The following is a 55,012-nucleotide window of genomic DNA, read 5'->3' on the forward strand; positions in this document are numbered from 1 at the left end:
AGGGGCCGTGGTTTTCAGGCACAGGATCAGCGATGTGGAGTTCGACCTCGTGGTCCGGTTCGAGTCCCCCGGAATCTTGTCGGCGTTCGGCGTGGAAAAGCCGTACTGTGGGTCGATCTCCGCACCACCGTCTCCCTCGGTCTTCAGTAGCTGATGAGCATGGGCGCGAGCCTCTCCTTTCCACTCCGAATGGTCGCGCTCATACTACGACAATTCAGGGGGACTGTTATCGGTATACGCGTCCCTGTGTGTCTACCAACGAGTGTCCCCATGGGCGAGACCTTCAGGAATGTCCTGCTCTTGCGTATGATCAGGCGTCTGAATGCCCTTCGAGTTTGAGTCCCCATGCATTCCGTCGAGGCGGGATCACTTATGCACTGAATCAAGAGTGGCCAATGATTGCAGTCGGTGATCGAGCTAACGTTTCTAAAGAGGTACTGGACGAACATGAAATCAGATTCAGTCGACATCACGGTCTACAGGGTCCACGTCGCCGAGTACGAGTTTGGTCGGCCGCCACGACGTGCTGACCGAGATGCAAGGACGGATCGAGAGCGAGCGACTCCGGGCGAACCAGTTGCACCCCCACGAAGGGAACACCACCGATGTAGATCCAGAGGACAGCCACAACGACGGGCGGGCGCAGGACCATCTCCACGATATGGTCGGGATGCGAAAGGACGCCCACAAGCAGGACTTCGGGCCTATCGCCGGCTTTGAGTACTGGTCGTTCTGGGACGCTCGCGCTCGGCTGTTGGACATTCACGAGCCGACCCTCGTTCGATCGTCGAACGAAATCAGCCTCCAGAACTACCCACTGGTTTATAAGCAACACTACACCGTCTATCGGATTCGAAGCGTTCGGAAAACGGATGGGCGCTACAGGGATTCGCCGCACGAGTAACTTCTTTCCGCTTGCTTGCAGTTTTCATGGTAATTACTTGTTGATTATTTTCCAGCGTCGGGTTGCTCGTTCGCGCCGGCTGGCACGGTCGTAATGCTTGTCGAGAATCTCTTCCGAAGCGTTGAGCCGATCCGAAACGACGCCTCGAGGTACCCCGTCGTTCCGATACTTCGTGACCCTCGCCTTCCGGAGATCGTGAGGCGACCGGCTCGAGGGACACTTGCTCATGTGCGTGTGGGAGATCGCTTCGCAGGTCTCGGGATCACGATCGTGCGGACACTCTTCACCGCGGTGGCACGGCCGTGTCCACCGGTAGAACGTATCGCGAACGCAGCTCCGGCTCACCCGGCCCTGCTTCGTCGTGATAAGCGGATCGCGACCGTGGTCGTCGGTTACATCCGCTCTCGGCCCATCGATGTAGTCCTGCACCATCCGCGCGGTCTCTTCGGTGATCCGATTGTACCGCTCACCCGGACCGTCGTTCTTCAACGGCGTCTCGGTCTCCGGCCGATGGACGAAATCGATTCCCGGAGTGCGGCCTTCGAGTTCGCAGTCCTGTAGATCGATCGCGCGGAGTCCGCCAAGTCGAGCGCCGGTTTCCCAGATCAACGTCCACATGACGTGATCGCGGCTCGCGTACTCGTAGCGCGACAGGTACTCGAGGATCGGCGGAATCCGCTCGGGAACGATCTTACTGTCGCTCACTTCGTCACCGATAGACAGGTCCGGAAGCGGGACCTTGAGGTACAGATCCTCCGGGACGGCTTCCACGTCGCCACAGAATCGGAGGAACGCACGGATCGTAGTGAGATTCGAGTGGAGCGTCTTCTTAGCGATCTCCTCGTCCTGCCCATTCGAATAGCCACCTTCGCGACGCCAAACGCGGAACTGGTAGAGATGCCGGCCGTTCAGTTCGTTCATGTTGTCGATGCCGCCCTCATCGCGGCACCACTCGACGAACGCCCGTAGGTCGCTCTTGTGGCTCGTCTGGGTCCATTCGGCAGACCCGTCTTTCATCGCGTCGAGGTGCAGTTCGACAGCGTTTGACGGCGCGATCGGCTCGAGGTCGTCAGTCATCCTGCTCACCATCACTCCAATTCTCCGGCTGTCCCCACTGGAACTCGGGCCCATCGTCCTCGAGCTGGTCGCGCTCGAAGAGACGATCGTGAATCCACGTCTGCAACGCGGTCCCGGACCGATCGTGCGGCGGGTGGTCCGGCATGTGGTACTCGTCGACGCGAGCCGAGAGATCGTCGAGACAGGTGACCATCTCACACAGCACCGCGTTCTGATAGCGCATCTCCGTCGCGATCGATTTCACGGCCTCGGTCTGCCGTTCCATCGCATCGGCCTGCCGCTCGAGGGCATGGTACTCGTCGTTCATCGAACCATCTCGAGCGTATCGCTGTTATTACAGTATCCGGTACTCTTACCGTGGTAGCGTGCTGATTTCGTCATGGTCTCACTGTTGTGGGACCGCGGACGAACCGCGTGCGCCGTTGGTTGGTCCTGAGGGCGCGCGCGGTCGCTGTCCGTCGGTCGATTGTAACGACTGAACCCGACTCCCTTAGTCGTCGGAGTGCGGTTTCCGATAGTTCCGAAAACAATCGCTTTCGGTGACTGACTTGCTTCCGTGAGTGTTGAACAGCGGTTCTCCGCGTTTCCGATAGTTCCGTTATCAGAACTCGAGGCAGCCGTAGGCTGTGGGCCGTGGGCCGATCGATGCGGTCTATCGGGGGCTTTATCCCCCGGAGCGTTGCGCGAATACATGCTTCCGTACCGATGATACGGAAGCCAGGCGGGCCGGTGCCCCTACACCGGGTCCGCGCTTCTGACGAGGACCCGACCGGGTAGCGGCGGGTCCGTCTGACTTCCGTTGCGATCTCCGAGACACCCTTGGACAATAAAACTTCTCACGATAACGTGTTTGCCTTGGTAACGATAAGGTAACAAAGTGGGTGCCAATGGTACACGATTATGAACCAACGAGCGAGTCAAACAAATCGAAAGAAATGGTTGAGCGAGTCTCTTGGTTTTCTCCAGTACATTATGAAATACTGGAGTTCTTCGAAAGCCACGATGTCTGGATTTCAGCAAGAGGACTCGCTAAAAACATCGATTACGACCGGAACTACGTCTCACGAGAGTGCCCCACTTTAGTAGAGAATGGGCTTCTGAAAAAAGAAGGGACGATTTACAGCCTCACTGATCAAGGACGAGCATTCCTCGAAGGGAAACTTGGGGCCGAAGAGTTGGAAAAATAGCCCCGCAATCTATCGAACCGTCCCCAGACTCCGCGCCGCATCCGCCGAGACCACGATATCCCGCTCGGAAAACCGAACCCCACCGCCCGCAACGTCGTCGATCAACGCCGCCAGTTCCTCGAGATACTCCCGATTTCGATCCTCTCGAATCGTGAGTGTCGCTTTCCCTTCGTGTTCGGTCGCCCGATTCTCGAGATAGGCGAACACGAACTGTTCGCGAACGCTCGCGGGCGCGTCGCTGAGATACGCCGGGAGCGAGAGTTCCTGGTCGGCTTTCGGCCCGACCGGCGCGCCGAGCACGGAAAGGACGCGGCCGAGTACCGAAGTGTCTTCGGAGGGGCGAGCTTCGTCCGCCCGGCCGTCGCGATCGTCGACGACCGTGTAGGAGACGTCGGCCAGCTCGAGGGCGTCGAAAACGTGGCTATCCTCACCGCGGTGGTTGATCGAAAAACTCGGCTGGTAGTGTCGCTGCTCGATCGACCCACCCGAAAAGATGTTCGCGACGAGCGTGTTCAACGCGGTGAACTCCGGGTCGTCGAAGCCCGCTTCGAGCCAGCCATAGTCTCGCGCTGTTTCGAGTCCACGGACTGCGTCGGGAGCGCCACCGTCGTCGATCCACGTTCGGATTCTCGAACGTGGCGTCTCGGTCGCGGTGGACACGGCTTGGGACCCTTTATTCGGATGTTTCGATGCATGTCGCATTACATCACGGTACTCCTTGACCGTCTTCCACGGGTCGGTGTAGGCCCCACTGTCGTAGGTGCGCGCGAACTCTGTTTCAGTAACGAGACCAGCGGAATCAGACATGCTTGTCTCGTGTGGTCGAATCGCCAAATCCATACCGATTTTTCGAGTGGGCGGATAACCGCGAGACGGCGGTGTTTCAAGGGACCGCTGGAGGGTTTCTGTGGGTAGTTGATTATCAGTTCTGAAAGTGTTATCAGCGGGAAATAGTTTCACTATTGCCTAAATATATATAGTACCGATTCAGTGTCCGGTATTAGCATCAGACGACGACGGCTCGAGAAAGCACGATGGGGTTGGTCCCTCATTCCCCTTACCGCATTGCGCGGTTCAACAAGGGGTCAGATAAGCTTTCCCACCGTTCACGCGTCGATGCGGAGACACAATGGACGGAAAATCAATTCGAAACAAGCTGATCGGATCGGACGATGAACGCGCAGTGTCACCTGTTATCGGAGTGATACTGATGGTGGCAATAACCGTAATTCTCGCGGCCGTGATTGCAGCCTTCGTGCTGGATATGGGCGGGAATCAGCAGGAACCGGTGAACGCTGCTGTGGATACTAAAGTGACGAACGCTGACAAAGTGGTTCAGTTCACCGTGACTGATATGGGTAATGCAGAGAGTTTCGTCATCCGTGGCCCAGGTAGTGAGATAGGTTCCAGTGGTGACAGTGAAATTCAACTCAGTGGCTTAGATGGGACCGGAAACACAGTCACTGTTGGAACTAATAGCACTGACAGTTCCAGTGGCATTAGTACACACTTTGCCAGCACTGCACAGGGCGACTTCACTGTCGTTGGGATCTCTGGCGACTCAGAGACCACTGTTGCGAACTTCGAAGTCGACTTCAGCTAACGACTGAGTTCGCTTTCTATTCTTTTTAAGCACCGAGGACTGATTACGCCACCTGAGAGATTCAGCTTCGCATTTAGGCGATCGCCTTCCTCGCTTCTCGCTCTAGTTCGCGGCGTTGTTCCCGCCTAGCCTCCTCGAGTAGATCCGCGCTCACGCATCGATCCCTTCGACGAGTTCGACCGTCCATTCACCGTCACCGATATGGCGGATGTGGAGGTGGTGTTCTCCCTCGAGTTCGCCGTGTTCGTCGAGTAGCCCTTCGACGCGGAGGTCGTCCTTCGGCAGGGTGATCCCGAGCGAGTTTTGGTCCAAGCATCTGAGTTTGTTCAGCGCCATGCATCGGCGGCAACCCGCCTTGGTATAAAGTTTGGTGAACCTTGGTTTTCCTTACCTTTTCGACAGGAGGGGATGACGACCGGTCGTATGGCTCTTAGCCTACCATCAAGCGCAGTACCGAACACGGTACGGCGTGAAGACGGCATAGACCTGATTGACAGCGTGCTCGCGCCGCTGTTCGTGCTCGCGACGATTTCCGTCGCAGCGGTCGGCACGTTCAGCCTCGCAGCACCGTTCAACACCGGCTTCGACGGCGTCCTGTACAGTTCGCAGGGAACCGAGATTACCTACGGCTTCATCGTTTCGATGGTGACCGTGATTGTGGCGTGGGTCACGAACGGTCAGACGACCATCGAGGACTACACCGACATGGAGACCGTCACGCTCCTGCTGATGTTCATCCTGAACATTCTCTCGGCGCTCGTCCCGGCCGTCTCCCACGCAGTCGGCTCCATGTGGCCGCTCGGCTGGTTCATGGTGTTTCTGAACGGAGCCGGGTTCTACCTCATCGCCTACAAGTAAACCGGAGGTACACGACATGAGTGACCAATTTTCGACGGTGAAGCGCCTCGGGCTCGTGCTGTTAGTCGCGGCGGTCGCGACTGTCGGGCTCGCGGTGATCGGCGGCGCACAGACGGCCGACTACGAGACGAACGAGTCGGTGACGCTCACGAACGATACCGAGCCCATCACCGTCTCTGTTGCGTGGAACGAAACGATAGACGACCCGGCGAACACGTCGGCCACCGTCACGTTCTACAACGAGACGGAGTACGCGAACGACTCGGCGAACGCGACGGTCGCGCTTCAGGACACGATCGCCGCGAACGCGAGCAACACGACCGAGGTCGAGTTCAACCAGAGTGACACCGGACTCGAGCTCGACGGCGAGTACCGAGTGGTGGTCACCGGGAACGCCTCGGCGATCGACAGCGCGAGCATTTCGGATGACTCCGGGTTCCTCGGCGGCGTCTTCCCGTCCAGCGGCGGTGATCTCGGCGGCGGGATGCTCGCCGGCCTCGCGGTGGTCGCTCTCGCGGTGATCGGCGTGGCCGTGGTAATGATGCGGGACTAACGAGACGAAACTATGAATTCCAATATTTTCGACCGTTCGGACGCTGAGTTGTACAGATTCGCCGTTCTCGGGTACTGCCTCGGGGCTTCGGCGCTGACCGTCGTGCTCGCGGCGATCTCCGCCGTGGGGGTGATCTGATGTCGGCCCAAAGCCCATGGCGAGGGTCCCGCGCGTTCACGGTCCTGCTCGTCTTCGTTTTCGTCGGCTCGATGGTCGCGCCGATCGCGGCGGCCGGGACGGCCTCGGCGACGACCACGACGACGGCGACGGCCTCGAATCCGTCGATCGCGTCAACGACAGCGGCAGGCGATAACTGCCTGTACGCGCTGATCGGTGGCGAAAACTGGTGTCACTCTACTCAGGAAGAAATCACTGAGATTGAGTTAGAGCAGACGCAGCAGGCGATGCACACCGATCTGCATTACGCCGCTGTCTCTGAATGGGAGTCTCAGAAGTCGTACATTCAACTTCAAGAGAATTATCTTGAAGACACGAATACGATAGCCTCGCTCGATGCGAAACACGCGATAGCTTCCGCGTGGGAAAATGGAAGTACAGAGGCTGAAGCTACCCAAAACGCCCGCGCTGCGATTCGGGATTATTACGCAGAACAGCAGTTACAAACGCTGGAGACATTTGAAAAACAAATGGCTCAGATGCGCTACACCCACAACGTGAGCGCCTCTACTGCTGATATTGATGATAATTTCGTTGCGTTCACTGCTGATCGTGACACTGGTGACATGGACACCGGTGGTTGTACTGGTTCGCCGTGTTTCGATGAGAGGGTCATGAGCGATAATCCAGTCACGTCTGAGGTGTCTTTAGTTAACGGATCCACGCATAATATAACCACAAATAAGATTGTGTATTATTATATGTATAGTGATGAGCCTCGTTACTTCGATGCGAATATCACCGTCTCTCCGTTCGAGAGTTGGTCGCTGATCGAGAACGGTACCCGTCTCCGATCGAGTGCCGGGCACATCGACTACGGATCGGATGGGTACGATTTCCACATTGAGACTGACGGTGATTACGTGGTGATGAACGTCGGGGACGCGAATGAAACCGGTCTCGGCTCCCAGAAGGTTGCAGATCTGCTGATGTGGAAAAACATCTGGGAAGACATGAGCCAGCAGGCGAATACGATGGCATCGAACTATGACAGTTCGTTCACGTCTGGCCTGTACGCTGCGCTGGACTCCGACCAGATCGAGCCCTCGGACGTGCGGACGGCAGAGGGGCAGGTTCGGTGGATGAGCGGGAACGACACCGTTACCGGCGAGCGATTCCGACAGGCAACGCTCTCGGTTCTCGGTGTCTCGAACCCCGATCTCACAAACACGTCTACGATGGTCATCGATTACGACGGCTACACCTCTCAGTCATACAGTGACAGCGAGGGGAGCCGGAACAAAACGTATTCTGACCCGGTGAATGAGACGTATCAGGGCCTTCTGTTCTCTGGCGAGGTTCCCGGCTCTGGGTTTGAACTGGATACGACATACAACACCGAGGACCTGAACGGGTCGCAGGTGATGTATGACGAGGCGACAGGCCAAGAAATCCAGTTCGCGAAAGGGAATTTCACCATCACGGCGATGTACGATGCAGACGGTAATGAGGTAAATTCTACCACTTGGGAGGATCCGAAATACGACACGTACAACGCCGATGAGTTCGTGAAATATACGAATGAAACGAAGATATACCGGGAGACAATTATCCAAGAGGGTAGCTCAGAGGAGGGAGACGATTTATTCGGGATCCCGAACCCATTCGATGGAACCGGAGGCGGTCCACTTGTCGGGCTGGCGATTATCGGCGTCGTGATGCTGGTAGTCGTCGGGTTCGTGATGGATATGATTCCGGGGATGGGGAACTGAATTATGCGACGTCTTTTCATTGTTGCCACGGTCGTAGCGCTGGCGCTCGCGATGGGCATGGGCGTTGGGCCAGCCGTCGCGCAGAGCAACGAGACGGCCAACCAGACCGGCGGCGAGCAGGCCGCGCAGCCCGAGGGGGACCGCGTTCGGATCATCGACAACGAGACTCGAGTCGTCGATTGGAGTTACGAGCCCGGCCGGTTCACGCTCGAGATCGAGGCCGACGAGCCGACCACGATCAGCATTACCGAGTCGGGGGCCTTCGAGGAGGACGCCAAGAGCTTCAACTACGCCGAGAAGGAGTTGGACGAGGGAACGCAGACGGTCACGTTCATGGTGTCGCCGCGGCAGGGGCAGAAGGGCGCGGCCGTCGCGATCGCGACTCAGAAGTCACTCGAGGCGGGCGGCGGCGCGATCGTCTCGACCGGGACGACCGAGTCGAACCCGTTCCGTCACTTCGGCGGTGAGACGGGGCTGTTCTCAGGAGTCGCGATGACGGTGGGGTGCGCCGCACTCGGTGCCTGGTACGTCGTTCGCTCCGAGGAATCCGGGGTGGTCGAGGCATGAGCGATACGAGCGGGACCTTCGGGAACTGGAAGGACCGAATCACCTACGTCGTCGCCGAGGCGCAGTTACTCGTATTCGCGGTACTGTTCTCGCTCGGCGTCGCGATCCTCTGGATTCGGCCGTCAGTGCCCGGTATCCCGCCGATATTCTTCGGCTGGTTCGCGGCTCTCATCCTACTTGGGCCGCCGCTGATAGCGATCTTCGTCACGGGAGCCCGGAAGCTCCGCGACCGGCGAATGACGACGGTCTACCACATCAACGGCGTCGATGACGTGCGGAAGAAATACTACGTCGAACCGGAGTTGTGGAGCCAAAAGACCGTCGAGGGGCCGTCGCCGTACGTCTGTAACGACGGTGATGCCTTCGAAGTCCGCGAGTTTACCCACCACGAGGACATTGGCGAGTTGACCGTCAGAGGCTGCTATATGTCGCAGATGGCCGACTCGAAACTTGTCACGACGAAGACCATGCTCGAGGACATCCACGGCGATCTCGTCGAGGCGTTTCTCGAGCTGAACCAACTGCGCGGTCGGATCAGCAAGATGGGGTTGCAGATCCAAGGCGACGTGATCAACGAGGAGGCAGAGGCGGACGAGCGCGGATTGTTGAACCCGCGGACGGCCGTCAAAGATCGCTTCGAATCGGCCAAAGAAGACGCCGCTGCATCGGATGATGACGAGATCCAAGACGTGGGTCAGTACGTCGACGAGTACACCGAGGGACACGGACCGAGAACGCCCGTCACGGCAGACGAACAGACGGCAGAGCCGGCAGCAACCGACGGAGGAACGAACCAATGAGATTCATCCATGACGGAAAGCTCCGGAACCGTACGATAGATCCACCCGTAGTGTTCGTTTTCGATGAAACGGGCACTGCCGGGACAGGGAATCAATGGAGGTGGACTGACCGATGAGCGACGAGCAAGACAACTACACAGTCGGCGGCTTTCGCGAGTATCAGGACGGGAATCTCGAGCGCGATCCCGAAGAAGTCCTTCGGCATTCGGGGTTCATTCGTGACGAGCAAGTGGACCGACAGCTAGCGATGCGGGCCGTGCATCACGACCCCGATCGGTGGGACACGAAGCCCGCGAAGGACTACATGGCGGTCGGCAAGAATCGGAAGATCCTGCAGGCCGAAGGGAGCGAGACGGCCCGTCAGGCGCTCGAGAACGGCGACACGCTCACACTCAAGCACTACATCGGGGACCCGGCTCAGGAGGCCGACCTCGCCGGTATCAAAGCCGTGACGCGCCTGCAGGAGATCGTCGCCGGCCCTGCGCCGGTGATCGTCCTACTCGGCGAGATGGGGGACGGTAAGACCGATTTCTCTGGGCTGTTGGGCCAGCTCCGCGAGCGGTGGGTCGACGGGGATCTGCTCGTCGGTTCGAACATCCGCACGCTCGAGCGAACGAACCGATGGGTCCGTGACGACGGCTCCGTAGAAGACGGCTGGATTCCGAACTACCCGCTGCTCGAGGAGTGGGTCAGTCAGGACGGTGATCCGGTCGAGAATCCGCAGCAGTCGAAGCTATTCATCGGCGACGAGTTCTCGACGAACGCGAGCGGAGCCGGCGAAGACGGCCACAAGGTGCGGAAACTGATGGGGCCGCTCGTGTTTAAGATCCGCAAGTACGGCGGCGCTCTCATCTACATCGGCCACGACGAGAGTTCGATTCATCCGATGCTCTGGCGCGTCGGCACGATCATCAAGAAGACCTCGCAGAAGTCCGCGGTCGTCGCCGATCGAGTCTCGAACGGCAGTCTCGTCGACGTGGATCCGCGCCCGCTCGAGGGGATCCCGCCAACCGACTGGTCGTTCAACACGAAGGACGAGGCTGACTGGAGCTGGTCCGCGCCTGGAGGCGACGAGAAAGACGAAGCGATTGCCGAGAAAGACGTGAAACGAGTCGCTGCCTGGACGATGGAAATCTGCCGTCGACAGGGAATGTCGTCGCGTGCAACCGCCGAATTCGTGCCGTACAGTCACGCTACCGTCTCAAATTGGTGGGACGATATCGACAACGGTGGCGAAAAGGCGGAATGGGTTTCCACAGTGGAACAGGTGATCGCATGACCGCGTCGGGGTGTCAAGCTGTAAAGCGTAACTGTCCCCCCTTTAGAGTAGCCCATAGCCCACCGCGCTCGCTCCCTTCCGGGAGCGAAGCGACCGATGGGCGCACGGCTCGAGGTCAGCGGAGGAGTATATATATCGGCGCGCGATGCGCGTGGTCCGCGTGAACCGCTCGAAGCGGGCGAACCACTTCGGGACCGCCGTCGAGAAACGAATGGCCGAGAAGAGACGCTTCGATCTCGAGCGAGCCAGCTGGCACGATGCGAGATTCGGGAACGGGACACCCGTCGAGATCAAATCAACGATGCACGAGCATTCCAACGGCCAACCCGGCAACTGGAAGGTGTACCGCGAATACCACGAGAAACTCCGGCGTCACGACGGCTGGTACTGTTTCGTCGTCTACCGGCCACATGGACGGTCGGGCTGTACGATTCTTTGTGATAAGATGGTTCGCTCGAGCGATCTCCCGTTACTCCGGTGGCACGGTGGCGGCGATCACCGTGGGACCGAGCAAGCGAAGATCGCTATCGACTCTGTGTTTTAACAGTAGATCGTAGCACGGTTCCTTTATTCAGAACTTTCCGTGAAACTCGCGGTAAGTACAGGGGACTCACGGAACGCTCAGTACAGGGTAGTAGTCTATCGGCGCTTCAGTAGCACAGAAATGAGCATAAGCACCGCAAAGACGATTGCGAAGCCCATTACTCCGACTCCGAAAACGTAGTACGGGTTCGTAAAATCGGGACTGTTGAGGAACAGAAAGAGGCTGAAACTTGAACCCATCAAGACAATCACCGCAGACTGAATACTCGGATTATACCAGTCTTCGAGCGAATCCCGAACAGTCCCATACATATTAGAACAATGACTTCTATACTGTATAGCGTTTGCGGTCGGTGAAAATCCGATAAGTTCGCATACGTACTTATCGAATCCGACCTTTCAGTTTCGCATCTGGTTCTGGGTAAAGAAATCGGATTACCAGCTACTGTTAATCGGTGTCGACGACGATCTCAGATTCGACTTCGAACGTTACCGCTCTCGTCGAGAGCGTCTCGGCGATCTCCCGGCGCTGCTCGAGCGTGAGGTCGTCGCGCTCGAGGACTTGGCGTGACGCCTGGACGAACTTCGGTACGTCATCGCAAGCGCTCACCACGGCTTTTGTCTTGTTGCAGTCGTAGAAGTCGGCTGCGCGTTCGATCGCGTCACGTCGATACGCATAGTCGCCGTCGGTTCTGATTCGCATACTCGTACACACGACCCCCGAAATCCTAGTTTTTTCGGCTCACTGGATGGCCCATTTCGGCCCAAAACAGGCGGAACGTGTCGATCATCCAGAGAAGAAGGCGGTCTCGAGCGACCGATTGGCTCGAGATATGCACACGAGAGTTCGCGTCTCGTGTGCATATTCGGGGAACGGGATTTGTCGACGTGCAACCCCAGGGGAGTGTACAGAGAGTTACTGTTCCGAGTCCCCTCTAAGGAATAGTATTCCTTCTCCATCCTCTGATTTCAATAGTTCATATTCGACAAACATCAGGACCGCTATTGCAATAGCGCCAAGTAAGAATTGTTCTGTAAACGAGCCATTCTCCAATGTTCCTGATATAGAGGCGATAACAGCTCCAGCTGCAAACCAACGTAACGCCTGAAGACTCGCTTTTGCTGCTCGATCGTCGTCTCCAAAATATGAGAGGCCGAAAAAAGTTCCAATTAGGACAACGGCTCCAATAGAGAAGATTATGAGAAAGGTTCGGACAGCTGGAACAGTTATGAGTACGATGATCGTTCCTAGTATCGCACCCATCAACACTGATTTGCCAAACTCCATGAAAATACTGTAGAGTTCAGCAAGTTAACTTTTCAGGTCTTGAGCCGACGAAATAGACTGAATGCTATCAGTTGCATGTTGACTACAACTCCTACCCAAAAATATTTGTTACCATTAGCAAACACTATTCTATGAGTGATGATGAGTTCGTCATTTCTTCTTTAAAGAGAATTTATGACGAGTGCGAGAAAGCACAGGAGAATACCGAGAATCAAACAGTGCTATTACTACCGGGGATAGCAAAAAAGTATAATGATACTCTTTGTTTGGTGAAAGATAATAACCAGGAAAGCGGCATTCTCCAACAATTAGATGAGATAGAACCAAAAGAGCCAGTCGACAATAAGCACAATTGGTCGGGTAATTATCAGAAAATACAGGATATAAAGATAAACACACTAACTATTGCCGATTATTTGGGTATTGAAATGGAAAAGTTTCAGAAGTCGCCTGCTAAAAATGGAATGCCTATAGTACAGGTCACACAAAGACAAAATGTAAAGCAGGATATGAGTGTGGAAAATATTGTTGAGCAAGTGAATAGCCTTCCGATGAGGGACAATCAGAGAGATGAATTAGAGGACCTAGTGAAGGAATATCAAACTCAACTTGAACAAGAAGATGCCAACGCATCCCAATTACGGGAATTATATGGGAAAATTGCTGAATATAGTGAATCTATTGCTCTTCAACTTGGAACATACACATTGCAACAAGGAATAGACATCGTATTACCATAGTTAGTATCCTATGCCATCATATATCTGGTTAGAGGCGACAATAGATGTTAGTCATCCTTTTATCACTCCTTTTATATTTGGGTCTAGGTCCATCAAATTGATCTCCATTCACAGTGAGACCGGTTATTTTTGATAATTTAAAGAGCCGCCAGTAAGGAACAGTGTTTGAATGACTGCGTCCACCGATCTGATATGCGCTCAAAACTATGTTTCCTTTTGTTGTTCGCCCGACTTTATGCGGCTCAACGGTTCGAGGTAAACCTTCATACCTGAAGCTGAGCGTCTGTTGACCGTCAATTGCATCACAAATTACATCCTTCATTTGTAACAGTACATACTAATCCAGAAGTATAAATATGCTTGTGGCCGTTCTGTTGCTTCTTATTCTTAGCCTCTATTTCGAGTGGATCATAGGTTCTACCATCCAACCTTGGTTCCCAACCTCGATGAAGGGAAGAATCAAAAGAGGCTCTGGAGTTTTCCAAACAGGCCCTTCTCTTTCCGGTTAGGGATTCTACTCAATCGTCTGGTGACATCTTTTCGAATCTCAGGATGAGCTTGTAGATATTCCTCTAAAATCCACTGTGATCCGCTCTGTTGGTACTCAAACAGTGCTTCAGAACCGAGATCGTCGGATAGATCTTTCCCACGCGCAAGTGCGTCTATCTGTGACTTTTCTATTCCGCCTTCTCGGTTCGAATTTGCTGTTACATACACTTGATAACCGTCGGAATCGGAATTCTGCTGTACAACTACACCATTTTCCCGAATCGCAGCGAATCGGGAATAACAATCATCACAGTATGAGTATTCTCCCTCTGCGGGATTATCAGTGAAGTCACCGCATCGTGCACACTCAACCATAGTGATGATATATCGAATTGAGATAGTATAAGGATTAGGACCAATATGACCCCGGCTTCATGTGGATCAACTGGAGATTTGGTACGGGAGCGGGAGCGGGGCGCTGTAATTTTTTGGCTCAGTCCCCTTGGGGACACCCGCCAAGGGGGCTTTCGCGCGAAGCGCGAAACGACCCCGCCGGCGTTGCGGTGCGATCGCGGTGCCGGCCCCACCCTCGAGGAACCGACTACAACCAGAGTTGTCTAAGCAGGGATGTTATTCAAGAATACTTGCTGAAAAGAACGAAGCCCAGAGCGTTGCCACTATGGAGGCCGCTTCAGCGATCGGCGACAGCGCCGACGAACCCAGTTTCAGTCCCACCGCCGGGAGTCTTCCAGGTCAGTTCGATTCCGCGGAGCGCCGTCGGATCGTTGCCCGACTTCGACCACTTCTCAAGGGCCTCGCTCGCGATCGTGGCGAGATCCTCGAAGCTGTCGGCCTTCAGCCGGGAGAGAATCGTATCGATCCGCATCCGCCGGGGCTCGCCGTGCTCGTCGAACTCGAGGTCGGCGCCGTTCTTCGCGAGCCACTCCTGGAAGGGCGACGACTCGGCGACGTGATCGGCTAAGCCCATGATGTGTTGCATCCGATCGGCGTAGCTCTCGATCGCGTACTCGGCCGACTCGACGAGCGCTCGCAGCTCCTCGCGGTACTTTCGAGCCCGGAACGATACGTCGCCCTGGTCGAGCTCGAGAACCTCGCCGAGGTCGTTGATCGCCCGGTAGATCGTCGCGGGATGTTTTCCCAGTTCGTCGGCCAGCCCATCGATCGTCGAGCCGCCGTCCGTCGCGACCGTCTCAGTCACGTCGCGGGCGGTCTCGCCCATGTCCCGAAGCGTCGTCATCAACAGGTGGTCCGACTTCGCCTCGAGGCGCGGCGTCGGGTCTTCGTACAGTTCGACCGGCTGGTCTCGAGCGACCGCGTCGAAGTGGTCATCGGCGATGTAAACGCTGTTCCCATCGGGGCCGAGCGGAATATCCTCCCAGTGGAGCGCGTTTAACAGCGTCTCCTCTATTTGCTCAGTGACCGCGTGGCGATCGGCCCACGCCCATGCCTCTTTGTCGTTCATCGACTTGTTCACCAAAACCTCCACTTTCGGGTGGTAGGACGGGTGATTCTTCGAAACTGCGTCCGGGTCCTTCAGCTGGTAGATCTCGAGCTTTCTCCCGTAGGTGTGACCCGGTAGCAGTTCGCCGGTCGATGCCGGATCGAGAAACAACCGGTTCTGGTGGTTGATCGTCTCCTTGTTGTTGATATGGAGTTCGGCCTTCACTCCCTCGAGGTCGGAGAGATAGTGCGCGACCTTCTGGAGGACACCGGCCGACGAGAGCTTTTCCGCCCATTCGCGACGGATTCGAACGTAGCGCTCGTACGCCCACATCCGGCTCGCTTCGTGCGGTTCGGTACGGAAATACTCAGAATGAATGCGCTCGCCAGCGTGCTCAAATACAGCCGCGAAGAATGCTGGCAACAGCTCGAGGCCGCGGTCGGCTTCGATGTTGCTCGTGTGGTACTCCACGTCGACGCCGTCGACCTCGCCGACCTGATTTTCCCACGGGAGCTGTAACCGCTCGCCGCTCTCCCAGTGGCGCATGTTCGGGAACCGCGGCGAGATATTGTAGGACGCCTTTCGCTCGCCGCGTCCACGTCCCCTGATATCCCATTCATAGAGCCGTTCGGCGTTGATTCCATCAGATAGTCGAGGTGCGAATCCTGACTTACTGTAGCTCACTTCGATATGCCAGGGCTCGCCGTCGACCTCGACGTCCAGCTCGAGATATCCCTCGAAGGGCGGCCCGAGCATCACCGACGACAGCGCGTCGTAGGGTCCGCGGCCCCAGTCGGGCCACTTCCAGCGGCCCTCGATCTCGTGCGGCGTCGTTTCGACTTGCGACACCGCTACTCACCTCGCTCGCGCTCGAGCAAGCCAGTGAGCACCGCCACGGGATTCCACCACGTCGCTCCCAGACACGGGTAGCAGACGTGCTTGAACGACGTGCAGTCCGTCGCCTCGAGCGTTGCGGGGTCGACCTCCGGATCTTGGTCGATCTCCTCGAGGGTCGCACGCTTGACGCGTGTCTGCCCACAGCCCACGCACACGGCGTCGACGGGGATACCGAACTGACCGGCTGCTGGACTCGCCAGCTCGGTCTCGAGGTCGCGGTCGTCCCGATCGGTGTCGACGCTCATAGCGGGCCCTCCCGCGCATCGCGGACGACACGCGTACAGTCTGGGCATAACCGACGGAGCGCATCAACGGTATCACCACACCGTTCGCAGTCCGCGGGTTCGACAACGCGGCTCATCGACGACTTTCCCCATCAGGGTCGGTTGGTCGGTTGACGATCGTGGCGTGAATCGTAAGCTGGATCTCCTCTTTCGTCACCGAACAGCTTGTGCAGCGGTATGCGGCTCCGTCAAACGCTTCGCTCTGTACAATCCGATGGTAGCTTGTCGTATGACAGTTTGAACACTCGGCGACGACATCTCCCGATGGAGCCGTCATCAAAAACCACCGTCCTTGTGCTCGTTTCCGCCGTCTGTCGCTTCAACTAACGTCTGTTGCTCGCCCAGACGAACAGCCTCGTCGAGCGCTTGCATCCGTTCGCCTGGACGCTTCCCAGCGTTCCAGTCGACAACGTCGTATCCACGGCCTTCGAGTTCGGTGACAAGCGGGTCGATGTAGCCACTACCGGCGAGTATCGTCACCGTGTCGACATCGTAGTATCGGAGATCGACGACGAGATCAGCGAGGGTAAATGAACCCCAAACAGGCGAGCGGTCCGTGATGTGTCGTTCGTACTCGGGCGTAGCATCCCACGGCCGGAGATAGCCGTATTTCGCGGAGAGGATACCCCACGCGTCACCGCGGCGAAGGGCGAACCGACGCCGTTTCCGAAAGATAGGCGACGGTTCGTAGAGATTTCGTGCGAGGTGCGTTCCCGTCTGCTTGCTCTTCGAACAACTGGCGAGGACGAACTCAGTCATCAGAAGGAACACCTCCGAACTCGCCGAGAGCGGCCTGTTGACTTGCGTTCTCGAAGTCGTCGTTATACTCTGTCAGGCGGTGTGTCGCCTGAACAAGCATGGCGAACTCAAACGCCCCGCCGACAGTGTTCTGATATTGGCCGTCGACGTGTCGACAGGTCTTTGCTCGCCAGTGCTTGTCGAGTATCTGGTCGTTCTGAACAGCCTGCGACGGACTCGAGTTATCGACTGAGTCCAACAGCGTGGGCTCGTCACGGAGCGCCGCGACCAGCTCGTCGTCGAGACCCCAGCCGAGACCGTGTGCATTCGGGTCCTCACCGACCTCGGTACGGAAGGCAAGCATCTCATCGATTCGCTCTTCGGGACTCGCATTCGCGAGACCGCCGAGCATGTATCGGTGTTCCAAGTGGGAGTTCTCGACGAGCGGGTAAACCTCCGCAACGTGCTCGTCGTAGGGCGGTTGAAGTGGGACGTACGCTCGTGGATGAACATCCGGATCGTGCAGACTGATGAACTCCCGGATACTCTTGGTCGTCGTCTCCTGATCATGGAGATAATCCTTCGCGACGACTGCGGTCGCATGGCGCTCGAGAGCATGCTCGAGAACATCAGCGTTGCTCAGATCCTTGCCGATTGCCGAATCAAGGATACGGTCTTGCGATCGCCAGAACGACGCTGGATAACATTCTGCAGCGTTTTGCAGTCGGTATGGCCACGGATGCTTGAGGCTACTGGCGGCGTAGATGTCGAGCGGGCAGGCGTCCAGCAGTACCTCGAGGCGTCGGAGGTAGCCGAGTGCCAGCCCGTCGTCGAACGTCTCCAGCTCGTTGGCAGTCGCTCGGAATTCACCGGGGTGATTTGCGACGCGTCCGTGCCGGTCGAGGTTAGTATCGTTCAAGGACTGCCCGCCGTCGGCACGAACCTCTCGGTCGTCGAGCGCCCGCCGAACGTCTTCGTCGGTTGCTTGGTGGGCAGGATGGGCTATGGGCGTCCGACTCTCGACATCGTATAGCCGATTCGCCGGAACGAACCAGCTACACATCGGCCTCACCTCCGTGGCGACCAGGCGACGTCTCCGGGTCCGGAATCGAAACGTCGACGCCAGCAGCGGAGCCGCGGCTCAGTCGAGCGTACGTATCGCAGTCACCACAGCGGTGGGCCCGATCCTCATCGTCACCGAAGACGCGGCGGAACCGGTCGGTGATGTGGGCTCCGCAGTTTCGACAGGTCGAGTTGTCGACCGACGGCCACGGGGCGACCGTCACGCAGACCACCCCGCGTTTGCGATGAGAATCGCACGATGTGACGGGGCCGCAACCCGTCTCTCGTTGGGATCAGATTTCGACCTCCTTCGGACGACCTCCGAAATCGACCAAAACGGCGATTTCGATACCTCTATGGACGAATCAGTATTAGTCGAGAATCGAGTCGTCTGCGAGTGGGCGCTACAGGATTTGAACCCGTGGCAGCTTGGTCCGAAGCCAAGTACTCTGTCCAGACTGAGCTAAGCGCCCGCATCGCTTCGTTCCCGACGTATCCGTATAAGTCACTCGATTTTCACCGCTTTCGACAGTGACAGACATGCTCACCCTTCGAGATTTTTCACCCATTGACAATCGCCGTTGGGGGTCTTTGTTATGTAGTCCCAACGTCTACACAGACCATGACGAAATCCGAGGCCCCCGTTCCCGACGAGGTGCAGTCCGGTGCGACCCCGCTCGAGTTACTCTCCGACGACGAGAGCGTCTGGACCGCCGTCCCCGCGGACGCGAGCGGCGACGAGCGGGTAAGCAAGTGGCTCGAGATCGAAGAGGAACTGCTCTGCGACCTCGAGAAGTGGCGCTGAAACGGCGGACGGAGACGAACCGAAAGCCGTTTTGCTCTCGTTCGACTCCCGTCTCGTTCCGATTGCGAGCGATTCCAGTTCAGTGTCGCTCCAGGCCGCTCGAGTGATCGGCTCGAGTCCCCGCCGAAATGTACACGACACGCGCCGATCGAGCTGACCGACGGCGGAGCCGCCAACGGCCAAGCTGACCCTGAAGCAACCGACCCGAGAGCGCGTACGGCAACTCGACGGTGGATCGCACCGTTTAACCGGTCCGCACGACCACTCCAGCGTATGACAGTCGGGGAGACTGGTCGCGGGTTGCTCGAGTTGACGCGGCCGGTGAACGTGGTCGCGGCGGGCGTGCTGACGTTCATCGGCTCGTTCGTCGCCGGCGGCGTGACCCAGGAGCCGATCGCGGTCGCTGCGGCAGTGGGTGCCACCGCGTTTGCGGTCGGGGCGGGGAACGCGATCAACGACTACTTCGATCGGGAGATCGACCGGATCAACCGACCCGAGCGGGCGATCCCCCGCGGTGCGGTGAGTCCGCGCGGCGCGCTGGCGTTCAGCGTCGTCCTCTTCGCCGGCGCGGTCGGCCTCGCGCTGGCACTGCCCCGGCTGGCGATCGGTATCGCGGCCGTCAATCTCCTGGCGTTGATCGCGTACACCGAGTTCTTCAAGGGTCTTCCGGGACTGGGCAACGCGCTCGTCGCCTACCTGGTTGGCAGCACGTTCCTCTTCGGCGCGGCGGCGATCGAGGGGGGCGAGATCGGTCCGGCGGTCGTGCTCTTCGTGCTCGCGGCGATCGCGACGCTGACCCGGGAGATCATCAAGGACGTCGAGGATCTCGACGGCGACCGCGAGGAGGGACTGCACACGCTCCCGATCGCGATCGGCGAACGGCGGGCGCTCATCGTCGCGGCCCTCTTGCTCGCGGCGGCAGTCGTCGCCAGCCCGATGCCTTACCTCCGCGAGGAGTTCGGGGTCGCGTATCTACTCGTCGTCGTCCCCGCGGACGCGATCATGCTCGTCGCCGCCTACGAGAGCTTCGAAGACCCGACCGCCGGCCAGTCACATCTCAAGTACGGGATGTTTCTCGCCGCAGTAGCGTTTATCGTCGGTCGTGCTGCCCTCTCGATGTCACTCCCACTGTAGTGTGAGATTGCACCGGTAGAGCGCGATCGGGAGTGGGCGATAGCCCGGACATGCGGGACGATCGAACGAGTGGTCCGTATATTTTAATCAAAAGTACTATAAGCGGCTTCGCGTATTCTCATACAACACGCCGGCCATCGGAGTGAGCTGTGGTACCAGCTCGTTGCCACGGCGATGGATGTGAGTATCCCGTATGTATGACCTCGCAGATGTCCTGCCGGACGCCGAAATCGACCCGGGGACGAACGTACTCGTCGCGGGCCCGCCACTGACGGGGAAACGACGGATCGCCTTCGATATCCTCGCGAGCGGCGCGAACCGCGGTGACGGCTCGATCATCGTCACTACGAAGGATAGCGCGGACAAGGTCCTCGAGAGCTTCGACGACCGCGTCGACGAGGGCGTCGAACCCGATATCGGCGTCGTCGACTGCGTGACCAAACAGCGCGGCATCGGAACCATCGACGACGATCCGCGGATCAAATACGCCTCCTCGCCGGTCGATATGACCGGGATCGGGATCAAACTCTCCGAGTACCTCCAGGAGTTCTACGAGACGCGAGGGATCACCGAGAACCGCGTCCTGTTGCACTCCGTCTCGACGTTACTGATGTACTCCGATCTGCAGACCGTCTTCCGATTCCTCCACGTCTTTACGGGCCGAATCCAGAGCGCCGACGCGCTGGGCGTCTACGTCATCGACTCGACGGCTCACGACGATCAGACGATGAACACGCTCAAACAGCTGTTCGACGCCGTCATCGAGCTCGAGGAAGCGGCCGACGGCGAGGAGCCCACGATTCGGACGGCCGGGTTTTCGACGTAGGTGGCTCTCACGACGCGTTCCTATCCGCAATCGGACGCAGCCGGAGCCGCTTCGATCTCGGAGCTGAACAGCCGACCGCCCGACCGCTATCGGGTGGGAAATCGAACGGGGCCGAGCGCTCGCGAGCCGATCGACGCGATCACGACCGCTTGGCCGCGCGCAGCCAGGTGTAGGCCGCGGGCGAGAGGGGCCTTTCGGGGACCACGTGGTATCGGCTTACCCGAGGATAGCGGTCCTCGACGCCGCAACGCACTCTCGCGATAAGCCCGCGCCGCAACTCACTACCGCCACGACCCCGAGACGTTTACTCATCGAGCCCGTACGTTGTGGTATGCCAGTCGAATCCGCGGACGAACTCGAAACGATTCTCGGATACGACGCGATCGCCGTCGTCGGCTGCTCGAGCACGCCCGGGAAGGCGGCCCACGACGTGCCGAAGTACCTGCTCGAGCACGGCTACGATGTGATCCCCGTCAACCCGTTCGCCGACGAGATATTCGGCCGCGAGGTATACGACTCCCTCGCGGACGTCGAGGAGGAGATCGACGTCGTCTGCATCTTTCGGCCCAGCGACGAGGTCGGCGGCATCGTCGACGCGGCGCTCGAGCGCGACGACGTCCGCGTCATCTGGACCCAGCAGGGCATCCGCGACGACGAGGCGGCGACCCGCGCGGAGACCGACGGTCGAACCGTCGTCCAGGATCAGTGCATGAAGGTCCAACATCGACGGTTGATGGCCTGATACGGTTTGCTGCACCGATGTACCGGCGCGACCGCAGGCCGGTTGCGGTCGCGCCGGAACTGACTGACAGCAGATCGTATGAGAGGTGACCAGAGGGATACTGCAAACTCGAGAGGCCGCCGTGAACCGATCGGTTACGAAACCGACCCGGACGCCGTTCGAAGTTCGGCCAGCGCGTCGTCGAGGGTCGTGTGCATCACGCCGTCGACGATCGACTCGAGGTGTCGCAGTCGAATCGCCGTTCGAACGACCGGTTCGTCGGGGAGTTCGGTGACGGTCGAACCGATTTCGTCGACGTCGACGGCAGTCTGGTACTGGGTTTCTCCGACGCGCTCGGCGACGTACCGACGCGTCGAGCGTTCGTCACCCGTCAGCCGGTCACGAATCGCTCGTCGCCGGTCCGACGAGACGGTGTCGGCTATCGGAATCGAACAGACCGACTCGCAGTACCACGTGAGCGCTCGAGCGGCGGCCGCGAGCAGCGCTTCGTTCGGCCGGTCGAGCGACGCGTACAGCTCTGACGCGGCGGCGTCGATCGCGGCCCGACGCCGGGCGACGAGCTCCTCGAGTCGGTCCGGAACGTCGGACGCGAGGACGGCCTCGATCAGCGACTCGGTCGAGCGGTACTCGTCGAGGTCCCCGTCGAAGCAGACGAGCGGCAGCGTCGCGACGTCGTTCTCGACGTCTTCCGGCAGATCAGCGACGTCGTCGATGACGGTCAATACGAACAGGCCGTTCGTCGCGATCGTCCGCAGGTGCTCGAGTTGCGCGTCGGAGTAGCGGCCGAGAGCCGCGATGAGCTCGACCGCGAGCTCCCCCCAGATGCCGCCGCGCTCCTCGATGCGAGCGATCGCATCGTCGACGGTGGCCGTCGTCGCGTCGAACGCCTCCTCCGCGAGCTGGCCCGACCCGATTTCGCGGACGGTCTCGAGCACCGGGCGCAGGTCGACGTCGGCCGGCGTCTCGGCGACGGCGGCGGCGACGTTCGCGAAGGCGAGATCGCCGACCGAGACGTGTTCGTTCAGATGCTGCTTTCGATCCGCGCCCCACTCGTCGGCCTCGTCGATCGCATCGTCGTGGAGCGCGCTCGTGACGAAGAGATCGGTCGGGATCGACGCGAGCGTTTCGGCGAGAGCTTCGTCGTCAGTCTCGAGAACCGTGAAAAAGTACGTGAACGCACCCAACAGCCCACCCTGGTCGGCGTAGGCGTCGACTTTCGACCGAAGGGCGGGTGGCAGGTCCGCTTCGGACCGGAGGGAGTCCGACAGCCGGCTCATACCAACTCCTTCCGGGGAACTCAAAAGAGTGTACTGGTTAGCGGCCGCATCGGGACCGATCGTCGGTCGGTGTCTCAGTCCGACGGCGATCTACGACGTCCACTCCTCGAACGAGCGGTAGATTCCCTTCGAGAGGTAGCGCTCGCTCGAGTCGGGGAAGACCGTCACGACCGTCTCGTGGGGAACCTCGAGGTCGCCGTCGTCGATCCGTTCGGCGACCCGTTTCGACGCCACGCTCGCGGCACCCGCACTCGAGGCGACCAGATGCCCCTCCTCGCGGGCGAGGCGTTTGAGTTCGTCGTGGGCGTCGCGGTCCGAAATCGCGTCGACCGCGTCGACCAGTTCGGGCTCGAACAGTTCGTTGGTCGCGGTATCGTGGGTGCCGATCCCCTCGGTCTTGTACTCGGCTTCCGCGCGGTCCTCGCCGAGGAGTTCGCCGTACACCGATCCCTCGGGCTCGACGGCAGCGACGTGGGTCTCCGGGTCCCGCTCGAGGGCGTAGCGAGCGATTCCCATGAGCGTGCCGCCGGTGCCACAGCCGGCGACGACCGCGCCGACCCGGCCGTCGAGCGCCTCGAAGATCTCGGGTGCAGTCGTCTCGTAGTGGGCTTCCGTATTCAGCGGATTCGAGAACTGCTGGGGGACGGCGGCGTCCTCGAGTTCCGCGGCGAGTTCGTGAGCGCGCGCGATCGCACCGTCCATGCCGTCGTCCGTCGGCGTGTTGATGACCTCCGCGCCCAGCGCTGCCATCAGCTGCTGTTTTTCCACGCTGAACCGCTCTGGAACGACGAAGATCGACTCGAGCCCCAGTTGCTCGGCCGCGATCGCCAGCCCGATCCCCGTGTTGCCGGCCGTCGGCTCGATGATCGTTCCGCCCGGTGGCACGTCGCCGCGTTCGAGCATGCGCTCGAGCATGTAGCGGCCGATCCGATCTTTGATGCTGGCTCCGGGGTTGAACGTCTCGAGCTTCGCGTAGATCGGCACGTCCGCGGGCCCGTCTTGCAGCCGAACGAGCGGCGTTCGACCGATCGTCTCGAGGACCGAGTCCGCCGGCTCCTCGTGGGTCGTCATCATGCTGGCAAAAGGCACCCCCGCTGTTAGCTCTTGTCCCGAAGCGTGCCCGAAGCCGGGAGCGTGACCGGACGAAACGGCGGGAGTTTCGAGCCGTTATTCGGCGCTCGTGTCGCCCGCGGTCGCCTCGGCCGTCGTCTCCGCATTGGTCGCCGACTCGTCGCCCTCGTCCTCGAGTTCGGCTTCGTCGATCGCCGCCTCCGCCAGGATTTCCTCGCCGTCGATCCCCTGTTCCTCGGCGATGGCGAGCAAGAGCGCGCGCTGTTCGGTGAGCTGATGGTCCATACGCGCGACCGTGTCGTGGGTTTCGTCCATCTCCTCTTCCAGCCCCGTGATGCGCTGCTGGAGTTTCTGTACCTGTTTGTACATCGCTTCCGCTCGATCCGAGATGCCCTGAATCTTCTTTGCGGTGCTGCCGAGTCCCATACCCGAAGGATGTGTCGGGTAACTAATGGGCCTTTTCCTCCGCTCGCTCGCGTTCCACTAGTGGTTGGCACCATATGGCATGATCCAACAAATTTATTACGAACCGCGGACAATCATCAACTGAACTCGAGGTGAACAGCCATGGTGCGAGCGAGCCCACCCAGCACGTGGATGCAAGGCCTCGACCTCCCGTCTCAGCTGTTCGGTGAGACCGGGGGCAGCGACTACGAACTGTACGAGGAGGACGACGAGTTCGTCCTCACGATCGATATGCCGGGCTTCGAGACCGACGAGATCGATCTGGCGTGGGACGACGGCGTCCTGAACATCGCCGCCGAACACGCCGACGAGAACCGCGGGCGCAAGAAGACCTACCACCGTCGGTTCCGGTTCCCCAAAACCGTCGACGACGACGAGATCGCCGCCGAGTACACGAACGGCGTCCTCGAGGTCCGGCTGCCGACCGCCGAGTCGACCGCCCAGGGGAAGGAGATCCCGCTCGAGGGCTAATCGCGCCCCGACTCGGTACGGTCGAATCGACCGCCCTCATCTCCGTGCTCACCGCCGGTGGACCGCTTCCCGGATCTATCCGGTGAACCACCTCACCGTCGACGCGTTTGACGTTTCGTGCGCGTCGATCGGTCGGCTCCTGTCCTGATTCCGTCGTTCGCGCGTTCGAACGCGTCGGCGAGCGGTACCCATCGCCACCCCAACTCACGACCATGCGACTCCGAGTGAAACCGCTCAAACGGAAGGACGCAGGTAGCGGTCTGGCCGCGATCGACCGCGAGACGATGGCCGAACTCAACGTCTCGAGCGGCGAGTTCGTCGCGCTCGAGGGGCCGGAAGGCCGCGTCGTCGCGCGCGTCTGGCCGGGCCGCAGCGAGGACACCGGTCGGGGTATCGTTCGCATCGACGGCCAGCTCCGGCAGGCCGCCGGCGTCCGCATCGACGACGCGGTCGACGTCGAGGCCGCCGATGTCGAACCGGCCGAGCGGGTCACGCTGGCGCTGCCCGAAAACGTCCGGATTCGGGGCGACGTCGGCTCGTATCTCAAGGAGAAACTCTCCGAACGGGCCGTCAGCCCCGGCGACACGTTCTCGCTCTCGCTGGGCTTCGGGCTCCTCTCGACGCGCTCCGGCCGGCGGCTCCCGGTTACCGTCGTGGACACCGACCCGAGCGGCTCAGTCGTCGTCGGCGGCGAGACCGAGGTCGCGGTGACCGAGCGCGACGCCGACGAGCTCTCTGTCGAAGCGACCGGCCCGCTCGAGGCGGGCGGCGACGCCGACGGCCAGCCGCCGGACGTCACCTACGAGGACGTCGGCGGACTCGACGACGAACTCGAGCGGGTCCGCGAGATGATCGAGTTGCCGATGCGCCACCCCGAGCTGTTCCGGGCGCTCGGCATCGAGCCGCCGAAGGGCGTCCTGCTGCACGGGCCGCCGGGCACGGGAAAGACGCTGATCGCCCGCGCGGTTGCGAGCGAGATCGACGCCCACTTCCAGACTATCTCGGGCCCGGAGATCATGTCGAAGTACTACGGCGAGTCCGAGGAGCAGCTCCGCGACGTCTTCGAGGAGGCCGCGGAGAACGAGCCGTCGATCGTCTTCATCGACGAACTCGACTCCATCGCACCCAAGCGCGAGGACGTGCAAGGCGACGTCGAGCGCCGCGTCGTCGCGCAACTCCTCAGTCTGATGGACGGCTTAGAGCAGCGCGGCGAGATCACCGTCATCGGGACGACCAACCGCGTCGACGCCATCGACCCCGCGCTGCGCCGGCCCGGCCGGTTCGACCGCGAAATCGAGATCGGCGTTCCCGACGCCGCGGGCCGCGAGGAGATCCTCCAGATCCACACCCGCGGCATGCCGCTGGCCGAGGACGTCGACCTCGAGCGCTACGCCGAGTCAACGCACGGGTTCGTCGGTGCCGACCTCGAGAACCTCGCGAAGGAGGCCGCGATGACCGCCATGCGGCGGGTCCGGCCAGAACTCGATCTCGAGTCCGAGGAGATCGACGCGCAGGCGCTCGAGGCCATCGAGATCTCCGAAGCCGATTTCAAGAGCGCGATGCGGGGGATCGAGCCCTCCGCGATGCGCGAGGTCTTCGTCGAGGTTCCCGACGTCAGCTGGGAGGATGTCGGCGGTCTCGAGGAGGCCAAAGAGCGCCTCCGCGAGAGCGTCCAGTGGCCGATGGAACACGCCGACGCCTACGAGCGAGTCGCGCTCGAGCCCGCCAAGGGCGTCTTGCTGCACGGCCCGCCGGGAACCGGCAAGACGCTGCTCGCCAAGGCGGTGGCCAACGAGTCCCGGTCGAACTTCATCTCGGTCAAGGGTCCCGAGCTCTTCGACAAGTACGTCGGCGAATCGGAGAAGGGCGTCCGCGAGGTCTTTAGCAAGGCCCGCGAGAACGCGCCGACGATCGTCTTCTTCGACGAGATCGACGCCATCGCCAGCGAGCGCGGCAGCGGCGTCGGCGACTCCAACGTCGGCGAGCGCGTCGTCTCCCAGCTCCTGACCGAACTCGACGGCCTCGAGGCGCTCGAGGACGTCGTCGTCATCGCGGCCTCGAATCGGCCCGAACTGATCGACGACGCGCTCCTCCGACCGGGTCGACTCGATCGTCACGTCGAGGTCGGCGACCCCGACGAGGACGCCCGCCGCGAGATCTTCGCGATCCATACGCAGGAGCGCCCGCTCGCCGACGACGTCGATCTCGACGATCTCGCGGCCGAGTCGGAGGGCTACACCGGTGCAGACGTCGAGGCCGTCTGCCGCGAGGCCGCGACGATCGCGGTCCGCGAACACGTCCGCGCCGAGGCGACCGGCGAGGAGCGCGACGTCGAGGCGATCGAACTGACCGCGGACCACTTCGACCGAGCGCTCGAGGCGGTCTCACCCGAGCCAGCCGGTGAGTTCGGGGCGACGACGGACGAGTTCGACGACGCGTTCGAGGGTGCCGAAGCGGAGTGAGAATCGGTCGTTCGCCGGTTTGCCATTCGCCGCGGCTCGCGGCGTTTTTCGTGGTGAGCGTTCGCGTCCTGACCGGCGCAGCTGTCGGGGGACGAGAACCGGTCCATCCCGTGGCAGCAAAAGCAATCGACAGGCGAATCCCGTTCGACCGAAAACCGGACTCACGTCGATTGGCAACCGCGAGTTACTGCTGCTCGCCACTTCCGGCTTCGATTCCGGCCCCGGCGTCAGTTCCGGTCTCGGTATCGGTCGCAGTCTCGGCCTCGGCGTCAGTTTCTGCCTCGACATCGCTTTCAGTATCGGACCCGGCCCCGATTTCGGCGTCAGTTCCGGCTCCGTCGTCTTCGCCGAGCCAGTAGCGCTTGGCCAGGATCGCCCCGACGGCGGCGACCCCGGCGATCGGCGCGTACTGCTCGAGGCGCTCGAGCAGGCCGGTCGACGACGTGTCGCTCGATAGCGGCTCGCGCTCGCGGTACGGCCGAATCGGGGCGACGACCTCGTCGACCTGCAGTCGGCGGGTGAAGTCCCGCTGCAGATCGGCCACCTCGCCGCCGGTGATGGCGGCCGAAAACGCGTACTCGCCCGTCGATTCCGGATGGAAATACCCCGTGTAGATACCGTCGTTACCGACCGGATCGGGACCGCCGCGGTCGTCGCGGAGGGAGATCTCCTCGGTCTCGTCGCCGTTGGTCGCGGTCAGAGTGACGTCACCGCCGGTGTAGCGTCGCTCTCCGTTCGTGGCCTTCAACTCGATGCGGAACATCCCCGTCTGCTCGTAGTGGAAATCGCTGATGAACAGGTCGGCGTCGATCGGCGAGTCCGCACTGACCTCGGTCGTCGCCGCCTCGGGCCGAGAGAGCTGTTCGCCGGTCATGGTGAACGACCAGTCGCCGGTTTCGGGCTCCTCGACGGTCCAGATCTCGCTCGTCTCTCCGACGCGGTGAATGACGCCGTCGCCCTCTGAGAGCGGTTCACCGGTGGGCGTCTCGGGCTGTAACGTGATCTTGCTCCCGGGATACGAGAGGGAAAACTGCACCTCGTCGCAGCTGCCGTCGACGGTAGCGCTGCCCGAGGCCGTCTCGCCCTCCGTGAGTTCCGCTCGCTCGGAAGTGATCTGAGAGCGGTTCTGAACGGAGATCGAGAACTGCTGGAACACCTGCCGAATCTCTCCCGGCTCCGGCCTGAACGCGGACTGGCCGCCGGTTTCGTCGGCCAGACGCTCGAGGAGCGTCTCCCCCGCCGCTGACCCCATTCCGATCGTGTAGATCGTCACGCCGAGTGACTTCAGCTCCGGCAGGATCGAATCCGGCGACGGCGGCTCGTTTTGCTCCCCGTCCGAGAGCAAGATTATCGATTTCGGCCCGGTCGTACCCCGAAGCAGATCGAGGGCCTCTCGCAGCCCCGCGCCGATCGACGTCCCCCCGTTCGGAGAGAGACGGTCGATATCGTCTTTCATGGCGCCCCGAGCGTCCTCGTCGAGCGACTCGAGTGAGGAGGCCGTCGTCGCTCGATAGTCGAACTCGACGATTCCGAGTTTGTTGCCGTTCTCGACGAAGTTGACGAGCGATCGGGCGCTTTGCTTGGCCACCGCTATTCTGGAGTCACCCGAAACGGTGTCGCGCCGGTCCATACTTCCCGACGTGTCCAGTACCGCGACGGTGTTGGGAAACTCGGTCTCCGCGGAATCGCCGTCGCCCCCGCTATCGGCGTCCCATCGTCCCGGGCGCGTCTCCCCGACGACGATCCGCTGTCCCGTCGTCTGCATCGACGCCGTATCGACGCCGCCGCTCTCGTACTCGGCGGATTCGATCTGTCCCTCGTGAGAAACGACCGACCCGCCCGCCGGCCGCGGGAACTCGGTCTCGTAGGAATACTCGAGGTCGGCGAGGCCGGTCGTCAGCCGGGGCTGGGTTCGGAGTTGGGTCCCGAGGAACGACGCGCGATCGCCGCTCGAGGTACTCGCCGAGAGCGTGGTTCGCTGGCCGCGATCGACCAGGTCGGTGACGGTGAGATAGACGCCGCTCGCGTCGAACTCGACCGTACTGTCGTCTCTCCCCGCGTATTCGACCGTCCCGGTCACGTCGACGACCGTCCCGGATCGAACGGACTCCGTCGCGGGGACGACGGCCCAGACGTAGGGGACGGATCCGTACCGATCGAAGAAGCGCTGATCCGCGTCCGCGGTTCCCGCGAGGCGCACAAGCTGATACTCGTCGTAGAACGACGAGTCGAGCGAAACGCCGTCGCCGCTCACCCACGCCATCGGTTCGAACAGCGGGCTGAGTATGCGATCTCCCTCCCACTCGAACTCGTCCCACTCGAGATTGGCGGAGACGGTCGTTCGCTCCTCGTCCGAGGTCACCGCGTTGAGGACGACCCCCTGAAACCGAACGTCGGTTCCGACGACCGGGTGATCGGGCGTATCGAACTCGATGAACAACTGCGCGAGGTCGCCGACGGGAATCGCCTCGTCGAACCGGACCTCGTCGGCGTTCTCGATCGTGTCGGTGTTTCCGACGTTGACGGCGCTCCCACCACCGCTCTCGTTATTTCCGTCGCTCTGTGCAGCCGTGCGCCCGGTCGCGAGCGCGCTACCAGTGACCGCCGTCGCCGATACGAATCGGCGTCGGGAAACGCTTCGCCTGTCGCTGTCGTGGTCTCGTGTTGAATCAGTCATCCGTCCCCGTGTTCGTGTCCGTCTCCGCGTCCGATTCGCTCCCTCTCGAGAGGTACCTGTACAGCGCCCCACCACCTCCCAGCGCGCCGAGACCGGCACCGCCGACGAGGGGCAGTAGCCCGCTGTTGTCGCCGTCATCCCGTCCGTCGCCCGATGAGTCCGTCGTACTATCCGTATCGCCCGCTTCGAGGACGGCGACGGTCACCGATTCCGTGCTGGCCACCGAACCGTCCGCTGCGATCTCGAGCGAAAGAGTGTACTCGCCGGCCGTCCGACCGGTTATCGAAACCTCGACCGGACGGTCGCTACCGGCCTGTATTCGTCCGATCGTCTGTGGTTCTTGCTCGACCGTTAGCCCATCTCCCGAACTGCCGGTTACCGTCACGGATGCGGTGGGTTCGTCGCCGACGTTCGCCGCCACCACGTCCAGCGTCGCCGTCTCGCCGACGGACAGTCGGCGCGGCCCCTCGACGTCGATAATCACTGGCTGGGGCGGCAACGTCACCGACTCGACGGTCGATTCGGCGGCGGTTCGCCGCTCGACCGTCGTCGATTCGGCGTCCTCGAGTTCGCCGATGCGTGACCTGAGCGTTGACTCCTCGAAGTCCGCCGGCGCGGAGAGATAGACGGCCGCTTGCAACAAGAACTGCGACCGCCGCAGGTCGAGCGTCGCTGCCGACTCCGCGTACGCCGTCAGCGCCTCCTCGTCGTCCGCGCGACCGCTGGCTGCCAGCGACTGGACGTAGACACGCGAGTTCTCTCGCTCGGTCCCGGTGAACGCCTCTGCGATCTCGTTCAGCGTCTCGGCTGCCGACTCGTGCTCCTCGGCATCGATTCGCGACTCGAACCGCTCGAGTAGCGCGGGTATCTCGTCGCTCATCGGTGGGTTCGTGGTGCTCCCTCGACGATACCGTCGACCGTCTCGTAGTGAACGTTCGCGATATCCTGCATCGTTTTCACGCCGTATCCGGCTCCGAGCAGGTCGTATATCGCCGAGACGATGTCCCCGACGAGCGAGCCGATCGCCCACAGAATCTCGAGAATCGTCTCGACCGCATCACCCTCCGTGAGCGCCGCGTACGCATCCGCGAGATTTTCGAAGAGACCGAACTCGTCGAGCGTGTCCTGAATCGCCTGGAGACCGGCGTGGGCGGTCCGAAGCTCGTCGGTGACTGCCAGTACGCCGTCGTTGACCGCGGTCCGCGCACCGCTTAGTGAGCCGCGGAGTCCCTCTCGACCGAGCCTGTCCGGATCGAGCCGAGCGTACGCGAGTGCGAGCCCGTCGTCGAGTCTATTGTCGTAGTCGTCGTCGATTTCGTCGCCGTCCGTCTCGACGGTATACTCGACCGGTCGCCGCAACGTGTCGGCGACCGTCGATTGAAACGCCGATATTTGCTCGTCGATATACTCCCCGAGTGCGAGCTTCGTGACCTCGCCGCCGGTCTCTTCGGTGAGCGTGTCGACGGCCCCCTTCGCGATCTCCTCGGACGACTCCTTCAGCGCGGTGCTCGCTTCGCCGCTCAGATCCGCGGCGTAGTCCGCGAGTTTCGCGACCGCGTCGTCGAGTTTCCCCACCAGGTCGTCGACGTATCCAGAGAGGTAGGGAAGCTTGTCAGCGATATACGTACCGAGTTTTCCGCCGGCGAAACTCACGGCAATCATCGCGAGGTCGACGAGCAAGGAGAGCACGAGTTCGGCCGTATGGCCAGCGAGATCGTACTCCTCGGTCGACTGTTCGTACGGTTCCGAGCCGAGCGCGCCGATCACGTCCACCGTGAACGTCTCGGCCAGAACCAACCGCTGGGTCGCTCCTTCCGCGGTCTCGAGCGGAAGCCGATCGTTTCTAACCCGATCGTTGAGTCGCGACACCGCCGACGCGACCGTCGTTTCGTGGTCGAGCTCGGTCACGGTCACGTCGTCGACCTCGCGAGCGTGCTCCCGCAGGGCGCTCGTTCGCGCGACCCGGACGTCGAGAGTCTTCGTCGTCTCCGTCGTCGCTCCGGCGTTCGTCCGGAGACGAAGCGTCACGGGTACCTCCCCCACTTGCTCGTAGGCGTGTGTCGCCGACTCGCCGACTTCCTCGAACTCGCCGTCGCCGTCGGTGTCCCACTCGTAAGTCGCGATGGTCCCGTTCGTCGTACTCGAGCCCGCATCCTCGTACCGCGTTTCCAGGCTCGTCTCGGGTGGCGTCGGCGTGACCGAGAAATCAGCGGTCGGTTCCCCGGTGTTCGATGCGCCCGCCAGTTTCACCAGCCGCGCGCTCCCGGTTCCGCTCCGCTCGAGCGCTCCGACCACGAGCGGATCGTCACCGCCGACGACGGCGTTGGCGTAGTCGGTATCGCTCGTCTCGTAGGTTGTCTGCCAGCCGACCCTGCCGTCGGCGAGGAGCTTCACGACCCACGTCGATTGCTGGCCGCGACCGACCGAGGCGGTCGAGCCGACGGCGAGATACCCCTCTCCGTGCCGGACCAGCGACGTGAATCGATCGTCGTCGCGTCCGCCGACCCGCTTTCGCCACGTCTCGGCTCCGGTGGAATCGATCCCGACGATCAGGCCGTCCGTCCCGCCGCTCCCGGCGGACTTCGTCCCGCCGGCGAACACGTAGCCGTCGTCGTGAGCGCGCACGACAGCACGTGCGTAATCGTCCGCGCTCCCGCCGTAGACCTGATTCCACTGCGCGGTCCCCTCGCCGTCGGTTTCGAGCGCCCACGCGTCGCGGCCACCGCTTCCCGCGGAGTCGGTTTCGCCGACGAGCAGATACCCCCCGTCGTCCGTCCGCACGTGGTCGAACACCCAGTCGTCGCCGGAGCCGCCGTAGACCTCGTTCCAGTCGCCGTCTCCGCTTTCGTCGACCCCCATGAGCCAGGCGTCGACGCCGCCGCTACCCGCAGACTTCGTCCCGCCCGCGAACACGTAGCCGCCGGGTTCGGACAACACCGACGAGGCGCGGTCGTCCCCCGTGCCGCCGTAGGGCCGCCCCCATTGTTCGGTGCCGTCGGCCGCGAGCTTCACCAGCCAGGCGTCGAGCTGGCCGTTCCCTCGAGAGGCGGTCTGGCCTGCCAAGAGGTAGCCGCCGTCGGCCGGCGTCGCCGCCGAAATCCAGTCGTGTGCGCCGCCACCGAACGTCTTCTGCCACGTTTCGCGCCCGCTCCCGTCGGTTTTGAGCGCCCACGCGTCACGACCGCCGCCACTCGTCGTCCGGCCGGCGAACAGGTAGCCGTCACCCGAGCCGTCCGCCGCCGATGTCGCGGTCTCGTCGCCGCCTCGATCGAACGTTCGGGACCAGTCGGTACCGAGAGCCTGCGACTGCATCCCCGAGGTGCCTCGAGCGAGTCCCGCCGAGTACGGTAACGCACCGCCGACTATCGTTCCCCCACCTGTCGTTTTGATGAACTGCCGCCGATTCATATTCGAAACTGACAGTCACAGATATATACTACTCGTAATTGATCGTTTCGGCTAGCCCGGGGATGAACCGCGTTTCGGGCGCCGACGCGCTGGCCCCGAATCCTGTGCGTTTCGCGGCCGCGTTCGCGACGGCCTGACGGAACAGAGGGGGCTGTTCGGCCGCTAGCTTTCCGTCCGATTTCACGCGGCTGGCTGGATGAAAGACGAAAGACCCTTACGTTTCACCCGGCTACTGTGAGATGGACTAGGTCGGGCAGTTTGGCCCTGCTCGTTACCCGCGCTATGGTCATTAGCGGGGACCGAACACCGCGGGCGTCCGGTCAGACCGACCGGGGCCTCGGGAGCCAACAGAGAAGCCTCGTCCGTCGGGGACAGCGGTCTACGATGGCCGTCCGCAGGGACGCCCCATCGTGGTTAGTCGGCGACAGCCCATCAGGCGCGGAAGCGAGCAGTGGACCGCCGGACACCTGTCGCTCGACGGGTTGCGGGGTGGAGAAGGCAACCGAGATTCCCCCGGTCGGAACGCCGGGCAATCGGGGTTGTCCGCATTCATACTAGACGAAATTTTGTTCTGCGCGAGCGGCGGCGCTACGCGCCTCGCTCGCTCGACAAAATTTCGATTAAAAGCACTCCTCCTTCCGTTCCGTTCGCCCTGCTCACTTCACATCAGTCGTCGGCCCGCTCGCTCACCCGGTCTCACGGCCTCCGGCCGTTCGACTTCTCGCGGCGCGTAGCGCCGCGCACGGCTTCGCTCGCGGTCGTACCGGGTAGCCGCCTGCCCTTCCCCGGGTCGCGCGGCTCTCACTGTCGTTCGAACCGCGCTCCCGGCCACTGACTGTGTGATTCAACTCGAGTCACGACGCAGTCTTCTCTCCAGACACAGCAACAGAAACACTTACGGTAATTCTTCTAACTGTGTAAACTAATGACGACCCGTCGATTCGCAGCCGTTCTCGGAGTCATTGTCGTGGGCGTTCTCCTCAGTGGCTGCATCGCATTCGACGCTCCCTCGAGCGGTCCCGACGATCCCGACGATCTCGCCGATTCCGACGGTCCCGATCCGGAAGCGGTGTTCGAGGGCGCGTTCGTCCACGCCGACGATCTCGAGGACGTGCAGGGGAATCGGACGACCGAGGTGACCAACGGGTCGGTGACCGTCACCGAACTCGAACGCGTCCAGAAACGGCCGTACGTCGACGAGCGGACCGAGGTGCTCGAGGCGTCGGACTCCGCCGCGATCGGGAACATCTACGTCTCGAACGCGAGGATGAACTGGTTCTACTTCCCCGACTCGGGAGTGGCTCAGTACTTCGAGCCGGACGAGCCGTTCGACGATGACGCGGTCCGATCGGACCGGGCCGAGATGGCCGCGGAGAAGGTCGACAAGTACGATCTCGAGTATCAAGGCACGGAGCAGATCGCGGGCCGGGACGCATACGTTCTGGATGTCGAAGCAAAAAACGAGACCGTCGAAAGAGGAATTTCGGCGATCGTCGGCGACACGAAGTACGTCTACGCTCTCGAGACGAGCGACCCGAAAGACGACCTGCAGGCCGTCGAACAGACGCTGTGGATCGACACGGAGTACGACTATCCGCTCAAAGAGCGAGTCGTGTTCGAGGAGCCAAACGGCGAGCGCATCGTCATGACCGATCAGTTCGAGTCGGTTTCGTTCAACACCGGTCTCGACGACGAGACGTTCACGTTCGAGCCGCCGGAGAACGCGACCGTTCAGGACATCTCGTAGGTCGATCGGCGGGGAACGGACGGAACGATGGAGAGACTTTGCGCCGCTACTCCGCTGGTTGCACGACGCTCTTGCTGTTCTCGAGGTCGAGTCCGCCCTCGAGCGTGCGGACGGGGTAGGGGATGTCGATCCCCTCCTCGTCGAAGCGACGTTTGACCGCGGTGACGTACTCACCGCGGGTTCGAACGAAGTCGGCACGAGACGGGTTCGAGATCCAGATCCGCGACTGGAGGCCGACGTCGGAGTCGCCCAGTTCGGTCAGGCGAACGGAGGGTTCGGGGTCGTCCATGATGTCGGGGTGGCGTCGGGCCTCGTCGACGATGATTTCGGTCGCCCGCTCGATGTCGTCGTCGTAGCCGATACCGAAGACGAACTTCAGCCGGAGTTTGTCGGCCTCGACGGGGTTTTTGAGCACGCCCTCGGTGAGCGCCGAGTTGGGAACCGTGAGCAGTTCGTTGTCGAACGTCCGGACGCGGGTCACGCGGAGACTGATGTCCTCGACGGTGCCCGAGTAGGTGCCGTCATCCCACTCGATCCAGTCGCCGATGCGGAACGGCTTGTCCGTGTAGATGAACACGCCGGCGACGAAGTTCGAGATAACGTTCTGCATCGCCAGCCCGACGGCGAGCGCGCCGGCCGCCGCGATACCGGCCATCGAGACGAGGAAGTTGCCGAAGCCGGCAAAGCCGAAGGCGACGGCGAGCGCGAGGAATCCGATCCCGAACCGGGTGAGCAATAACAGCGGGTTCTGGGCGTGTTCGTCCAGTTCGCGCCTGTCGAGGGCTCGCCTGACTAGCGGGACGAGCACCAACCGACCGACCACCCAGATCACTGCGAGCGCGACGACGAATCGGATCACTCCCTCGGCCATGCCGGCCTGAGCCTGGGTGAGCCACGCGTCCTCGAGCGCCTTGCCGATCAGCCCGAGGTCCGTATCCCCGTTCTGAAGGGGAAGTACGGAACCGCCGCTCATCGATGCAACACTGCGGTGTGCCCGCGCGTGTCGATGAGGTCCGCGTGAACGCGCTCGGCGAGGTCGGCCGCTTTCTCCTCGGTCGAACTACCGGCGCGGGCTGCCCGCAGGAATTTTACTTTCACGAGATCCCTGTCGGTCAGCTGGTCGTCGAGTTCGTCGACGACGGCATCGATGCCGCTCTTGCCGACCCAGACGGTAACGTCGAGGTCGTGTGCGCGGCGCTTGAGTTCCTGTTGGTCCATACCCGTGAAAGGAAGAGGAGCGGTTTCAATCTTCTCGATTCGGCACGGACAGGCAGCGGAGTGTCCGCGTCGTCGCGATTCGACCGTCAGTCGGTCGTGCCAACCAGCGGTCGCGGTTCAGTTCTCATCGGAGACGCAGTCCTCGTACGGATATCTCGCGTGCGCACCGCAGTCGCAGGTGACGACGACGTGACCGTCCCGTAACCTGACGCGAGCGTTAGCTCCCGGCCGGAGATACGCGTCACACCGGTCGCACGTGAACCGGCGAAACGCGAGGGGCAGCGTGAGCCGGTTTCGCTCCGCGACTCGCCGCGCGAGGCGGACGTAGTAGCGAGCTCGGTCGGCGTCGCCGTCCGCTGCCGCCGCTCGAGCGAGGTCGTGAAGCCGCTCGATTCGTTCACCGGCGACGTCCATACTCGACGTTTCGTCGGTCGACCTATTGATGTTGCGCTCCGAAACCGGCGTCAGATCGCGGACAGCTACCCCAGTGTGCCGGTAACTTATCACACGACTACGCGTCCGAGGAGGATCTACTCTCGAGTAGAAAGATTCTTTACGGTGACACGTCTTCAGTCGTAGTACGCAATATTGTTATATATCACATGATAGGAGGTGCTACATAACGCTATGAATTGGAACCCCACCCTCCCCGACGACGGTCTCAGCAGGCGGTCGTTCCTGGCAGCCGGCGCAACGGGGGCTGCAATTACGACGAGCGGCTGTATGAACAGCGTGCGAAGCGTGGTCGGTCAGGCCGGTGATAATCAGCTATCGCTCTCTATTGCGACGGTCCCGGCGGAAGCCGACAAGCAGAGTATCCAGATCGCTCGCCGTCTCGAGAGCAACCTCAAGAAGGCGGGCATGGCGGTCACACTGGACGTCCGCTCGCAATCGGAAATGCTGAAAGCGGTCCTGATCGATCACGACTTCGATATCTACGTCGGTCTCCACCCCGCCGATTACGATCCGGACTTCCTCTACGAAACGCTTCACTCGACGTACGCGAACGAAGCCGGCTGGCAAAACCCCTTCGGACTCACCAATATCGCGTTCGACACGCTACTGGAGCGACAGCGTCGCTCCGAGGGCGATGAGCGGAAGCGAGACGTTCAATCGGTCCTGAAAGCGCTGGCACAGGCGAAACCGTTTGATCCGATCTGTATACCCGACGAGTATCGCCTCGCTAGGGCTGGTCGGTTCGACGGCTGGAACGAAGCCGATCTCACGACCCGCCACGGCTATCTCGGTCTCGAGCCAGCGGACGGCGTCGATCAGCTTCACGCGCTCAGAACCGACGCTCGCGCGACGAGCAACCTCAATCCGCTCTCGGCGACGATGCGCGAGCGAAACACGACTATCGACCTGCTCTTCGATTCGCTGGCGACGGTCAACAACGGCGAGATAGAGCCGTGGCTGGCCACATCCTGGGACTGGACGGAACCGGATGCCAGCGAGCAGGAGTCTGCACTGACTGCGACGGTCACCCTTCACGAAGACTGTCAGTTCCACGACGGCGAGCCACTGACCGCCGAGGACGTCGCCTTTACCTATCGGTTCCTCGAAGACACGTCGCTCGGACGGGCACCCTCGTCGCCGGCACCGCGGTATCAGGGCCACGTCGACGTGATCGACGAGATCTCCGTCGACGATGACGCCGTCGACGGCGAGTACGAGTTGCTGTTCACGTTCAAGGGCAGCCGAGAGGTCGCTGAGCGGGCGTTTACCGTCCCGATCCTGCCGAAACACTACTGGCACGATCTGGTAGACGGACGGGCTGCCGACGGCGAGTTCACCGCACCGCAAGGCCGGTGGATCGCCGTCACGGGGGACCACATCCCGCCGGTCGGAAGCGGCCCGTTCCAGTTCGACAGTCGAACCCAAGACGAGCAACTCCGCCTCACCAGATACGAGGACCACTTTACGCTCCGTGAGGACGTCGATCTCCCCGGACCGACCGTCGACGAGCTCCGATTCGATATCGCCCCCAGCAGCGCGTCAGCGATCAGCCAGGTTGCCGACGGAAATGCGGACGTGACGGCCTCGATGCTCTCCGCATACACGTTGGACGCGCTTCCCGACTCTTCGGACGTTGAACAGTTGAAATCCACCTCGAGAACCTTCTACCATATCGGATTCAACGTCCGCAACGCACCCTTCAGCAACACGCACTTCCGACGCGCGGTTTCGCAATTGATCGACAAGGAAGCGATCGTCGAGGACGTGTTCTACGGACACGCGACTCCCGTTGCAACGCCGGTCACCGACAAGTGGATTCCCGAGAGCCTCGAGTGGAACGGCAAAGACCCCGTTCTGCCGTTCATCGGGTCGGACGGAGAACTCAACGCCGAAGCGGCGAAAGCGACGTTCGAGAGCGCCGGCTTCCGGTACGATGATAACGGTCGGTTGCTTGGGGGCTACTAGGTGCGATGCTCGCCGAGGTGCTGACTCAAGTCGTCGTTGTAATCGCGATTCTGGTGCCGGTGTCGATCATCGTCTTCATCGGCCGTGAGCGCCTCGCTCGAACGCGCTCGGAGTGGCGGACTCGGCTCAAGACGTCTGCTCCCGTGATCGCCGTGTTGATCGTCGTCTTACTGATCAACCGCGTCGCCCGACAGACCGCACCGAAGCTCTCGCGACAGATCGGGATCCGCCTGACGTCGGCGTTTTACAACATCGAAGGGGAGTTTATCCTGATCTTTCAGACGATTCAGACTCCGGAGGTGTCGGCGTACTTCTCGTCGGTCTACGTCTACGGCTACACGTTCTTACTGATCTTCCCGGTTATCGCCTACTTTACCCTCTCCGATACCCGGGTCTTCCGCCGGCTGTTGACGGCTTACGCGCTCAACTACGCGATCGGTCTCGTCCTGTATATCTTCGTGATCGCGTACGGACCCCGGAACCTAATGCCCGCCGACCTCATGGAGCGGATGTTGTACAACACGAACCCGGAGTACCAGTATCTCACCCGCGAGGTCAACGCCAGCACGAACGTCTTCCCGTCGCTTCATACCTCGCTTTCGGCGACCGTCGCGGCGTTCGCGTGGGAAACGCGGTCCGCGTTTCCGAAGTGGCTCCCCATCGCGGTCGTGCTGGCGGCGAGCGTCGCGATTTCGACGATGTACCTCGGAATCCACTGGGGAATCGACGTCACTGCGGGATTGCTGCTCGCCGCCCTTTGTGTCACCCTCTCCCATCGGCTCGTCGGTCGCTGGTCACTCGAGGAGCTAACTGAGAAGTACGGCGACCGGTTCCCTTGGCTGCAGGAGCGACTCCCTTCGAGTCAGGAACAGGAGTGAACGCGGCGAGTACGGTCCGACAGCGCCGACGAGATTCCCACAGCCGATCCACTCCGGTCGAGCGCCGTCAGCGACATCTCATACCCACGGGGAACATAATACTGTTATATCGTGCCGGGTAATGATAAGAGACGACCGAAATGAACGGACGACGAGAGGGCCCGACGCCCGACAGCCGCGACACTGACGGCACATCCATCAGCCGTCGGGCCGCGCTCGCTGCGACCGCCGGTCTGACGGTCTCGACCAGCGGCTGTCTGCAGCGCCTTCGGAATCTCGTAACCCGGGACAACATCGACCAGCTCTCGCTGACGATCACCACCCTCCCCGCCGAAAGCGACAGAGCGTGCGTCAGGATCGCGAACGAACTGGAACAGTCGTTCACGGCCGCCGGAATCGACGTCTCCTTGGACGTCCGTTCGGGCATCGACTTCCACCGGACGGTACTGTACGACCACGATTTCGATATCTGTATCAGTCGCCACCCCGGCGGAACCGATCCCGACTACCTCTACCAGGCGTTGTACTCTCGTTACGCCGAGGAATCGGGCTGGCAAAACCCGTTCGGCTACACCAACCTGGCCGTCGACGACCTCCTCGAGAAGCAACGCAACGCCGAGGGCGATGAGCGACGCGACGCCGTCACGAGCGCACTCGAGGCGATCGCGGTCGAGCAGCCGTTCGTTCCGATCTGCGTTCCCGAAGAACACCGGGCCGTCAGAACGGATCGATTCGCCGGCTGGAGCGAGGACCACCTCGCGACCCGTCGCGGCTATCTCGGTCTCGAGCCGTCGGCGGGCGTCGAAACGCTCCGCGCTACCCACACGGATGCCAGACCGACGGAAAACCTCAATCCGCTCGCGGTCGACTATCGCGGTCGCGGAACGATTACCGAGTTGCTCTACGACTCGCTGGCGACGGACGATCCCACTGGTACCGTCCGCCCGTGGCTCGCAAAATCGTGGGAGTGGGACGGGTCGACGATCGATATCCGACTGCGAGACGGGTGCGAGTTCCACGACGGCACGTCGGTAACCGCCGCCGACGTCGAGTTCACGTACGAGTTTCTCAAAGACATGTCCCTGGCGGACGGAGATATCGACTCTCCAGCCCCCCGGTTTCGCGGCCAGGTCGACTCCGTCGAGACGGTCGACGCCTGGAGCCGCAATCACGTCGAGATTACGGTCGGGACGAATCGAGCGGTCGGCGAACGCGCCCTTCTCGTTCCGATACTCCCCGAACACGTCTGGCGAGACCGGACAGCCGAGGCCAGAGGACCGGGCGCCGTCAGCATCGCTCAGGGGACCACGAAGGCGGTCGTGACGAACAATATGGAACCGATCGGAAGCGGCCCGTTCCGATTCGTGGACCGAACCGAAGGCGAACGACTCACGTTCGAGCGGTTCGATTCCCACTTCACGCTCGGTCGCGGCGTCGATCTGCCGTCACCGACCGTCGACGAGTTCTCGGTCGGAATCGCCCCGAGCAGTAAAACGGCGGTTCAGGCCGTCGAGAACGACGACGCCGACATCACGCTGTCGGCGCTCGAGACGAACGTCGTCGACGGCATCAGCAGATCCGACGGTGCCCAGTTGGTCGAGTCGCCCTCGTGGACGTTCTACTTCCTCGGCTTCAACGCGCGGAACACACCGTTTAGCAACCCGCGGTTCCGGCGCGTCCTCGCGCAGTTGGTCGACAAGGAGTGGCTGGTCGAGGAGGTGTTCCACGGAAACGCGCGACCCGTGGCGACGCCGGTCACCGACGAGTGGGTTCCCGAGAGTCTCGACTGGCACGGGAGCGACCCCGAAACGCCGTTCCTGGGGACCGATGGGGAGGTAAACACCAACGCGGTCCAACTGGCGTTCGAAGACGCTGGCTTCCGATACGACGAGCAGGGCCGACTCCGCGTCAGGCAGTGATCGGCGTCGGGTTCGGGCGGTGCGGGCGCGGCGGGCGCGGTTCTCGCGTGGCTCATCGACCGGAGAAGCGTCGAAAACGAGACGGTGACGTTATCGATCCTCGAGCGCGTCGGCGATGCGCTTGAGTGCGCGCGTCTGATCGCGTAGTTCGTCCCGCATCTGTCGGACTTCACGGACGAGTTCTTCGTTGCTCTCGTCTTGCCCGCCGGCACCGGGACCGCCCGGACCTGCGCCCGGACCGCCCGGGCCGGCACCGGGGCCGCCACCGCCGCCCATCATGCCGCCCATCATCTGGGCGAACGGATTGCCGCCGCCCATACCGCCGGGGCCGCCCGGACCGCCACCGCCGCCGAACGGGCTCTCGGGAGCTTCGCCCTCGCCCTCGCCCTCCTCGGCTCGCTTTTCGCGGATCTCCTCGACTCGCTCGCGGAAGGATTTCTCCTCGCTATTCTCGCCAGCGTCCTCTCCGTCCGGGGAATCGTTTTCGTCCGTCATACCAATCGGTTCTGGAGCGGCGGGGAAAAGGGTTGCCATGTCTTTGATACGCACGACGGACCGAACGTGATAGCTACCCGAACGATCCCAGCGACGATTGCAGATCGCGATTCGACGAGCCCTCCTCGAGGTCGTGCCCTACCAGATCGCGCATGTCCACGGCGTAGGTCGTCCCGCCGTTTGCGAGCACGACTACCCGCCCTTTCACGCCTACCACGGTCCCCGAAGCGATCGTCTCGCGAACCGGGCGGGCCTCGAGGTCGATCCCGTAGTCGAAATCGAACCGCTCGAGGACGTCGAACTCTACCAGCACGTTCGCCCACGCCGCTTCGTCGACCGTTGCGGCTAGCGAAGCGATCTTCGCCGGCGTCCGGACCCGATCGACCAGCCGCTCGGCGATCTCGGCCTCGATCTCGCGGGCGATCCGGCCGTTCGAGACGGTGTGGACGTGGGCCGCGCGGTCGGCTCCCTGCTCGCGCAGCCGAGTCTCGAGTCGCCGGCGTTTGGTGACGCCGACCTTGAACGTGTCGGGGGCGAAGGCCGCGATGTAGACCGCGTGCTCCTCGTAACAGTCCATTTCGTCTTTCAGGCAGGTGCCGGTACAGCGGGCGCAGACCCACGTGCTCGTGTGGTACTCGCAGTAGGGGGCCGACGGCCGATCGCAGGCGACGTGCGCGCCGTCTTCGTCGATCGTCCCGGCGCAGTGGCGCTCCCCGAGTGAGTACGCGAGATCCGCGCCGGCCTCGAGCGGCCGGCGGTCGATCTCCCCGGCGGCGTCGCTCACCAGCAGCGACGAGCCGTTCCCGCTCGAGCGGTAGCCGACCAGTTGCACGGGTTCGCGTTGGAACCGGGCGTAAATAGGCGTAGCGCTCCGCGCCGAAAGCGTTCACTCGGTTCTGGTCGGCAGGGATCGGGTTCCCGCGACTACGACCGCGTACATACCGGTATGGCTGAGAATAAATTCGCCTCGGGTTACAATATTTCAATTTATACAAAATATATAAGATATTGTGCCGGTCCGGGGGAGAATCGCCCGCAGTCATGGCAGGCACGCACTCCAACGGACGAGACGATTCGGCGACGAACAACCGGCGTGGATTTCTCCAGACGATCGGGCTGGCCGCAGCGTCGACCGGCCTCGTCGGGACCGCAGCGGCGGACGCGGGGGCGGACCGGGCGAATGACGGGAGCGGTGACGAAGGCGACGGTCCCCTCATCGAACTCACGCACGGCGTCGCCGCGGGCGACGTTACCGCGACGACGGCGACGGTCTGGGCACGTTCGGAACGCGATGCGACGATACACGTCGCGTACAGTCACGACCGAGCGTTCGACAGCGTCGGCTACGATCGGACGACGGTCGACGGCGGGACCGATTACACCGGCCACGTCCGGCTCGAGGGGCTCGAGTCCGGCACCGAGTATCGCTACCACGTCTGGGCCACGACGACGGAGACGACGTATCGACCGCTGCGCGACCGAGACGACGATGCGGGTGCTCGAGGACGAGGCCGAAGCGGAGGGGACGGCTCGAAGCGAGCCGGTCGAAGCGGACGCGGGCGGCGGGAAAAACCGGGAGGCGGCGGCCGAAACGGTGCGGGGGCGACCGGCGACGCGATTCCCGATGCGGTCGAAAGCGGGACGTTCGTGACGGCACCGGCCCCCGACGACGAGGCGAGCGTCAGCTTCGCATGGAGCGGCGACACGTGGGGCTACGGGGACGACCCGATCGAGCCGCCCTTTCCCGGACTGCTGTCGATCGCCGAGCGAGAGCCGGACTTCTTCCTCTATCACGGCGACACGATCTACGCCGACGCGCAGACGCCGGCCGGGAAGATCACCGAGGACACCCCGATCGACGAGGCGCTCGAGATCTACCGGGACAAGTACAAGGAGATGCGCGATCCGCCAGCAGAGATCGCGGAGCGGACGAATCTGCGGGAGCTGCTCGAGACGACGTCGGTGTACACCGTCTGGGACGATCACGAGGTCATCAACAACTTCGCGGGGCCGATCGAGCCGCTGATGCCCGAGGGACGGCGAGCCTTCCGCGAGTACTGGCCGCTCGACCGAGACGACGACGCCGAACCCGGCGAGTCCAACCGGTTCTACGATTCCTTCCGCTGGGGGAAACACGTCGAACTGTTCGTCATCGACACCCGCCAGTACCGCGACCCGAACGTCGACCTCGACTCGAAGACCCTGCTGGGTCGCGAGCAACTCGAGTGGCTGAAGGGAGCCCTCGCCGACTCCGACGCGACGTGGAAGCTCCTCGCTTCGCCGGCCCCGCTGGGGTATCCGTCGGACTCGTGGGCGACGCCGGCCGATCGAACCGGTTACGAGGCGGAGTTGCTCGAGGTCGTCGAACACGTTCAGACCGAGCCGATATCGAACCTGGTCGTCGTCGCGGGCGACGTTCACAAGTCGGTCGTGGGCGCGTTCGATCCGGACGACGACGGCGAGTTCGAATTCGTCGAGGCCATCGCGGGGCCGCTGGGTGCGCCGGCCGGCGAACCGGACGATCTCTATCCCGCACTCAATCCGACGGAGTTCTTCGCCAAGGGCGAGTACGCCAACTTCGGCACCGTCGACGTCGACGAGTCGGGCGAAACCCTGACGATCGGGATCTACGACGAACGCGGGACCGAGCAGTTCACGAAGACGATTCGCACGGACGATATCGACGCCGAAGCCGATCCGGCGTCGGCAGACCGCATCGAGAGCACGTTCGACGGAGACGCCGACGGCTGGCTCATCTCGCAAAACGGCGGGAGCAATCGTCCCGTTTACCGAGACGGCGGCGGGAATCCCGGCGGCCACGTCAGCGACGAAGAGAACCAGGGGGGCGTCGCCTGGTACTATCAGGCCCCGTTCAAATTCCTGGGCGACCGGGAAGCGTTCTACGGCGGGACCCTCTCCTTCGATCTCCGACAGGCTCCGACCGACCGACAGTTCGACGCCGAACCGGTCGAAGGCGGGGACATCCTGCTCGCGAGCGGCGACGCGAAACTGGTCTACGAGTTCCGCGGAGCTGACAGCAATCCGGGGGAGGAGTGGACGGCGTTCGAAGCGCCGCTCTCGGCCGAGGCCACCTGGATCGATCTGACCAGTCAGGAGCCGATCGCGACCGAGGAGCGCTTCCGCGAGGTCCTCGCGGATCTCGAAACCATTCGGATCCGCGGGGAGTACCGATCGGGCGACGACACGAGCTACCTCGACAACGTCGTCCTCTCGAAGTAGCACGGTTCAGCGCCCGCCATTTTTCGACAGCGAGGGCCGGCCAAGACCTATCCGCGGCGATCCCCAAGATCGGCCATGAGCCTCGAGGGAACGCTCGAGACGGCCGGTGGCGACGCGCGCGACGTCGTGTTGTTCGTGTTCACCGTCACCAACGCCAGCGACGAGACGGTCGAACTCGAGTTTACGGACGCGTGTCCGGCGGAGTTCGTGCTCGCGGCGGACGGAGCGGAAGTCTGGCGGTTCACCGACGGACGGGTGTTCGCGCAGGTGCTCAGCTCGGACACCCTCGCTCCCGGCGAGTCGGCGACCTACGAGGCGGAGTGGTCCGCTCCCGAACCGGGCGAGTACGCCGCACTCGCGGAGCTGCGAGCGACCGGCGAATCCTGCGAGGCACGAACCGACGTTTCGGTGCCGTCGTGACACTCGCCGTTTCGGTACCGTGGTGAGAGCCGTCGTTTCGGTGCCGTGGTGAGAGCCGTCGTTTCGGTGCCGTGGTGAGAGCCGTCGTTTGTGGGGTCGAACCGGTCCAAACGCCGTCATCGGAGCCGGCGACGCGGACCGGCAGCGAAGTCCCTATACCGTTTCCCTCCTAAGCGCCGGCCATGCAAGCGCTGGTCATCGCGGCACACGGATCGCATCTGAATCCGGACGCCTCGGATCCGACCTACGCCCACGCGGACACGATCCGCGAGACGGGCGCGTTCGACGAGGTCCGCGAGGCGTTCTGGAAGGAGGAGCCCCACTTCCGCGAGGTGATCCGCACCCTCGAGTCCGACGAGGTGTTCGTCGTCCCGCTGTTCATCAGCGAGGGCTACTTCACCGAGCAAATCATCCCGCGAGAACTGCGCCTCGAGGAGTGGGATCCCGACAGGTGGGAGTCGGACGGCACCAGCGCATCGCAGGCCACGCTCGAGGCCGAGGACGTCGGAAAGACGATCCACTACTGCGGTCCGGTCGGTACGCACGACGCGATGACGGACGTGATCGTCCAGCGGGCCGAAACCGCGACCGAGAATCCGGACGTGGGGGAGGGCTTTGGTCTCTCGGTCGTCGGCCACGGCACCGATCGCAACGAGAACTCAGCGAAGGCCATCGAGTACCACAGCGACCGAATCGCCGAACGAGACCGCTTCGACGAGGTGAAAGCGTTGTTCATGGACGAGGAGCCGGAGGTCGACGACGTGACGGACTACTTCGAGAGCGACGACATCGTCGTCGTCCCCCTCTTCATCGCCGACGGCTACCACACCCAGGAGGACATCCCCGAGGACATGGGCTTGACCGAGGACTATCGACTCGGCTGGGACGTACCGAGCGAGGTCGACGGCCACCGGATCTGGTACACCGGCGCCGTCGGCACCGAGGACCTGCTGGCCGACGTCCTCCTCGAGCGGGCGGCCGACGCCGGAGCCGACATCGGCGACGCGCGCGAGGCGGTCCGCGAACTCGCCGCGTCGGTCGCCGAAACCGGGGCCGATTCCGGTCCCGAACCGAACGCCGGAGCGGGCGCGGGGGATTAGACGCGTGACGGTGGCGACGGACGACCTCGAGGCGCTGCTCGAACACGCATCGTCGGGCGTGGCGTTCGACGACCTGCGCGTCGGCCGAGCGGCCGATGGATACAGCCTCGAGACGTCGGAAAACGGGTGGGCCGGCCTCGACGAAGCCGAGTTTCGACGCGCCCTCGAATCAAGCGACGAGTACGTCACGAACTGGCGCTACTGGCAGGAGACGGTCGGCGGGGAGGGGACCGCGCGACGCGCCTTCCTCCGGTGGTGCGAACGAGCGCCGCTCGCTGACGCCGAGGACGCCGAGGGTTCGAAAGCCCCGGTCGACGCGCCCCTCGCCGTCCCCGAACGGTACGACGCGCTGCGAGACGGTGTCGACCGCGAGTGGGGTCAGCTGTCCATCACGTCCCGTTTCGTCGATATCGACGACCCCGACGGCGAGCGCGTCTACGACCTGTGGCACGTCGACGACGCCGACAGCGATCTCGCCGACCTCGAGATCTACGACGAGCCACGAGACGCGCGGGAGATAGCGACGCACGACGATGACGGCCGCTATCGGCCGCTGAAGACCGCACCGACGCTCCCCGCCGGCTGGGCCTTCACCGGTCTCTCGGGCGACGAGCTCGTCGACGCGGTCGGGTTCTTCTATCCGGCGACGATCGCCAACTGGCACCGGGAACGGCAGGGGGCCCTCGACGTCGACCACTGGCTCGAGACCGCCGAGCGACAGACCGGGATCTACGACGTGATCGACGAACTCCCCCGCGAGGCCGTCGAGTGGATGACAGAGGCCTGCTGCGTCGATTCCCAGTGTCTCCGTCGGCGGGAATGGGAGTACGAGGACGGCGACGAACTGGACGCCGACGGCGGCGACGGCCCGTTCCCCTGTCGCGAGCCCTGCTCGCTCGTGATCGCCGCCGCTCGCAAGTGGGCCGTCCTCGAGTCCGAGGAGGAACGCACCTACGAACTCGAGTTGACGACCAGCGAACGCAACCAGCTCGAGGAACTGATCGACGCCGTCGCTGAGGGGCGAGTCGACGAGATCCGCGAGGCCGACGTCAACGACGGTGCGAACCGCTACCGGGCGCGATACCTCCGGGCCAAGCGATTCGGCGAGGACGGACTCGAGGCGACGTCGGTCGACGAGTGAATCGGACGTCGAGCCGTCCCTCGTATGCCGGGTCGCGGCTCGGACTCGAGGCCGCGGCCCAGCGTCCCTCGTATTTCGAGCCGTCGGCTGAACTCGTACTGATACCTCGCACCGCCGAGCCGCTCCGTTCTACTGAACCAACAGGAACAGCGCGACGGCAAACCCGACGACGACGATCGCGAGCCCCGCTGTGACGACCGAACTGCCGATCGACGCCGCCGTCAGCGCGGCGATCCCGACCGCGACGACCCCGAGCGCCAGCACCGCCAGCGTTCCCGGCTCGAGCCCGGCGATATCGGTGACCCGGTCGACCGCGCGCTCGAGCGTCGTCGGCTCGGGCTCCGAGCGGGCGGGTTCGGCGAGGGACTCGTCGACGTCGACGTCCGGCGGTCCGGGGACGACGGTGACGGCGATCGAGATCGACTCGGAGCCGTAGCCCGTCAGTACTTCGAGGTGGCCGTCCACGGGGCGATCGACCGCGTCGGCGTTGACGGCGATCGGAACGGTCGTGACGCCGTCCGGTTCGACGAAGTGGTTCGTTTCCTCGAGCGATGCGATCCGTTCGAGGTCACCCGCGAGGCGACAGTGGACGTGCGCGGGAGACTCGTGACCCGACAGCGAGAGGAGAAACGAGCCGTCGGTCTCGAGCGAGGTGCTCGACGGCTCGAGCGCCTCGGCGGACCCGCGGTTGACGTGGACGGTGACCGCTGGTGGTGACACGGTAAATCTGTCCGGTCAGGCCGGCGTTTCCTCGCGCATGTCCGGCGGCAGCAGGTTCGGAATGCCGTCTTCGATGGGGTACTCCTCGCCGCACTCGGAACAGACGAGGGAGCCGGCGATGACTTCCTCGTCGTCGTACTCGGCGTCTTCGAGCTCCAGGTCGTGTTTATCGAGCGGACAGCAGAGAATGTCCAGCAACGACTCCTTCATACTACGTAGGCTCGTCGCATCCAGCAAAAGGTTTCGGGAACGTCGCTCGCGAGCGGCCGATCGATCGGGCGGTGGCGGGTGTAGTGGCAAATCGAGCGTTTTGCTCGCAGCGCGAGCGTGGAACCGACGGTACGATAGCGGCCACTGAACGTCACTGCACACCAGACCGCATAACGGCGATGCGATCGGTGTGGAAATCGTTTCAGTGGCTACCGTCGAAGAAACCGGCCGTCGCGCTACTCGTACGGGTTCTCGACGACGATGGTCTCCTCGCGGCCGGGACCGACGCCGACGGCGTAGACCGGCGTGTCGAGTTCGTCGGCGATGTACTCGAGGTAGGTTCGCGCGTTCTCGGGGATGGCCTCGTAGCCCTCGGCGGCGACCGCGGCCCAGTCGACTTCGGGCCAGCCGTCGAACGATTCGAACGTGGCCTCACAGCGCCCCCACTGCTCGGTCGTCGAGGGCATGGTGAAGGTTTCCTCGCCGGTGTCGAACTCGTAGCTGTGGCCGACCTTCACTTCGTCCAGTCCGGCGAGCACGTCGATGTGGTTGACCGCGAGCCCGGTAAAGCCGTTCGTCCGGGCCGCGTGGCGAAGCATCGGCATGTCGAGCCAGCCGACGCGGCGCGGGCGGCCGGTGACGGTGCCGTACTCCCCACCTTCGTCGCGGATGTAGGTCGCGAGTTCCTCGTCGTCGTCGCTGGCGGGTCGGTCGGAATCGTATCCGGGCGTCTGATCCTCGACGCCGCCGAGTTCGGTCGGCAGCGGGCCGGTCCCGACTCGAGAGAGGTAGGCCTTGACGATGCCGATGACCTCGCCGTCGCCGACGACGGTCGGGCCCAGGCCGGTTCCGACGGTCGCGCCGCCCGCGGTCGGGTTCGAGGAGGTGACGTAGGGGTAGACCCCGTGGTCGATATCGAGGGAGGTTCCCTGCGCGCCCTCGAGCATGACGTTCTCGCCGGCGTCGATCCGCTCTTGCAGGAAGGTGCCGCAGTCGACGGTCATGTTCTCGTCGGCGAGGCGCTCGCCGTACTCGCGGTAGGTTTCGTAGAGGTGGTCGATGTCGAACTCCTCGCCGGTCTCCTTGTCGAAGACCTCCTCCGCGAGGGCTTTCTTCTGGGGGACGACGTACTCGAGGCGCTCGCGGAGCACGTCGGGGTCGAGCAGGTCGCCGACGCGGACGCCGCGGCGGCCGGCCTTGTCCTCGTAGGTCGGGCCGATACCGCGTTTGGTCGTCCCGGCGGCGAGGTCCTCCTTCTCCGCTTCCTCGATGCCGTCGAGCGCGCGGTGATACGGGAGGATGACGTGGGCGCGCTCGGCGACCCGGACGTCGGGCTCGAGGCCGCGCTCTCGCAGCGTGTCGATCTCGTCGAACAGCGTCTCGGGGTTGACGACGCAGCCGTTGCCGAGGACGCCGATCTTCCCGCGGACGGCCCCCGACGGCACGAGCGACAGTTTATACTTCGTTCCGTCGTGAACGACGGTGTGGCCAGCGTTGTCGCCGCCCTGATACCGGGCGACGACGTCGGCGGCGTCGCCGTAGAGGTCGACGACTCCACCTTTGCCTTCGTCGCCGAGTTGCGACCCGACGATAGTGACGGTCATAACAGCGGCGGGTTCTTGCCGGGCCGATAAACAGATTACGGTATGCGGGTGGCTCTAGCGAGGGCCGCGAATCCGTCACTCGTGCGACGGCGTCCGCACAAACGCGCTTCCCTGTCGGTTTCGGGGCTGTGACTCGAGGCCCGATCGGAAGCGACTGATTCGGGAGACTCGCTCGCGAGTCCCTCCGACCCCGACCGTCGTGTGTCGTAGTCGCTGAACGTCGCTGCGTACCTGATCGCACGACGGGATGAGACCAGCGTGAAAATCGCTTCAGTGACCGGGAGAGTTCATTGACGTCACCGGAAGCGTTAACTACTCACAGGAACGAACACCTAGTTGAGAGTGGACGTTCCAGTTCTCGAGGGGAACTTTTAAAAGGTCCAAAGACAAGTTAACAAATGCCATGATAGACCGACTTGAGAAGGAAGTCGATATGTTGGAACGTCATCTGCAGGTCCTGAAGATGGTTATCGAGAACGAACCGATCGGGATCGTCAAGATGTCGAACGAGACGGGATACCCCCACCACAAGGTCCGCTACTCGCTTCGAGTCCTCGAGGAGGAGAACCTCATCGAGCCCTCCAGTCAGGGAGCGATCAAGACCGAGCGCACCGTCGAATTCGTCGACGAACTCGACGGCAAACTCGACGAAATCGTCGAGAAGCTCGACGGCATGAAGATCGAAGACGTCGCGGAGATCGAAGGCTAGTCTCGCGTCCGATTCGGACGCCGTCGCCCGACCCCGCAGTCACCAGGCGGTGCGTCGCCGACGAACGACGCCTCTTCCCGCCGTTTTTTGCCGGATAGCGGCTATAATAACTCACATGTCCGCCTCAGAGCGTCGCTGCCCTCGGAGAGCGACCGCGTGCCGATTTGGCGGTCGGAAGAGACGCGAATCGTCTGCACTTCTCTCACACTCGACGATCGGTGGCGGACACTGCCGGGACGAGAAAATGCTGACCAACAGGCACCAACGGTGACGGAAAACGGAACGTGGATTCGATAGCGACGGCTTAGAGCTCGGGGACGTTCATATGGAACCCTTCGGAACGGGATTCGACCAGGCAGAGGTGGTAGCCGTCCTTCCGCGAGAGGTTGACGTAACTCAGTTTCGAGCCCCGGCTAAGGAAGCCGCCGCTCGTTGCCTGCTCGGCCACCTCGAGCGCGCCGGGTTCGAAGTAACTCGAGGTGACGGCGATCGCGGCCGCCAGGTCCGGATAGTTCGCCTTCACCGCGGACGCGGCTTCCTCGAGTTCGCCGAGGAGTTCCTCGGTCGCGGGCTCGCGCGAGTCGTTGAGCGTGACCAGCACGAGCGGATTCCCCATTTTGTCGTAGGCGACGATGTCGAAGGTGACCTGATCGGGAACGTCCTCGGTCTCGTCGTCGGCGAGCGAGATGGTCGCGCCGAGTTCGGCCCGATCGATCCGCGGAATCGCGTCGTACAAGTCGCCCAGCCCGTCCGCGTTACCGGTGTCGCGGATCTCGTAGAGCAGCATCTCGGTGAGCCAGTCGACGAACCGGTACTCCATCGTCGACTCGAGGAACTCCTCGTAGGGCGTTCCGTCGATGGCTGCGTCGCTCGAATCGAACCCGGTGTGGTGCTCCAATCGCAGATTCGACGCGACCTCGCTGCGATCCGCGTTGCCGTCGTGGGCCGTCTCGAGGGTCGGCTGACTCTTCGACCCGTACCGAACGAAGAGGTTCGTCCCCGAGAGCGCCTGCTGGGGCGAAAGCTGGGTGCTCGCGCTCGCTCCGGGTTCCGTCTCGCCGACCTCGCGCTGGCGGGCGCGTTGCAGGTCCGTCTCGAGTTCCTCGATCCGCGTCTGGAGCCGCTCGACGGTCCCGGCGAGATCTTCGTTTTTCGACTGCAGCCGGTCGCGTTCGGCCTCGAGTTCGTCGGCTTTCGCGACGAGCGCGTCGCGGTGCTCCTGTAACGTCTCGATCTTTTCGGTGAGGGCCTCGACCCGTTCGTCGGTCGAGTCGGTCGCGTCGGCGGCTTCTTCCGGTGAACGCTCCGATTCAGGGTCCCGGGATCGTCCCGCTTGCGACCCGGCGGCCGACGCCGTCGACGTCTCGGCCGCCGCCGAGTTCTGCGAGTCCGCTCGAGCGTCGTTCGACGAGGCGGTAGCCGTACTCTCGTCGGCCCGGTTCGGCGACTGCTCCGAGGCGGATCGGTCCGGCGACGACCGATCCGAGTTCCCCTCGCGTCCGCCCGCGCTGGAGTCGGAGATCGCCTCGCTGTTCTCCGGATCGATCGAGGGAATGCGTCGCGTTTCGCGCCATTCCTCCTCCCGTTCGAACTGCTCCTCGAGGGCGTCCTCTTCGCTCGCCGCCTCAGCCTCGGTGGCGGGTTCGTCGTCGGACGATCCGATTGCCGCCGTCTCGCCGTTCTCGTTCGCCCCGCCGTCCTCGTCCGCGTCGTCCGCGTCGTCCTCGTCGTCCTCGTCGACCCAGGAAATATCGTTCTGATCGAGTTCCTCAGCCGCCGCCTCGACCTCCGCGAGGTCGGGACTCGAAGCGGACCCCTCGCCCGTCGTCGGTCGTGGCTCATCGGTCTCGATGTCGTCGGTGGCGGCGGAATCCACGGTTTCGGTCGGTTCTGCGACCGTCTCGGTGGACGTCGCGGTCGCCTCCGTGGTCGTCGACGGCTCGCTCTCAGTGCCGCCCTCGTCCGTCGGATCGGGCGTGGTGCCCTCGCCGGGCGACGCCCCGTCGACTCCCGACTCCGCCGGTGTCGACTCCGCCGGTGTCGACTCCGACTCTGACTCAGGTTTGGAGCCGGTCGATCCGGTGTCGGGATCCGCGTACTCTGTCGACTCGGTCTCCGCGCCCGTGTCCTGCGTTGATGGGGTGCGTTCGTTGTCCGCGGCGGTCTCGTCCGGATCAGAGTCGGGATCGAGATCGACGGACAACCCCGAGTCGGTAATGCCCGTAGCGGCCGACTCCGGCTCCGCTTCGCTTTCGTCGGTCGACGTGATACCAGTCGCGTCCCCCGTCAGGTCGATCTCCGAGGACAGCGTCGGCTCGTCGTCGTCGGCCTCTTCGATCGCGTCGCTCCCGGCCGCGTCGTCGGTGGCGACTGGGTCGGTGTCCGAGACGTCGATCGGGTCGATCGACGGGGTCGTTGCGTCAGTAGATGAGTCAGCGGTCGGATCGGACGCCGAACCGGGATCCGGAGATGGATCGGGAGCGCTTGCATCGACGGCAGGATCGACTGTCTCGGCGTCCGTCGTCGGATCCGCCTCCGACCTCGAGTCGGGGTCGGCATCGGCCGTCCCCGGAACGTCGACGACATCGATCTCGACGTCGGTGACCTCGTAGATACCGACCTCGTCGGCCGCTCGCTCGAAGGCATCGTCACCGGTGTGCAGCCGTTCGGCGTTGCCGATGTAGGCCGCGGCCATGCGGCGACCGCCGTAGTAGACGGCGTAGTAGTCGCCGCTGAGTACGTTTTCGCTCAGTTCGATGTAGCCGGTGAACGACCCGCTTTGCAGCGTGCCATCGACCTCGCGAAGCGGCGTCTCGTTCGTGTAGTATTTCGCCCGCGGCTCGCCGCCCTGTTCTTCCATCGTACAGAGTAAGGGGAGCGACGGGTGGGGGGCCTCGTACCGCGTTCCCGAGGCGGTCTCGAAGTCCTCGATGTCGCCGTCGATGACGCCGACGATGCGGCCGTTGAGCATAAAGAGCCACGTGCCCGCCGCCGATACGGCACCCGAGAAATCACCAGCAGCGAGATCGGAGAGACCGTCGAAACCGCCGTTGAATGGGCGGGAGTCCCACTCCTCGACGCGCTCTTGCGTGCGCGAGTCCATACGTCAACAAGCGGGAACCACACCAAATACGTTTCGCCTGTCGTGACTACTGAAACGATCGTCCGCCGAACCGTACTCCGTCGCCGATCAGGTATTCACCGACTTGCGGCAACTGCGATAGAAATCGCCTATATCTTCGATTCCGCGTCCTCGGCGAGTTCCTTCATCCGCTTGCCGATCCGACCGGCGCTCGAGAACTCGTCCTCGGTCATCGCGCTCGCGAGCGCGTTGCCGAGGACGAAGACCGCGTGTTTGTGTTCGCTCTTCGACTTGTGGACGTGCGAGGGATCAACGTCGAGCTGGCGGTAGGGATCGAACAGCGTTTCGTCGACCTCCTCGCGCTCGGAGAAGTACTCCATGATGACGACGAGTTCTTCGTGGAGCTCGAGGAGTTCGTCTTTGTGCATATCCGCGTATAGGGACGGTTTCGATTTAAGCGTTGTGTGGCCGAACGTCGCAACGGCGGGCGCGAGCGGTCAGCGACTCGGTCCGTCCGTTTCCCGGTCGGTTCGGTGGACAACGACGACCG

58 protein-coding genes, 1 tRNA gene and 1 other RNA gene (2 of these 60 only partly in view) are annotated in these 55,012 nt (G+C 62.6%); 29 read left to right on the forward strand and 31 right to left on the reverse strand.

The window, feature by feature from the left end:
• On the reverse strand, positions 1-2 hold a 2-nt sliver of the coding sequence (locus AC0QDI_RS06250; protein WP_474667304.1) for a cupredoxin domain-containing protein. The gene continues 544 nt to the left of window position 1, outside the view; a 2-nt sliver of its 546-nt coding sequence is all that appears in the window; the start codon is cut by the window's left edge — 2 of its three bases fall inside, at positions 1-2; its stop codon lies beyond the left edge, outside the window.
• Positions 3-505: 503 nt separating this feature from the next.
• On the opposite strand from AC0QDI_RS06250, the gene AC0QDI_RS06255 reads away from it, so the two are divergent.
• Positions 506-904 (forward strand): hypothetical protein, encoded by a 399-nt coding sequence (locus AC0QDI_RS06255; RefSeq protein ID WP_474666318.1) that lies wholly within the window; start codon positions 506-508, stop codon positions 902-904.
• A gap of 33 nt (positions 905-937) precedes the next feature.
• On the opposite strand, the gene AC0QDI_RS06260 is transcribed toward AC0QDI_RS06255, so the two are convergent.
• Positions 938-1,981: a tyrosine-type recombinase/integrase gene (locus tag AC0QDI_RS06260; protein WP_474666320.1), complete on the reverse strand. Its 1,044-nt coding sequence runs from the start codon at positions 1,979-1,981 to the stop codon at positions 938-940.
• Entirely contained in the window at positions 1,974-2,288 is a 315-nt protein-coding gene (locus AC0QDI_RS06265) for a hypothetical protein (RefSeq protein ID WP_474666322.1), read from the reverse strand. The genes AC0QDI_RS06260 and AC0QDI_RS06265 overlap by 8 nt, the downstream gene beginning before the upstream one ends.
• A 580-nt stretch (positions 2,289-2,868) precedes the next feature.
• Here AC0QDI_RS06265 and AC0QDI_RS06270 point away from each other — a divergent pair.
• The gene (locus AC0QDI_RS06270) at positions 2,869-3,168 is read left to right on the forward strand and encodes a MarR family transcriptional regulator (protein ID WP_474666324.1); all 300 of its coding nucleotides are present in this window, start codon (positions 2,869-2,871) and stop codon (positions 3,166-3,168) included.
• A 9-nt stretch (positions 3,169-3,177) separates the two neighbouring features.
• On the opposite strand, the gene AC0QDI_RS06275 is transcribed toward AC0QDI_RS06270, so the two are convergent.
• Complete coding sequence (locus tag AC0QDI_RS06275) at positions 3,178-3,975, reverse strand: hypothetical protein (RefSeq protein ID WP_474666326.1); 798 nt, start codon at positions 3,973-3,975, stop codon at positions 3,178-3,180.
• Positions 3,976-4,297: 322 nt separating this feature from the next.
• Here AC0QDI_RS06275 and AC0QDI_RS06280 point away from each other — a divergent pair, with 322 nt between their 5' ends.
• On the forward strand, positions 4,298-4,771 hold the full coding sequence (locus AC0QDI_RS06280; RefSeq protein WP_474666328.1) for a type IV pilin domain-containing protein: 474 nt from the start codon (positions 4,298-4,300) through the stop codon (positions 4,769-4,771).
• Between the two features lie 150 nt (positions 4,772-4,921).
• On the opposite strand, the gene AC0QDI_RS06285 is transcribed toward AC0QDI_RS06280, so the two are convergent.
• Entirely contained in the window at positions 4,922-5,107 is a 186-nt protein-coding gene (locus AC0QDI_RS06285; RefSeq protein WP_474666330.1) for a DUF8053 family protein, read from the reverse strand.
• Between the two features lie 87 nt (positions 5,108-5,194).
• Between AC0QDI_RS06285 and AC0QDI_RS06290 the strand changes: the two genes are divergently transcribed.
• From AC0QDI_RS06290 to AC0QDI_RS06325, 8 genes are all read left to right on the forward strand, one after another.
• The gene (locus AC0QDI_RS06290; protein WP_474666332.1) at positions 5,195-5,629 is read left to right on the forward strand and encodes a DUF8023 family protein; all 435 of its coding nucleotides are present in this window, start codon (positions 5,195-5,197) and stop codon (positions 5,627-5,629) included.
• A 16-nt stretch (positions 5,630-5,645) separates the two neighbouring features.
• Positions 5,646-6,182 (forward strand): fibronectin type III domain-containing protein, encoded by a 537-nt coding sequence (locus AC0QDI_RS06295; protein ID WP_474666334.1) that lies wholly within the window; start codon positions 5,646-5,648, stop codon positions 6,180-6,182.
• 12 nt (positions 6,183-6,194) lie between these two features.
• A complete protein-coding gene (locus AC0QDI_RS06300; protein WP_474666336.1) occupies positions 6,195-6,320 on the forward strand; it encodes a hypothetical protein in 126 nt (41 codons plus the stop codon).
• Positions 6,320-8,071 (forward strand): Env/VP5 family phage fusion protein, encoded by a 1,752-nt coding sequence (locus AC0QDI_RS06305; protein ID WP_474666338.1) that lies wholly within the window; start codon positions 6,320-6,322, stop codon positions 8,069-8,071. The genes AC0QDI_RS06300 and AC0QDI_RS06305 overlap by 1 nt, the downstream gene beginning before the upstream one ends.
• A gap of 3 nt (positions 8,072-8,074) precedes the next feature.
• A complete protein-coding gene (locus tag AC0QDI_RS06310; protein WP_474666340.1) occupies positions 8,075-8,638 on the forward strand; it encodes a DUF8063 family protein in 564 nt (187 codons plus the stop codon).
• The gene (locus tag AC0QDI_RS06315) at positions 8,635-9,438 is read left to right on the forward strand and encodes a hypothetical protein (RefSeq protein ID WP_474666342.1); all 804 of its coding nucleotides are present in this window, start codon (positions 8,635-8,637) and stop codon (positions 9,436-9,438) included. The genes AC0QDI_RS06310 and AC0QDI_RS06315 overlap by 4 nt, the downstream gene beginning before the upstream one ends.
• Positions 9,439-9,550: 112 nt before the next feature.
• The gene (locus AC0QDI_RS06320; protein WP_474666344.1) at positions 9,551-10,717 is read left to right on the forward strand and encodes a P-loop NTPase family protein; all 1,167 of its coding nucleotides are present in this window, start codon (positions 9,551-9,553) and stop codon (positions 10,715-10,717) included.
• A 160-nt stretch (positions 10,718-10,877) separates the two neighbouring features.
• Positions 10,878-11,261 carry a PD-(D/E)XK family putative nuclease gene (locus tag AC0QDI_RS06325; RefSeq protein WP_474666346.1) on the forward strand — a complete coding sequence of 128 codons (384 nt, stop codon included), beginning with the start codon at positions 10,878-10,880 and terminating at the stop codon, positions 11,259-11,261.
• A 447-nt stretch (positions 11,262-11,708) separates the two neighbouring features.
• Here the strand turns inward: AC0QDI_RS06325 and AC0QDI_RS06330 are convergent, their stop codons facing one another.
• Together AC0QDI_RS06330 and AC0QDI_RS06335 are read right to left on the reverse strand one after the other, a co-directional pair.
• Positions 11,709-11,963 (reverse strand): DUF7692 domain-containing protein, encoded by a 255-nt coding sequence (locus AC0QDI_RS06330; protein ID WP_474666348.1) that lies wholly within the window; start codon positions 11,961-11,963, stop codon positions 11,709-11,711.
• Positions 11,964-12,176: 213 nt separating this feature from the next.
• Positions 12,177-12,548, reverse strand: coding sequence for a hypothetical protein (locus tag AC0QDI_RS06335; protein ID WP_474666350.1), 372 nt, complete (start codon positions 12,546-12,548; stop codon positions 12,177-12,179).
• 131 nt (positions 12,549-12,679) lie between these two features.
• Here AC0QDI_RS06335 and AC0QDI_RS06340 point away from each other — a divergent pair, with 131 nt between their 5' ends.
• Complete coding sequence (locus AC0QDI_RS06340; protein WP_474666352.1) at positions 12,680-13,288, forward strand: hypothetical protein; 609 nt, start codon at positions 12,680-12,682, stop codon at positions 13,286-13,288.
• 459 nt (positions 13,289-13,747) lie between these two features.
• On the opposite strand, the gene AC0QDI_RS06345 is transcribed toward AC0QDI_RS06340, so the two are convergent.
• The 5 genes from AC0QDI_RS06345 to AC0QDI_RS06365 all read right to left on the reverse strand — a co-directional run bounded on the left by AC0QDI_RS06345 (position 13,748) and on the right by AC0QDI_RS06365 (position 17,585).
• The gene (locus AC0QDI_RS06345) at positions 13,748-14,152 is read right to left on the reverse strand and encodes a hypothetical protein (protein ID WP_474666354.1); all 405 of its coding nucleotides are present in this window, start codon (positions 14,150-14,152) and stop codon (positions 13,748-13,750) included.
• A gap of 316 nt (positions 14,153-14,468) precedes the next feature.
• Positions 14,469-16,088: a DUF7845 domain-containing protein gene (locus AC0QDI_RS06350; RefSeq protein WP_474666355.1), complete on the reverse strand. Its 1,620-nt coding sequence runs from the start codon at positions 16,086-16,088 to the stop codon at positions 14,469-14,471.
• A 2-nt stretch (positions 16,089-16,090) separates the two neighbouring features.
• Positions 16,091-16,381, reverse strand: a complete 291-nt coding sequence (locus AC0QDI_RS06355; RefSeq protein WP_474666357.1) for a hypothetical protein — start codon at positions 16,379-16,381, stop codon at positions 16,091-16,093.
• Positions 16,382-16,696: 315 nt separating this feature from the next.
• Complete coding sequence (locus AC0QDI_RS06360; protein WP_474666359.1) at positions 16,697-17,179, reverse strand: DUF6884 domain-containing protein; 483 nt, start codon at positions 17,177-17,179, stop codon at positions 16,697-16,699.
• Positions 17,172-17,585 (reverse strand): hypothetical protein, encoded by a 414-nt coding sequence (locus tag AC0QDI_RS06365; RefSeq protein WP_474666361.1) that lies wholly within the window; start codon positions 17,583-17,585, stop codon positions 17,172-17,174. Before AC0QDI_RS06365 ends, AC0QDI_RS06360 begins: the two co-directional genes overlap by 8 nt.
• Between AC0QDI_RS06365 and AC0QDI_RS06370 the strand changes: the two genes are divergently transcribed.
• Positions 17,586-18,191, forward strand: a complete 606-nt coding sequence (locus AC0QDI_RS06370; RefSeq protein ID WP_474666363.1) for a hypothetical protein — start codon at positions 17,586-17,588, stop codon at positions 18,189-18,191. It begins immediately after the preceding gene.
• 22 nt (positions 18,192-18,213) lie between these two features.
• Here the strand turns inward: AC0QDI_RS06370 and AC0QDI_RS06375 are convergent, their stop codons facing one another.
• On the reverse strand, positions 18,214-18,453 hold the full coding sequence (locus AC0QDI_RS06375) for a DUF7563 family protein (RefSeq protein ID WP_474666365.1): 240 nt from the start codon (positions 18,451-18,453) through the stop codon (positions 18,214-18,216).
• A 165-nt stretch (positions 18,454-18,618) separates the two neighbouring features.
• Positions 18,619-18,693: transfer RNA gene (locus AC0QDI_RS06380), tRNA-Arg, on the reverse strand.
• Between the two features lie 149 nt (positions 18,694-18,842).
• Between AC0QDI_RS06380 and AC0QDI_RS06385 the strand changes: the two genes are divergently transcribed.
• The 4 genes from AC0QDI_RS06385 to AC0QDI_RS06400 all read left to right on the forward strand — a co-directional run bounded on the left by AC0QDI_RS06385 (position 18,843) and on the right by AC0QDI_RS06400 (position 21,727).
• Positions 18,843-19,025 (forward strand): DUF7511 domain-containing protein, encoded by a 183-nt coding sequence (locus AC0QDI_RS06385; protein ID WP_474666367.1) that lies wholly within the window; start codon positions 18,843-18,845, stop codon positions 19,023-19,025.
• A gap of 273 nt (positions 19,026-19,298) precedes the next feature.
• Entirely contained in the window at positions 19,299-20,159 is an 861-nt protein-coding gene (locus tag AC0QDI_RS06390) for a geranylgeranylglycerol-phosphate geranylgeranyltransferase (RefSeq protein ID WP_474666369.1), read from the forward strand.
• A 193-nt stretch (positions 20,160-20,352) separates the two neighbouring features.
• Positions 20,353-20,985, forward strand: coding sequence for an RAD55 family ATPase (locus AC0QDI_RS06395; RefSeq protein ID WP_474666371.1), 633 nt, complete (start codon positions 20,353-20,355; stop codon positions 20,983-20,985).
• Between the two features lie 331 nt (positions 20,986-21,316).
• Positions 21,317-21,727: a CoA-binding protein gene (locus tag AC0QDI_RS06400; protein ID WP_474666373.1), complete on the forward strand. Its 411-nt coding sequence runs from the start codon at positions 21,317-21,319 to the stop codon at positions 21,725-21,727.
• A 134-nt stretch (positions 21,728-21,861) separates the two neighbouring features.
• Here AC0QDI_RS06400 and AC0QDI_RS06405 read toward each other — a convergent pair whose 3' ends face one another.
• The 3 genes from AC0QDI_RS06405 to AC0QDI_RS06415 form a co-directional block, all read right to left on the reverse strand.
• Positions 21,862-23,004 carry a hypothetical protein gene (locus AC0QDI_RS06405; protein WP_474666375.1) on the reverse strand — a complete coding sequence of 381 codons (1,143 nt, stop codon included), beginning with the start codon at positions 23,002-23,004 and terminating at the stop codon, positions 21,862-21,864.
• A gap of 90 nt (positions 23,005-23,094) precedes the next feature.
• Positions 23,095-24,075 (reverse strand): PLP-dependent cysteine synthase family protein, encoded by a 981-nt coding sequence (locus AC0QDI_RS06410; protein WP_474666377.1) that lies wholly within the window; start codon positions 24,073-24,075, stop codon positions 23,095-23,097.
• A 96-nt stretch (positions 24,076-24,171) separates the two neighbouring features.
• Positions 24,172-24,501 (reverse strand): DUF5798 family protein, encoded by a 330-nt coding sequence (locus AC0QDI_RS06415; protein WP_474666379.1) that lies wholly within the window; start codon positions 24,499-24,501, stop codon positions 24,172-24,174.
• A gap of 141 nt (positions 24,502-24,642) precedes the next feature.
• Here AC0QDI_RS06415 and AC0QDI_RS06420 point away from each other — a divergent pair, with 141 nt between their 5' ends.
• Positions 24,643-25,011 (forward strand): Hsp20/alpha crystallin family protein, encoded by a 369-nt coding sequence (locus AC0QDI_RS06420; RefSeq protein WP_474666381.1) that lies wholly within the window; start codon positions 24,643-24,645, stop codon positions 25,009-25,011.
• Positions 25,012-25,223: 212 nt separating this feature from the next.
• Positions 25,224-27,473, forward strand: coding sequence for a CDC48 family AAA ATPase (locus AC0QDI_RS06425; RefSeq protein ID WP_474666383.1), 2,250 nt, complete (start codon positions 25,224-25,226; stop codon positions 27,471-27,473).
• A 184-nt stretch (positions 27,474-27,657) separates the two neighbouring features.
• On the opposite strand, the gene AC0QDI_RS06430 is transcribed toward AC0QDI_RS06425, so the two are convergent.
• Genes AC0QDI_RS06430 through AC0QDI_RS06440 form a run of 3 tightly spaced genes read right to left on the reverse strand, consistent with a single transcriptional unit; the run spans position 27,658 to position 33,558 of the window.
• A complete protein-coding gene (locus AC0QDI_RS06430; protein WP_474666385.1) occupies positions 27,658-30,150 on the reverse strand; it encodes a vWA domain-containing protein in 2,493 nt (830 codons plus the stop codon).
• Positions 30,143-31,030: a COG1361 family protein gene (locus tag AC0QDI_RS06435; RefSeq protein WP_474666387.1), complete on the reverse strand. Its 888-nt coding sequence runs from the start codon at positions 31,028-31,030 to the stop codon at positions 30,143-30,145. The genes AC0QDI_RS06430 and AC0QDI_RS06435 overlap by 8 nt, the downstream gene beginning before the upstream one ends.
• On the reverse strand, positions 31,027-33,558 hold the full coding sequence (locus tag AC0QDI_RS06440) for a PKD domain-containing protein (protein ID WP_474666389.1): 2,532 nt from the start codon (positions 33,556-33,558) through the stop codon (positions 31,027-31,029). The genes AC0QDI_RS06435 and AC0QDI_RS06440 overlap by 4 nt, the downstream gene beginning before the upstream one ends.
• Positions 33,559-33,795: 237 nt before the next feature.
• Here AC0QDI_RS06440 and ffs point away from each other — a divergent pair.
• An RNA gene (ffs, locus tag AC0QDI_RS06445) (signal recognition particle sRNA) lies at positions 33,796-34,107 on the forward strand.
• A gap of 376 nt (positions 34,108-34,483) precedes the next feature.
• Positions 34,484-35,305 carry a LolA family protein gene (locus AC0QDI_RS06450; RefSeq protein ID WP_474666391.1) on the forward strand — a complete coding sequence of 274 codons (822 nt, stop codon included), beginning with the start codon at positions 34,484-34,486 and terminating at the stop codon, positions 35,303-35,305.
• Between the two features lie 46 nt (positions 35,306-35,351).
• Here the strand turns inward: AC0QDI_RS06450 and AC0QDI_RS06455 are convergent, their stop codons facing one another.
• The 3 genes from AC0QDI_RS06455 to AC0QDI_RS06465 all read right to left on the reverse strand — a co-directional run bounded on the left by AC0QDI_RS06455 (position 35,352) and on the right by AC0QDI_RS06465 (position 36,937).
• Entirely contained in the window at positions 35,352-36,278 is a 927-nt protein-coding gene (locus AC0QDI_RS06455; protein ID WP_474666393.1) for a mechanosensitive ion channel family protein, read from the reverse strand.
• Positions 36,275-36,523, reverse strand: coding sequence for a YhbY family RNA-binding protein (locus tag AC0QDI_RS06460; RefSeq protein ID WP_474666395.1), 249 nt, complete (start codon positions 36,521-36,523; stop codon positions 36,275-36,277). The genes AC0QDI_RS06455 and AC0QDI_RS06460 overlap by 4 nt, the downstream gene beginning before the upstream one ends.
• A 117-nt stretch (positions 36,524-36,640) precedes the next feature.
• On the reverse strand, positions 36,641-36,937 hold the full coding sequence (locus tag AC0QDI_RS06465) for a ribonuclease P protein component 4 (protein WP_474666397.1): 297 nt from the start codon (positions 36,935-36,937) through the stop codon (positions 36,641-36,643).
• Positions 36,938-37,150: 213 nt separating this feature from the next.
• Between AC0QDI_RS06465 and AC0QDI_RS06470 the strand changes: the two genes are divergently transcribed.
• From AC0QDI_RS06470 to AC0QDI_RS06480, 3 genes are all read left to right on the forward strand, one after another.
• Positions 37,151-38,944: an ABC transporter substrate-binding protein gene (locus tag AC0QDI_RS06470; RefSeq protein WP_474666399.1), complete on the forward strand. Its 1,794-nt coding sequence runs from the start codon at positions 37,151-37,153 to the stop codon at positions 38,942-38,944.
• Positions 38,945-38,949: 5 nt separating this feature from the next.
• On the forward strand, positions 38,950-39,822 hold the full coding sequence (locus tag AC0QDI_RS06475) for a phosphatase PAP2 family protein (RefSeq protein ID WP_474666401.1): 873 nt from the start codon (positions 38,950-38,952) through the stop codon (positions 39,820-39,822).
• 140 nt (positions 39,823-39,962) lie between these two features.
• Positions 39,963-41,741, forward strand: a complete 1,779-nt coding sequence (locus AC0QDI_RS06480; RefSeq protein ID WP_474666403.1) for an ABC transporter substrate-binding protein — start codon at positions 39,963-39,965, stop codon at positions 41,739-41,741.
• Positions 41,742-41,831: 90 nt separating this feature from the next.
• Here AC0QDI_RS06480 and AC0QDI_RS06485 read toward each other — a convergent pair whose 3' ends face one another.
• Together AC0QDI_RS06485 and AC0QDI_RS06490 are read right to left on the reverse strand one after the other, a co-directional pair.
• Complete coding sequence (locus AC0QDI_RS06485; protein ID WP_474666405.1) at positions 41,832-42,236, reverse strand: hypothetical protein; 405 nt, start codon at positions 42,234-42,236, stop codon at positions 41,832-41,834.
• A gap of 73 nt (positions 42,237-42,309) precedes the next feature.
• Positions 42,310-43,068 carry a DUF2797 domain-containing protein gene (locus AC0QDI_RS06490; RefSeq protein ID WP_474666407.1) on the reverse strand — a complete coding sequence of 253 codons (759 nt, stop codon included), beginning with the start codon at positions 43,066-43,068 and terminating at the stop codon, positions 42,310-42,312.
• A gap of 209 nt (positions 43,069-43,277) precedes the next feature.
• Between AC0QDI_RS06490 and AC0QDI_RS06495 the strand changes: the two genes are divergently transcribed.
• From AC0QDI_RS06495 to AC0QDI_RS06510, 4 genes are all read left to right on the forward strand, one after another.
• Complete coding sequence (locus AC0QDI_RS06495; protein ID WP_474666409.1) at positions 43,278-45,476, forward strand: alkaline phosphatase D family protein; 2,199 nt, start codon at positions 43,278-43,280, stop codon at positions 45,474-45,476.
• Positions 45,477-45,551: 75 nt separating this feature from the next.
• A complete protein-coding gene (locus AC0QDI_RS06500) occupies positions 45,552-45,896 on the forward strand; it encodes a BsuPI-related putative proteinase inhibitor (RefSeq protein ID WP_474666411.1) in 345 nt (114 codons plus the stop codon).
• A 182-nt stretch (positions 45,897-46,078) separates the two neighbouring features.
• Entirely contained in the window at positions 46,079-46,996 is a 918-nt protein-coding gene (locus AC0QDI_RS06505; RefSeq protein ID WP_474666413.1) for a CbiX/SirB N-terminal domain-containing protein, read from the forward strand.
• A 4-nt stretch (positions 46,997-47,000) separates the two neighbouring features.
• Positions 47,001-48,137: a DR2241 family protein gene (locus AC0QDI_RS06510; RefSeq protein ID WP_474666415.1), complete on the forward strand. Its 1,137-nt coding sequence runs from the start codon at positions 47,001-47,003 to the stop codon at positions 48,135-48,137.
• Positions 48,138-48,266: 129 nt separating this feature from the next.
• On the opposite strand, the gene AC0QDI_RS06515 is transcribed toward AC0QDI_RS06510, so the two are convergent.
• The 3 genes from AC0QDI_RS06515 to AC0QDI_RS06525 form a co-directional block, all read right to left on the reverse strand.
• Positions 48,267-48,857, reverse strand: coding sequence for a DUF7524 family protein (locus tag AC0QDI_RS06515; RefSeq protein ID WP_474666417.1), 591 nt, complete (start codon positions 48,855-48,857; stop codon positions 48,267-48,269).
• A gap of 15 nt (positions 48,858-48,872) precedes the next feature.
• Entirely contained in the window at positions 48,873-49,067 is a 195-nt protein-coding gene (locus AC0QDI_RS06520) for a methytransferase partner Trm112 (RefSeq protein WP_474666419.1), read from the reverse strand.
• Between the two features lie 236 nt (positions 49,068-49,303).
• Positions 49,304-50,671 (reverse strand): adenylosuccinate synthase, encoded by a 1,368-nt coding sequence (locus AC0QDI_RS06525; protein ID WP_474666420.1) that lies wholly within the window; start codon positions 50,669-50,671, stop codon positions 49,304-49,306.
• A gap of 403 nt (positions 50,672-51,074) precedes the next feature.
• Between AC0QDI_RS06525 and AC0QDI_RS06530 the strand changes: the two genes are divergently transcribed.
• The gene (locus AC0QDI_RS06530) at positions 51,075-51,380 is read left to right on the forward strand and encodes a hypothetical protein (protein ID WP_098724040.1); all 306 of its coding nucleotides are present in this window, start codon (positions 51,075-51,077) and stop codon (positions 51,378-51,380) included.
• A 304-nt stretch (positions 51,381-51,684) separates the two neighbouring features.
• On the opposite strand, the gene AC0QDI_RS06535 is transcribed toward AC0QDI_RS06530, so the two are convergent.
• The 3 genes from AC0QDI_RS06535 to AC0QDI_RS06545 form a co-directional block, all read right to left on the reverse strand.
• A complete protein-coding gene (locus AC0QDI_RS06535; protein WP_474666422.1) occupies positions 51,685-54,483 on the reverse strand; it encodes a DUF7527 domain-containing protein in 2,799 nt (932 codons plus the stop codon).
• A 128-nt stretch (positions 54,484-54,611) separates the two neighbouring features.
• Complete coding sequence (locus AC0QDI_RS06540; RefSeq protein WP_474666424.1) at positions 54,612-54,890, reverse strand: UPF0058 family protein; 279 nt, start codon at positions 54,888-54,890, stop codon at positions 54,612-54,614.
• 69 nt (positions 54,891-54,959) lie between these two features.
• Positions 54,960-55,012, reverse strand: partial view of a DUF998 domain-containing protein gene (locus tag AC0QDI_RS06545; RefSeq protein WP_474666426.1) — the final stretch only. The gene runs 592 nt beyond the window's last position; only the last 53 of its 645 coding nucleotides appear in the window; its start codon lies off the right edge, out of view; it ends in the stop codon at positions 54,960-54,962.

This window comes from Natrinema sp. LJW11 (assembly GCF_056135975.1).

What these genes read in the sequence shown, in the direction of transcription:
- AC0QDI_RS06260 (WP_474666320.1), bottom strand. Translation starts at nt 1,981, where the DNA reads ATGACTGACGACCTCGAGCCGATCGCGCCGTCAAACGCTGTCGAACTG.
- AC0QDI_RS06265 (WP_474666322.1), bottom strand. Translation starts at nt 2,288, where the DNA reads ATGAACGACGAGTACCATGCCCTCGAGCGGCAGGCCGATGCGATGGAA.
- AC0QDI_RS06270 (WP_474666324.1), top strand. Translation starts at nt 2,869, where the DNA reads ATGGTACACGATTATGAACCAACGAGCGAGTCAAACAAATCGAAAGAA.
- AC0QDI_RS06275 (WP_474666326.1), bottom strand. Translation starts at nt 3,975, where the DNA reads ATGTCTGATTCCGCTGGTCTCGTTACTGAAACAGAGTTCGCGCGCACC.
- AC0QDI_RS06280 (WP_474666328.1), top strand. Translation starts at nt 4,298, where the DNA reads ATGGACGGAAAATCAATTCGAAACAAGCTGATCGGATCGGACGATGAA.
- AC0QDI_RS06285 (WP_474666330.1), bottom strand. Translation starts at nt 5,107, where the DNA reads ATGGCGCTGAACAAACTCAGATGCTTGGACCAAAACTCGCTCGGGATC.
- AC0QDI_RS06290 (WP_474666332.1), top strand. Translation starts at nt 5,195, where the DNA reads ATGGCTCTTAGCCTACCATCAAGCGCAGTACCGAACACGGTACGGCGT.
- AC0QDI_RS06295 (WP_474666334.1), top strand. Translation starts at nt 5,646, where the DNA reads ATGAGTGACCAATTTTCGACGGTGAAGCGCCTCGGGCTCGTGCTGTTA.
- AC0QDI_RS06300 (WP_474666336.1), top strand. Translation starts at nt 6,195, where the DNA reads ATGAATTCCAATATTTTCGACCGTTCGGACGCTGAGTTGTACAGATTC.
- AC0QDI_RS06305 (WP_474666338.1), top strand. Translation starts at nt 6,320, where the DNA reads ATGTCGGCCCAAAGCCCATGGCGAGGGTCCCGCGCGTTCACGGTCCTG.
- AC0QDI_RS06310 (WP_474666340.1), top strand. Translation starts at nt 8,075, where the DNA reads ATGCGACGTCTTTTCATTGTTGCCACGGTCGTAGCGCTGGCGCTCGCG.
- AC0QDI_RS06315 (WP_474666342.1), top strand. Translation starts at nt 8,635, where the DNA reads ATGAGCGATACGAGCGGGACCTTCGGGAACTGGAAGGACCGAATCACC.
- AC0QDI_RS06320 (WP_474666344.1), top strand. Translation starts at nt 9,551, where the DNA reads ATGAGCGACGAGCAAGACAACTACACAGTCGGCGGCTTTCGCGAGTAT.
- AC0QDI_RS06330 (WP_474666348.1), bottom strand. Translation starts at nt 11,963, where the DNA reads ATGCGAATCAGAACCGACGGCGACTATGCGTATCGACGTGACGCGATC.
- AC0QDI_RS06335 (WP_474666350.1), bottom strand. Translation starts at nt 12,548, where the DNA reads ATGGAGTTTGGCAAATCAGTGTTGATGGGTGCGATACTAGGAACGATC.
- AC0QDI_RS06340 (WP_474666352.1), top strand. Translation starts at nt 12,680, where the DNA reads ATGAGTGATGATGAGTTCGTCATTTCTTCTTTAAAGAGAATTTATGAC.
- AC0QDI_RS06345 (WP_474666354.1), bottom strand. Translation starts at nt 14,152, where the DNA reads ATGGTTGAGTGTGCACGATGCGGTGACTTCACTGATAATCCCGCAGAG.
- AC0QDI_RS06355 (WP_474666357.1), bottom strand. Translation starts at nt 16,381, where the DNA reads ATGAGCGTCGACACCGATCGGGACGACCGCGACCTCGAGACCGAGCTG.
- AC0QDI_RS06360 (WP_474666359.1), bottom strand. Translation starts at nt 17,179, where the DNA reads ATGACTGAGTTCGTCCTCGCCAGTTGTTCGAAGAGCAAGCAGACGGGA.
- AC0QDI_RS06385 (WP_474666367.1), top strand. Translation starts at nt 18,843, where the DNA reads ATGACGAAATCCGAGGCCCCCGTTCCCGACGAGGTGCAGTCCGGTGCG.
- AC0QDI_RS06390 (WP_474666369.1), top strand. Translation starts at nt 19,299, where the DNA reads ATGACAGTCGGGGAGACTGGTCGCGGGTTGCTCGAGTTGACGCGGCCG.
- AC0QDI_RS06395 (WP_474666371.1), top strand. Translation starts at nt 20,353, where the DNA reads ATGTATGACCTCGCAGATGTCCTGCCGGACGCCGAAATCGACCCGGGG.
- AC0QDI_RS06400 (WP_474666373.1), top strand. Translation starts at nt 21,317, where the DNA reads ATGCCAGTCGAATCCGCGGACGAACTCGAAACGATTCTCGGATACGAC.
- AC0QDI_RS06405 (WP_474666375.1), bottom strand. Translation starts at nt 23,004, where the DNA reads ATGAGCCGGCTGTCGGACTCCCTCCGGTCCGAAGCGGACCTGCCACCC.
- AC0QDI_RS06410 (WP_474666377.1), bottom strand. Translation starts at nt 24,075, where the DNA reads ATGACGACCCACGAGGAGCCGGCGGACTCGGTCCTCGAGACGATCGGT.
- AC0QDI_RS06415 (WP_474666379.1), bottom strand. Translation starts at nt 24,501, where the DNA reads ATGGGACTCGGCAGCACCGCAAAGAAGATTCAGGGCATCTCGGATCGA.
- AC0QDI_RS06420 (WP_474666381.1), top strand. Translation starts at nt 24,643, where the DNA reads ATGGTGCGAGCGAGCCCACCCAGCACGTGGATGCAAGGCCTCGACCTC.
- AC0QDI_RS06425 (WP_474666383.1), top strand. Translation starts at nt 25,224, where the DNA reads ATGCGACTCCGAGTGAAACCGCTCAAACGGAAGGACGCAGGTAGCGGT.
- AC0QDI_RS06430 (WP_474666385.1), bottom strand. Translation starts at nt 30,150, where the DNA reads ATGACTGATTCAACACGAGACCACGACAGCGACAGGCGAAGCGTTTCC.
- AC0QDI_RS06435 (WP_474666387.1), bottom strand. Translation starts at nt 31,030, where the DNA reads ATGAGCGACGAGATACCCGCGCTACTCGAGCGGTTCGAGTCGCGAATC.
- AC0QDI_RS06440 (WP_474666389.1), bottom strand. Translation starts at nt 33,558, where the DNA reads ATGAATCGGCGGCAGTTCATCAAAACGACAGGTGGGGGAACGATAGTC.
- AC0QDI_RS06450 (WP_474666391.1), top strand. Translation starts at nt 34,484, where the DNA reads ATGACGACCCGTCGATTCGCAGCCGTTCTCGGAGTCATTGTCGTGGGC.
- AC0QDI_RS06455 (WP_474666393.1), bottom strand. Translation starts at nt 36,278, where the DNA reads ATGAGCGGCGGTTCCGTACTTCCCCTTCAGAACGGGGATACGGACCTC.
- AC0QDI_RS06460 (WP_474666395.1), bottom strand. Translation starts at nt 36,523, where the DNA reads ATGGACCAACAGGAACTCAAGCGCCGCGCACACGACCTCGACGTTACC.
- AC0QDI_RS06465 (WP_474666397.1), bottom strand. Translation starts at nt 36,937, where the DNA reads ATGGACGTCGCCGGTGAACGAATCGAGCGGCTTCACGACCTCGCTCGA.
- AC0QDI_RS06470 (WP_474666399.1), top strand. Translation starts at nt 37,151, where the DNA reads ATGAATTGGAACCCCACCCTCCCCGACGACGGTCTCAGCAGGCGGTCG.
- AC0QDI_RS06475 (WP_474666401.1), top strand. Translation starts at nt 38,950, where the DNA reads ATGCTCGCCGAGGTGCTGACTCAAGTCGTCGTTGTAATCGCGATTCTG.
- AC0QDI_RS06480 (WP_474666403.1), top strand. Translation starts at nt 39,963, where the DNA reads ATGAACGGACGACGAGAGGGCCCGACGCCCGACAGCCGCGACACTGAC.
- AC0QDI_RS06485 (WP_474666405.1), bottom strand. Translation starts at nt 42,236, where the DNA reads ATGACGGACGAAAACGATTCCCCGGACGGAGAGGACGCTGGCGAGAAT.
- AC0QDI_RS06495 (WP_474666409.1), top strand. Translation starts at nt 43,278, where the DNA reads ATGGCAGGCACGCACTCCAACGGACGAGACGATTCGGCGACGAACAAC.
- AC0QDI_RS06500 (WP_474666411.1), top strand. Translation starts at nt 45,552, where the DNA reads ATGAGCCTCGAGGGAACGCTCGAGACGGCCGGTGGCGACGCGCGCGAC.
- AC0QDI_RS06505 (WP_474666413.1), top strand. Translation starts at nt 46,079, where the DNA reads ATGCAAGCGCTGGTCATCGCGGCACACGGATCGCATCTGAATCCGGAC.
- AC0QDI_RS06520 (WP_474666419.1), bottom strand. Translation starts at nt 49,067, where the DNA reads ATGAAGGAGTCGTTGCTGGACATTCTCTGCTGTCCGCTCGATAAACAC.
- AC0QDI_RS06525 (WP_474666420.1), bottom strand. Translation starts at nt 50,671, where the DNA reads ATGACCGTCACTATCGTCGGGTCGCAACTCGGCGACGAAGGCAAAGGT.
- AC0QDI_RS06530 (WP_098724040.1), top strand. Translation starts at nt 51,075, where the DNA reads ATGATAGACCGACTTGAGAAGGAAGTCGATATGTTGGAACGTCATCTG.
- AC0QDI_RS06535 (WP_474666422.1), bottom strand. Translation starts at nt 54,483, where the DNA reads ATGGACTCGCGCACGCAAGAGCGCGTCGAGGAGTGGGACTCCCGCCCA.
- AC0QDI_RS06540 (WP_474666424.1), bottom strand. Translation starts at nt 54,890, where the DNA reads ATGCACAAAGACGAACTCCTCGAGCTCCACGAAGAACTCGTCGTCATC.